Here is a 54,722-nt window from a genome sequence, read left to right on the forward strand (position 1 = left end):
GGTGTGCAGCAGTCCGTTATCGGGCCAGGCGGGCCTAGCCCAGCCGAGCCCGGCCGCGTCGAGAAACGTCATCCATATCCTCGGCTGCGCATCGACTGCAAACCCGTCGATCTGCATCGGCGCTTCGGTCCAGGTCCGAAAGGCGTCCTGGCTGACGGCCACTCGGCCCGGCTGGTCGGCGGCGCCACCGGCGGGTATCTGCACCCAGATGCCATGATCGCCGAAACTGCCGACAGCCACGCCGGACAAGGGCGTCTGCCGAAACGATCCGCCGAAATCGTCTGAGACCCAGAGCGCTTGAGCTTCCCCTGGTCCGTAAAGGCTGAACAGGAATCCCGAGGGCGTGAATCGAGGCGCCCAAGGGATGATCGAATCCGGTCTGCTCATGACCTTCCACTCACGCCCACCGTCGACCGTGATCTTGAGGCGGTCGGGGTATACCCAGCGCCCGCCCCCGCCCTCGGCGCGCAGCGCCACATGCTCGGCATCGGTCGCAAACACCAACGCCGGGGTGCCGAAGACAGTGCCGTCGCCCTGCCGGATCGTCTGCCACCTGGCGCCCCCGTCGAGGGTGCGCAGCACGGTTTCGTCGACCCCGCAGACGAACACCAGTTGCCGGTTGACTGGCAACACGCTGATCATGTCCGTGGTGGACTCGCTCGGCAACCGGCGCCACGTCTGGCCACCGTCGTCCGTGCGGGCGATGAGGCCCTCCTTGCCGACACCATAAGCTGTTTGCGCATCCACGAATTTCAGGTCGAGCAACTTCGTGCCAGCGGGCAGAAGCTCAACGCCGTCGCCTCCGCCTCCGCCGCAACCCGCAAGCGCGCCGACCGCGCCGAGCGCCAGCAGGAATTCGCGCCTGTGCCACCTTGCTGCCTGCAGCACGCCTCGAGCGTTGGTCGTCATGCTGAAAATTAGACCATACTGGCGCGGCAACTTGCGCCTACAGTGTCGGCACGAGCCCGCGCTTGCGGCGCCCGCGAACACAGGAGGCGTCATGGCTGGCACGGACAAGGACACGGGGCCCGAGGACCGGGATGCCGCTCGCTTCGCCGAGCAACTGCGCGCTTCGGCGCAGCAGGTCTGGCTCGCGGGCGTGGGCGCGTTCGCCAGGGCACAGCAGGAAGGCGGCAAGCTGTTCGAAGCCCTGGCGCGGGAGGGCTCGGCGTTGCAGGGCAAGGTGCCGGCGGATGCCGGTGACCGGATCGCGCAGGCGGCCAGCCGGATGGCGGACATGGCGGGCGAGTTCTCGGCGAAGGCCGGCGACCGGCTCGAAGGCATGTTCGACAAGCGCGTCGCCAAGGCGGTGGACAACCTCGGCCTGGCCAGCGCCAAGGACGTCGAGCAACTTGTGGCACGCATCGGGGAACTGGAGCGCACGGTGGCGCGGCTGTCCGCCGCGGCCACGGCCCGCCGCCGGCCGGCCCGCACCGAGCCCAAGCCGGCGGCGCCACGGGCGCGTCCACGCGACGGCGGCTGATGCCATTGCTGCGTCGCAGCAGGGCGACGCCACCGCGCGTTCTACACTGGGCCGGCGACACCGCCACAGGAGACAGCGATGCAGCCCTGGGTTGCGTTCCCCCATGCCGGCGAATACCGGTTCACGCCCGCCAGCGTGGCAGCGCTGTGGCCGCGGCTGCACGCCGGGGACGGCGAACCACTGCCGTCCCGGCCCGCCGTTCTCGCGGCCTGGGTGCTGCTGCACAACGGCCAGTTCGAGCAGGCAGTGGCGGCCGGCCTGGCGGCCGGCGAGGATGGCGTCACAGTGGCGAACAAGGCCACCTGCGTCTACGCCAATTACCTGGAAAAGCGCGAGCCGGTACGGCTGGAACTGCTGCAGCAAGCCGCGCAGCGCGGCGAGGCGCAGGCGGCGCGCGAGCCGCGCAACCCGAACGCCTGGTATTGGCAGGCCTACGCCCTCGGCCGCTACAGCCAGGGCATCAGCGTGTCGAAGGCGCTCGCCCAGGGACTGGGCGGCCGCATCAAGGAAGCCCTGGAGCGCACGATCAAGCTGCAGCCGCGCCATGCGGATGCGCACATCGCGCTGGGCGCCTTCCACGCGGAAGTGATCGACAAGGTGGGCCCGCTGGTCGCGGGAATGACATATGGCGCCAAGAAGGAACTGGGGCTCAAGCTGTTCCAGGACGCCCTGGCCATCCACCCGCTGTCGCCCATCGGCATGATCGAGTACGGCAACGCGCTGCTGATGCTCGAAGGCGACGAGCGCCTCGGCGAGGCGACGGCCTGGTACGACCGGGCCGCACGCTGCGAGCCCGTCGATGCCGTCGAGCGCCTGCACGTCGAACTCGCGCGCACCGAACTGGTCGACTGAGCAGCGCGCGTCCTGGAACGCCCGTGCCGCAGGGCGTCAGTAAGATAGCGCCCCGGGCCGCAGCGCCGCTGCCGGCCCCGCATCGCACCCACGCCCTTGCAGGAGCACCCATGTCCGATCTCAAAGCAGCCTTCGACGCGGCCGTCGCCGGTTCCAAGAACCTGACCGAGCGACCCGACAACGCGACGCTGCTGAAGCTCTACGCGCTGTACAAGCAGGCCACGGTCGGCGACAACACCGAGAAGAAGCCGGGGTTCAGCGACATGATCGGACGCGCCAAGTGGGACGCCTGGTCGGCGCAGAAAGGCAAATCATCCGATGAGGCAATGCAGGAGTACGTCGACCTGATCGGCTCGCTCAGCTGAGGGGGCGGGGCCGGCTCAGGCCTTGCCGGAGCCGGCCGATTTGCGGGCGGCGCGCCGCGCGACCGCCTCGTCGAACGCCGCGTGCGGGTCCTCGTGCGCGAGCAGCCGGTCCAGGTTCTCGACGATCTCGGACTGGATGCGGTGCCGGAACGCGCCGAGCAGCAGTCCGAGCTTCGCATCCAGCACGAACTCGCTGGCCGTCACCCGCAACTGGCCGTGCGCACCGGGGCGGTCGAAATGCAGCAGGTCGGCCTCCTCGCCTTCCTCGTAGACGCACTTCATCGCCAGGTGCTGGCGGGCGACTTCGGCCCAGCGAAAGGCCAGCTTGCGTGCGTCGGCGAGGCCGAGCGAGTGCTCTCGGGTGATGTGGATCTTGGACATGTGGGATGGAAACGCCGGCGGCCCGCGCGGGACGGCGCCGGATTCACTGATTTTCCTTCAGCCGGCGGTGGCGCTCCTCCTTGGGCAGCGCCGCCAGCCGTTCGACGGCCGCATAGAAGCGCGTCCAGTCACGGCCTTCGCGGTCGAACAGCGCCTCGAAACCGGGCACCAGCTCGTCGTACACCGCCTGCGCGCCGAACCAGGCGTTGTTCGCCTGCGCCACCCAGCGGTCGTAGCCGCGCCAGCGCGCCGGATCGCCGCCCCAGCTCGCGCGCAGCTGCGCGTAGCCTTCGCGGAATTCCTGCAAGGTCGCCTGCTTCATCCGCTCGACGTCGGCCGCGGGCGTGTTCGCGTAGACCGCTTCGAGCCGTTTGCGCGTGGCCAGCGCCAGCGCCCGGAACTGCCGTCGCCGGCCATCGTACTGCGCGTACTCCTCTCGGGCGGCGGGCGATGCATGCGCGGCCAGCCAACGGGCGCCGCCCAGCCGCTCCACGGCGGTCGCGAACGACTCGTTGAACATGGTGTCGTTCTTCACGTACAGCACCTGGTGCGCCAGTTCATGGAAGATCAGGCGCGCCAGCTCGCCTTCCGGATAGTGGATGAAGGTGTTGAGCAGCGGGTCGCCGCCGGCCCAGTTCATCAGGCCCAGCGTCGAATAGGCCGGCACCGGATACACGCTGGTGTCGAAGCCCTGACCCGCGTACGTGGCCGCCTCGGCGCGCGCCCGCTCCAGGTCGTAATAGCCGCGGTAGGTGACGCAACCGGCGACCGGAAAGCACCAGCTCTTCAACGTGAGCGAGTGCTTCGGCGCCACCACCAGGTTCCAGATCGCGGCATTGCGATGGAGATCGGCATAACGCCGGTAACTCGGGTTGTCGGGCAGCTTCAGGTCGCTGACGGCGAAGTCGCGGATGCGCTGGCTCAGGGCCAGCTTGGCCTTCAGGCGCTCGGGCGCCTCGCCGTCCTCCAGCCAGTCGTCCAGCGGCCGCGCTGCGCTGAGGATCCCGAGGTGGCCCGTCGCCGACTGCCAGTAGTAAGCGAGGTTCGAGCAGCCGGTCAGGCACAGCAACACCACGCCTGCCGCCGCAACCAGACCGCCCAACGCCATGACCAGCCTGACCTTCACCCGCGCTGGACGTCGACCAGGCAGTCGTAGAACACCGGCCCGCGTCCCAGGTCGGTGAGCCTCTGGCTGGTCACCTGGTTGACGTTGGTGCCGGCCAGACCCAGCTTGCGCCACCAGATCCCCAGGCCATTGACGACGCCCGGGCGCGCCCGCTCGCACACCTTGGCCTTGCACCGGTATTCGCCGCGGTCGTTGAAGACCCGCACCACGGCGCCGGACTCGATGCCCCGGGCCTGGGCGTCCTGTGGGTGGATCTCCAGCAGCGGCTCCCCTTCGATGTCGCGCAGGCTTTGCAGGTTGACGAAGCTGGAATTGAGGAAGTTGCGCGCCGGCGGCGAGATCATCGCGAGCGGATAGCGCGGTGACGCGCCGAACGGCTCATGGTTCGGCACGTGGTCCGGCAGCCCGTCCAGGCCCTGGCGCGCCAGGCGCTCGCTGAAGAACTCGCACTTGCCCGACGGCGTCGGAAAGCCGCCCTCTGCGAACGGCGCCTCGCGCACCGGCAGCGCAGCGAAGCCCTGCGCCAGCAACAGGTCGAAGTCCACCCGGCCGCCGAAGGCCGCGCGACACAGCGCCAGGTCATCGTCGGCAAAGCACGGCTCGGTGAACCCCATGCGCCGTGCCAGTTCACGGAAGAAGTCGCTGTTGGTGCGGGCCTGTCCCTGCGGCGCAATCGCCGGCCGGTTCAGCAGCACGTCGGTGTGGCCGTAGGAGCTGTGCACGTCCCAGTGCTCCAGTTGCGTGGTGGCCGGCAGGATGTAGTCGGCATAGTCGGCCGTGTCGGTGCGGAAATGCTCCAGCACGACGGTGAACAGGTCTTCGCGCGCGAACCCGGCCACGACCTTGCCAGATTCCGGCGCGACCGCGACCGGGTTGCTGTTGTAGACGATCACGGCGCCGATGGCCGGTCCGAACGAGGGCGACGAGGGCCGCAGCAGGTCGTCGCCGATGGTCACCATGTTGATCGTGCGCGGCAACCGGCCCGCCAGCAGGTCGGGGCGGCGCAGCGCCGCGGCATCGATTGGGTATTCGCTCGAGGTCGACAGCAGCACGCCGCCGGCGCGATGGCGCCACGCACCCGTCAGCGCCGGCAGGCAGGCCACGGCGCGCACGGCGTTGCCCCCGCCGCGCACACGCTGCATGCCGTAGTTCAGGCGGATCGCGGCGGGCTCCGTCGTGCCCCAGTCGCGCGCCAGCGACCTGATCTGCCCGGCCGGCACACCGCACACCGCGCTGGCGCGCTCCGGCGTCCAGCGCAGCGCCCGCTCGCGCAGGCCTTCCCAGCCGAGCGTGTGCCGGGCGATGTAGTCGTGGTCCAGCCAGTCGTTGACGACCAGTTCGTGCATCATGGCCAGCGCCAGCGCAGCGTCCGTTCCGGGCAGCAGGGCGATGTGCTCGTGGCACTTGTCGGCCGTTTCGCTGCGCCGCGGATCGATGCACACCAGCTTGGCGCCGCGGCGCTTGGCCTCCTGCGCCAGGCGCCAGAAATGCAGGCTGCTGCCGATCGCGTTGCTGCCCCAGATCAGGATCAGCCTGGACTCGGCGAAGAACTCGACGCGCATGCCGAGCTTGCCGCCGATGGTGTGGACGAGCCCTTCGGCCCCCGCCGTGGCGCAGATGGTGCGATCCAGGAAGGAAGCGCCCAGCCGGTGGAAGAAGCGGCTGGCCATGCCTTCGCCTTGCACCAGTCCCATCGTGCCGCAATAGCTGTATGGCAGGATGGCCTGCGGGTCGACCGCGGCAATGCCCTTCAGGCGCCCAGCGATGTCGTCCAGCGCCTCGTCCCAGCCGACCGGCTCGAACTGCCCGGCGCCCTTCGGTCCGACGCGCTTGAGGGGCTGCAGGACGCGCTCCGGGTGATAGGTGCGCTCCAGGTAACGCGACACCTTGGTGCACAGCACGCCGTCGGTCGGCCGGTGGTCCGGGTTGCCTTGCAGCTTGACGGCCACCCCGTCCTCGACCGTCGTGACGAGCGAGCAGGTGTCGGGGCAGTCATGCGGGCAGGCGCCCTTGACCTGGATAGCAATGGCGGCGGTGCTGCTGCTGGTCATCGATGGGGTCTGGTGGTCGTTTCGCATGGTCGCATGAAATGCAACGCCTCTGGGCTGCCGTGGACTTGGGCCCCGGCGGGCCGGCTCAGCCGATTTCGCGCGCCGCGGCCAGTCCGAGCAGGAACGCCTCGCAGCGCGCCAGCTGCTCCAGGCTCACGTATTCGTCGGGCTGGTGGGCCTGGTTGATGCTGCCCGGCCCGCAGACCACGGTGGGAATGCCGGAGTTCTTGAACAGCCCCGCCTCGGTGCCGAACGCCACCTGCGTGACGCGGCGCTCGCCCGACAGCCGCTGCGCCAACTGCGTCACGGCGTCGCCCTCCGAGCCGAGGAAGCTCGGGATCTCGCAGATGGTCTCGAAGCGGAAGCCCGCGTCGGGCGCCACCCGCTGCATCGCCGGCTCCAGCGAACGGGCATGGGCCACCAGCTCCTGCTGCATCGCCCTGGCATCGGCAGTGGGCAGGTCGCGGAATTCGTAGCGGAATTCGGCGTCGCGGGGCACCACGTTGTCGGCGATGCCGCCGTGGAACTGGCCCACGCTGGCGGTGGAAAACGGCACGTCGAAGCCCTCGTAGCGCGGCTCGTCGCGCTCGAAGCCTTCGGCCATGTCGCGCAACTTCCCCACGACGCGCGCCGCCATCTCGATCGCATTGACCGAGTGCGGCGTCAGCGACGAATGCGCCTCCTTGCCGCGCACGCAGCAGCGGTAGCGGTACACGCCCTTGTGCGCGATGGCCGGCACCATGCTGGTCGGCTCGCCGACGATGCAGGCGAGCGGCCTGCTCCCCGCCTCGCGCAGGTCGGCGATCAGCTCGCGCACGCCGAAGCAGCCGATTTCCTCCTCGTAGCTGAAGGCCAGGTGGACGGCGAAGGGTGCGTCGCTGCGCAGGAACGCCTGCGCATTCGCGACGGCCAGGGCGATGAAGCTCTTCATGTCGGCCGAACCCCGCCCGAACAGCTTGCCGTCGCGCACCACCGGGTCCAGCGGGTCGGCGCTCCAGTCCTGGCCGTCCCACGGCACGGTGTCGGTGTGACCCGACAGGATCACGCCGGCCGGCTTGCCCTCGCCCAGCGTGGCGAACAGGTTGGCCTTGGTCTTTTCCGCGTTGAACGTCAGCCGGCTGGCGACGCCCAGCCGCGCCAGTTCGTCACGGATGAAGTGGATCAGTTCCAGGTTGGAGTTGGCGCTGACGGTGTTCATCCGTACCAGCGTGCGGGCGAGTTCGAGGGCGCGGGGCGACAGCGCGGGCGTGGTGTGCATCGCTGGATTTTCGCGGATATCCGCGGCCGCCCGGCAGGCTCGCGCGCCCGGCGCTAGACTGATGGATTCTGCCCAGAGAAAACGATCCATGAACCTGCTCGATTCCGTCGTCACCCAGGCTGCCGCGATCACCGCCATCCGCCGCGACATCCATGCCCATCCGGAGCTGTGCTTCGAAGAAAACCGCACTGCCGACATGGTGGCGGCGAAGCTCACCGAGTGGGGCATTCCGGTGCACCGGGGGCTCGGGACGACCGGCGTGGTGGGCATCGTGAAGAACGGCACCAGCTCGCGGGCGGTCGGCCTGCGCGCCGACATGGATGCGCTGCCGATGCAGGAATTCAATACCTTCAAGCACGCGAGCAAGCACCCCGGCAAGATGCACGCCTGTGGCCACGACGGCCACGTGGCGATGCTGCTGGCGGCGGCCCAGCATTTCGCGAAGCACCGCAATTTCGACGGGACGGTGTACCTCATCTTCCAGCCGGCCGAGGAAGGCGGCGGCGGCGCCCGCGAGATGATCAAGGACGGTCTGTTCGACAAGTTCCCGATGGAAGCCGTGTTTGGCATGCACAACTGGCCCGGCGAGCAGGTCGGCAAGTTCGCGGTCAGCCCCGGCCCGGTGATGGCCTCGACCGCCGAGTTCAAGATCACCATCCGCGGCAAGGGCAGCCACGCCGCCCTGCCGCACAACGGGATCGACCCGGTGCCGGTCGCCTGCCAGATGGTGCAGGCGTTCCAGACCATCATCAGCCGCAACATGAAGCCGATCGACGCCGGCGTGATCTCGGTGACGATGATCCACGGCGGCGAGGCGACCAACGTAGTCCCCGACAGCTGCGAACTGCAGGGCACCGTCCGCGCCTTCCGGGCGGAGGTGCAGGACCTGATCGAGCGCCGCATGCAGCAGGTCGCCGAGCACGTGTGCGCCGCGCACGAGGCGCAATGCGAATTCGAGTTCCGCCGCAACTATCCGGCCACCGTCAATTCGGCGGCCGAGGCCGAGTTCGCGCGCGGCGTCATGGCGTCCATCGTCGGCCCGGACAACGTGTTGGTGCAGGAACCGACGATGGGCGCGGAAGACTTCGCCTTCATGCTGCAGGCCAAGCCCGGTGCCTACTGCTTCATCGCCAACGGCGACGGCGCCCATCGTGAAATGGGGCACGGCGCGGGACCGTGCATGTTGCACAACCCGAGCTACGACTTCAACGACGACCTGATCCCGCTGGGCGCCACCTACTGGGTCAAGCTCGCGGAGGAGTGGCTCGCGCGGGCACGCTGAGGCGCGCCGGGGTCAGCCGCCGCGGCGGCTGGCCGCGATCACCAGGAGCCCGTCGAAGATGAGGGTCTCGACCAGCTCGAACGGCACCGGGATGTGCGGGGCCATCTTCCAGCCGGCGCCGCCGGTCATGTAGCACGCAGGCTCCATCCCGCACCGCTCCCGCAGGTGCCGCACCATGCGTTCGATCGCTCCGGCGATGGCGAACGTGCCGCCGCTGGTGAGTGCGTCGCTGGTGTTGGTCGGAAACTCGCGTACCTCGCCGGTGGGCACGTGCAGGCCGGCGGTGCCCGACATCAGGGCGCGCAGCATGATGCCGTGGCCCGGCAGGATCAGGCCGCCGAGGAAGCGCCCATGCTGGTCCACCGCCTCCACCGTCACCGCGGTGCCGACCATCACCACGACCAGCGGCCGCGGCGGCCCGCTGGCCAGCATCCGGTGCCGCGCGCCGATCATCGCCACCCAGCGATCCGCGCCGAGCCGGCTGGGGTGGTCGTAGCCGTTGGTCAGGCCGGCCTCGCCCGCGTTGGGCACCACCCAGTGGGCAGGCACCGCCCACAGCTCCTCCATCTGCTCCTCGACGCTGCGCCGCACCGGGTGGGCGGCGACGCAGCACCCCAGCATGTGGGCCGGCGGCGGCAGTGCCGCCCATTGGGTGTCGGCCAGCTTGTCGATGTGGTCCAGGAATTCGACGCCGTGCGCCCGCGCCGCGGCACCGGGACCGGCCCGGTCGAACAGTGCCCACTTCAGCCGTGTGTTGCCGACGTCGATCGCCAGGAAAGCCATGGCCGCGATGGTACCCGGCCGGCCGCTAAATCGCCCCGAGCCAGCACGCCCGCTGGATCGCCGCCATCTTGTTGTCCACCTTCAGCTTGCCCATCGCATTGGCGAGGTGGTAATTGACGGTTCGTTCCGCGCAGCCGAGCCGCGAGGCCGCCTCGCGCGCCGTCAGCCCCTGGAATCCCAGCACCAGGCACTCCCGTTCACGCGGGCTCAGCGTGCAGCGCGCCTGGGCGATGGCCCGCTTGACGAGCGGCCAGATGTTCATGGCCGACCACACCAGGGCCGCCGCCTCGGCGCGATCGGTGAGCTCGCGCGGGCTGAACATGAAGCATTCGAACGCGCGGCCGGCGGGCAGCGCGAACTCCACGCGCACGACGGTCTGGTAGCCGTGCGCGAGCCACAGCATGCGCCAGCGGCTCGAATTGAGGTGGTCCGACTTGGCGATGTGCTGCCACGCCACCAGCGGCGCGTCCGAATCGCGCCAGGGCGCGCCGAAGTCGCGGCTTTGCGCCAGCGCCTGCGCCGCCTCGGCGAGCACCGGCGGATGCACCGCCACCACGTCCCGGTCTTCGCTGCCGCCGAACGGATCGGGCCCGAGCACCGCCACCGCCTCGACGGAGAATTCGCGCAGTGCCGTGATCCAGTCGCTCAGCAGGCCATCGAGGCTGACACTGTCAAAGTTAACAGGTACGCCCATGGCCCCGTTCTTTCCCATCCCCAGAGGGCTGTGACAATAGCATCATTCGCCCTGGCGCCAGCCGCGGCGGCGTCCTTGGAGGGGACATCCACTTGTCGACGATCCGCGCGGTGTACACCGGTGCCAACGAGATGCTGAGGTCGTGGACCTCGAACGAGGTGGTGCGCCCGCTGGTCGAACCGATCCTGCACCCTTCGCGCTGGCGCATCCGCGCGCTGGGGCTCGCCACCGCGTTCGGGCACCCGCTCTTCTACTTTGCCTGGGCCAAGCTGCTGCCCCAACCGTACGAGAGCCTCGCGCTTCGCATCCTGGTGAGCGTCCTGGGCATCAGCCTGCTGGTCTTCCCCAGCCTCACGGCGACGCCCCCGCGCAAGTCGGCGGTGGTGGTGTTCACCGCCATCTTCTGGCTCACCCTGCCGCTGTTTTTCGCGTGGATGTATTTCTGCAATGGCGGCAACGCGGTGTGGCTGGCGAGCTTCGGGGCGATGTTCCTGATCTACTACCACGTCACCGACTGGCGGATCGCGACCCTGGGCAGCGCCAGCGGCACGCTGCTCGCCTGGCTGGCGTTCAAGGCGTTCGGGCCGGCGCTGCCCGAATGGCCCGACGGGCAGGTGGCGACCAACGCGCTGGTGCTCGCCTTCTGCTGGATCATGGGCCTCATCCTCGCGATCTCGTCGTCGAACCTGCGCCGCGAGCAGTTGAACTCCACGCTGGCCACCATGGGCATCATGGCGCATGAACTGCGCACCCCGCTCGCGACGATTTCGCTGATCGGCGATGCGATTCGCAACGAAGCGGCGGCATGCGAGCCCGAGGCCGGGGCGTCCCTGGAGAAGCTCGCCGACCGGCTGCACGCCACGGTGCGCAACATGAACCACCAGATCGACGGCCAGATCACCAATGCGCGGCTCATGCGGCTGCCCACGCACCTGGACGTCGTGAACGCGGCCGACCTGGTGCGCGAGGCGGTGGCCGGGTATCCCTACCGCACCGCGCGCGAACGGGAGTGCGTGACGGTGCGGGTGGAGCAGGATTTCCAGTTCCGCGGCTCGCATGCCCTGTTCCTGCAGGTCATCGACAATCTCCTGAAGAATGCGCTGCGTTCGCTGGCGGCGGCGAGCCATTCGAGCGGCCCCGGCGACCTGCTGGTCCTGGTGCGCACCAGCGGCGGGCGCGGCCAGATCGTCGTGCAGGACCGGGGGGTGGGCATGGATCCCCGGCTGAGGACGCTGATCTTCACGCCATTCTTCTCGACCAACCGGGCGTCGGGCCACGGTCTGGGGCTGGCTTTCTGCCAGCGCGTGGTCCACAGCGCCGAGGGCACGATCCGGGTCCAGTCGGCGACGACGCAGGGCGCCAGCTTTACGATCGAGCTGCCGGTGCTCGCCGCCTGACGATGCGATCCGTCCACTCCACCCACAGCCGCCCCACATCATGAGTTTTTCGCTCTTCCACCGACCGGGCACCGTGGTGTTTCTCGACGACGATCCCGACTACCTCGAGATGCTGGCGATGGTGCTGCCGCGCCAGTGGCACGTGAAGCTCTTCATGCGGCCGGCGCAGTGCATCAACTACCTGCAGCAGGAGCCGCCGTTCTGGGAGGCCGACGCCTGGCACCAGCAGCAGCTGATCGACAACTGGCGCGGCGGCAAGCCGCTGATCCCCCAGGTGCTGGGCTACTGGTCGACGCACACCGAGCGCTACGCGCTCACCCGCGTGTGCGTGTTCGACTACTCCATGCCCGGAATGGACGGCCTGCAGGCACTCGGCGAGCTGGTCGACTGGCCCGGTGCTCGCGTGCTGCTGACGGGGCAGGCCGACGAGCAGGTGGCCGTGCGGGCGTTCAACCGTGGCCTGATCGAACAGTTCATCGCCAAGCAGTCGGTCGACATCTCGCGCCAGCTGATCGAGGCGGTGGAGCATCTGCTCGCGACGCCCAACGCGCGCCACGCGCAGACCTGGCGGGTGACGCTGGGACCGGAGCAGAACGGGCTGCTGCGCGTGCCGTCGACCGGACGGGCGCTGGCGGATTTCGCCGCCCGGCACTGGATCGAGCATGTCGTGCTCGGCGACCCCTTCGGCGTGCTCGGGATGGACGCGGCCGGCAGCGTGAGCTGGCTGCAGCTGGAAACGCCGGACGGACTGAATGCGCTGGCCGAGCTCGCCGAGGTCGAAGGCGTCTCCCCGGCGAAGATCGACGACATTCGCCAGGGGCGGCAGCTCGTCGACCTGGAGTTGCGCCAGGCACTCGGCCGCGGCGGTGCGCCGGCCCTCGCGAAGGCGCTTCCCTTCGGCCAGGAGCGGGCCCTGGTCGGCGCCCTGTTCCCGGTCGAGTCGCCGCTGTGCCCGGATCCTGGCAACAGCTACAACAGCTGGCTCGCGCGGCAGAAGCGCCGCCACGTCCAGGATTGAGCGCGCTTCAACCGGCCTCGCCGCCGCGCGCCAGGCGGCGCGCGATCGGCCAGCCCCAGGGCTTCACGCGCGGCGCGATGTCCTTCGCCACCGCGGCCACGTGGTCCATCTCGGCGTCGGTCAGCGCGGCGTTCAGCGTCAGGCGCACCATGGCCCGGTTGCGGCTGGTTGCCGGCGCGCAGAAGACCGCGCCGAACACGCCTTGCGCTTCGAGTTCGTCGCGCAGCATCAGCGTGTCGGCCTCGGTGCCCGCCTCCAGCGAAATGATCTGCTCGGTCCCGTGCTGGATCGGGTAGCCCAGCGCGTCGAAGGCCGCGCGCACACGGCGGGTGTTGGCGCGCAACTGGCGCCTCGCCTCGTCGCCCTGCTTGATCACTTCGAACGTGGCGGCCAGGCCGGCCACCTCGTGCGGCAGCAGGCACGAGCTGAAGATGCCGGGATGGCTGTGGCACATCAGGTAGTCGCGCAATTCCGCCGGCATGGTGAAGAAGCCCGCGCGTCCGGCGAACGCCTTGGCCAGGCTGGCGCTGATGAAGTGAACCCGGTCCGTGAGGCCGAGCTCGGCGCAGAGCCCCTTGCCTTGCGGACCGTGGGTTCCCAGCGAGTGCGACTCGTCGACCAGGATCATGCAGCCGTGCTGCTCGGCCACTTCGACGATCTCGTGCAGGCGGGCCACGGTGCCGGTGGTGCTGTACACCGAGTCGACGACGACCACGCCGGGTCCATGGCGGCTCACCATCTTCGACAGGTGGGCCGGGTCGTTGTGGCGGAAGCCGTACGCGGGCGCGCCGGCCGCCTTGGCGCCTTCCCACAGCGACATGTGGGCCAGGCCGTCGAGGTACACCGGTGTTTCCGGGTCGGCGATCACCTGCAGCAGGCCGAGGTTGGCGGTGTAGCCGGACTGGCAGAGCAGGCCCTCTTCCTTGCCGAGCCAGTCGGCCAGCGTGGCCTGGAACCGCGACGCCGCACTGCCGTCGTGCTGGAACACGCCGGACTGGACGATGAATTCCTGCCCTTGCCGCAGCGAATCGAGCTGGGCCTGCACGATGTCCGGGTGCCCCGTGACGCCCAGGTAGTCGTTGCCATCGAGACGCACGGCGTTCTGCCCTGGCACCATTCCGTGGGTGACGAACTTGCCGCCCCATTCCTGTTCCCAGCGCGCCTTGAACTCGCGCTCGATGCGCCCGCGCAGCTTGGCTGAAAGGCCGGGGCCGGGGCCGGGGCGCGAGGTGGAAGCGGCGGAAACAGCGGGCTGGCGGTCAATGACTTCTTGCATGTGAAAACTCCTCGAGAGTTCTCCATTGAAGAAGTTCTGCAACCACGGTCCAGCCGCGCCCCTGTCAGAAATGACAGGTTTTGTTACTCTTTGTCACCAAAGGTTGACCTGACGGCTCCCGACAGGGCCCGGGAGTAGGGGGTTTCCCTGATCAGGCAAGCTTGCCGTGGCAGTGCTTGTACTTCTTGCCGCTGCCGCAGGGGCACGGGTCATTGCGGCCGACCCGCTGCGCCGGCGCGGCGCGTGGCGCCTGCTCTCGGGCCGTGGCCTCGTCCAGCTTGGATTCGACCTCGCCGGTCTCGGTCGGCGCCGTGTAGGTGACGTTGGAAATCCGCTCCGCCCGGCTTTCCATGTCCTCGGCGGCCTGCTCCAGCTGCTCGCTGGACTGCACCGTCACCGTCATCAGGATGCGGGTGACCTCGTTCTTGACCGAATCGAGCAACTGGCCGAAGAGCTCGAAGGCTTCCCGCTTGTATTCCTGCTTGGGCTGCTTCTGCGCATAGCCGCGCAGGTGGATGCCCTGGCGCAGGTAGTCGAGCGCGGACAGGTGCTCGCGCCAGTGGGTGTCGATGCTTTGGAGCAGGACGACCCGCTCGAACTGGGTGAAATTGTCCTCGCCGATCTGCTGCACCTTGGCCGCGAACGCCTCGTTGGCCGCCTGCAGCACCTTCTCGAGGAGGTCCTCGTCGGTGATGCTGCTGGCCGACTGCACCTCCTGCTGCAGGTTCAGGGCGATGCCCCAGTCCTTGGCCAGCGCCTGCTCGAGCGCGGGCAGGTCCCACTGCTCCTCGACCGACTCCGGGGGCACGTACTGGCGCACCAGGTCGGTGAAGCAGCCCTCGCGCAGCGACGCGATCTGCGCCGAAAGATCCTTGGCGTCGAGGATGTCGTTGCGCTGCTGGTAGATCACCTTGCGCTGGTCGTTGGCGACGTCGTCGTACTCCAGCAGCTGCTTGCGGATGTCGAAGTTGCGCGCCTCGACCTTGCGCTGCGCGCTCTCGATGCTGCGGGTGACGATGCCGGCCTCGATGGCCTCGCCGTCCGGCATCTTCAGGCGTTCCATGATCGCCTTCACCCGGTCGCCGGCGAAGATCCGCATCAGCGGATCGTCCAGGCTGAGGTAGAAGCGCGAAGAGCCCGGGTCGCCCTGCCGGCCCGAACGGCCACGCAGCTGGTTGTCGATGCGGCGGGATTCGTGGCGCTCGGTCGCGATGATGCGCAGGCCACCCTGCCCGACGACGAACTCGTGCTCCTTCTGCCACTGCGCGCGCAGCTCGGCGATCTTCTGCTGTTTCGCGCCGGCCTCGAGCGATTCGTCGGCCTCGACCGCGTCCACGGCCTTTTCCACGTTGCCGCCCAGCACGATGTCGGTGCCGCGGCCGGCCATGTTGGTCGCGATCGTGATCATCTTCGGCCGCCCGGCCTGCGCGACGATCTCCGCTTCGCGCGCGTGCTGCTTGGCGTTCAGGACCTGGTGCGGCAGGTTCTCCTTCTTCAGCAACTCGTCGATGATTTCCGAGTTCTCGATCGACGTGGTGCCCACCAGCACCGGCTGGCCGCGCTCGTAGCACTCGCGGATGTCCTTGATCGCCGCCTCGTATTTCTCGCGCGTGGTCTTGTAGACGCGGTCGAGCTGGTCGTCGCGGCGGCTCGGCTTGTTCGGCGGGATCACCACCGTCTCCAGGCCGTAGATCTCCTGGAATTCGTACGCCTCGGTGTCGGCCGTCCCGGTCATGCCGGACAGGCGCGCATACAGGCGGAAGTAGTTCTGGAAGGTGATCGAGGCGAGCGTCTGGTTCTCGGCCTGGATGTGCACGCCCTCCTTGGCCTCCACGGCCTGGTGCAGGCCGTCGCTCCAGCGCCGGCCCGACATCAGGCGGCCGGTGAACTCGTCGACGATGATCACCTCGCCTTCCTGCACTACGTAGTGCTGGTCGCGGTGGTACAGGTGGTTCGCCCGCAGCGCCGCGTACAGGTGGTGCATCAGCGTGATGTTCGCGGGGTCGTACAGCGACGCGCCCTCCGGCAGCAGGCCCTGCCCGGACAGGATCCGCTCGGCGTTCTCGTGGCCCTGCTCGGTCATGAAGACCTGGTGCGTCTTCTCGTCGACCGTGAAGTCCCCCGGCTTGATGATGCCTTCGCCGGTGCGCGGATCGGCTTCGCCTTCCTGCTTCGTGAGGAACGGCACGATGCGGTTCATCGCGATGTACAGCTCGGTGTGGTCCTCCGCCTGCCCGCTGATGATCAGCGGGGTGCGCGCCTCGTCGATCAGGATCGAGTCCACCTCGTCGACGATGGCGTAGTTGAGGCCCCGCTGCACGCGGTCGGCCGACTCGTACACCATGTTGTCGCGCAGGTAGTCGAAGCCGAACTCGTTGTTGGTGCCGTACGTGATGTCCGAGTTGTACGCCGCCTGCTTTTCCTCGCGCGACATGTTCGGCAGGTTCACGCCCACCGACAGGCCGAGGAAGCCGTACAGCCTGCCCATCCACTGCGCGTCGCGATTGGCGAGGTAGTCGTTCACCGTCACGACGTGCACGCCCCGGCCGGTCAGCGCGTTCAGGTAGACGGCGAGCGTCGCGGTGAGGGTCTTGCCTTCGCCGGTGCGCATTTCGGCGATCTTGCCTTCGTGCAGGGCCATCCCGCCGAGCAGCTGCACGTCGAAATGGCGCATCTTCATGACGCGCTTGGAGCCCTCGCGCACCACCGCGAACGCCTCGGGCAGCAGCTCGTCGAGGGCCGCGCCGGCCGCGACGCGCTCCTTGAACTCCTGCGTCTTGCCCCGCAGTTGCTCGTCGGACAGCTGCTCGAACTGGGCCTCCAGCGCGTTGATCCGCTCGGCCCTCTTCCGGTATTGCTTGAGCAGGCGGTCGTTGCGCGAACCGAAAATCTGGGTCAGGAAGTTCTTGGCCATGAACGCGGTGCTGCGGTCGCGGGCCGGTAGGGCCCCGCTCGCGCAGCGCAATCCTTTGGTGAGCAGGATGAAAGGGCTGGGCCGGGCGACGCCCGGCGGCAGCGGCAAAACGGCCAATTTTACCTGTGGGCCGCCGCATCCTGTGGCGTGCGCCGCGGTCCCGCGCCGGCACGACGCCATCCGGGATAATGAAATGCACACCGCACGCCATGACGACGCCCCCGCCAGCCCGCCGCCTCTACCCCGTGTCGCTGCAGCAGGCGGCCGACGAGTCGCCGACGCTGGCCAGGCTGGCGCAGCTCGCGCGCGAGTCCGCCGAGCAGCTGCAGGCGGTCGAGTCCCTGATTCCCGCGGCGCTGCGGCCCGCCGTTCGCCCCGGGCCGATCGAGGGGCCGTCGTGGTGCCTGCTGGTGGAGGGCAACGCCGCCGCCGCGAAACTGAGGCAGGTGCTGCCCGCCCTCCTCGCCCGGTTGCGCGATCGCGGGTCGCCGGTGACGTCGATCCGGCTGAAGGTCCAGGTCGGCGGGAGGTAGGGCAGGAGGTTGCCCGTTGGTGGTGCCGGATGTCAGATTCGAACTGACGACCTACCGCTTACAAGGCGGTTGCTCTACCCCTGAGCTAAGCCGGCGGGGAGCTGAATTCTAGGCGCGCGAACCGGCCCGCGTCACTTGATGCGCTTGAGGGCCGGCCGCGGACCGCCGGGCGGGCGCGGCGGCTCGCCCTCGGGGCCGGTGTTGGAAGCCGGCGGCTCGGGAGTGACCAGTTGCACCACGCGCGGCTCTTCCTCGCCACCGCCGGCGGCCGGCACGCTGGACAACGGCGACGGCTTCTCCTCGCCGGCGCCCGCCGGCACCGCCACCGGAAAGGCCATGCCCTGCCCGTTCTCGCGCGCGTAGATCGCGATGACCCGGCTGACGGGCACCATGATCTCCCGCGCCGTGCCGGCAAAACGCGCCTTGAACTCGATGAAGTCGTTCCCGAGCTTGAGCGAACTGGTCGCGTCGAAACTGATGTTCAGCACGATCTCGCCGTTCTTGACGTACTCCCTCGGAACCTGCACGGTGTCGTCGACCAGCACCGCGATGTACGGCGTCAGCCCGTTGTCCGTGCACCAGTCGTAGAGAGCGCGGATCAGGTAGGGACGGGTGGAGGTCGATTCGAGGGCGTTCATCGGGCAGGCGCGGCCGTCCTCACTTGCGCATGACCTTCTCGGACGGGGTCAGCGCCTCGATGTAGGCAGGCCGCGAAAAGATCCGTTCCGCGTACTTCAGCAACGGCGCGGCATTCTTGGACAACTCGATTCCATAGTAGTCCAGGCGCCACAGCAGGGGGGCGATCGCCACGTCCAGCATGGAGAAATTATCCCCCAGCATGTACTTGTTCTTGAGGAACACCGGCGCGAGCTGCGTCAGGCGGTCGCGGATGTGCGAGCGCGCCTTTTCCAGCGCCTTCTCGTTGCTCTTGGCGATGCGCGACTCCAGCGTGCTCACGTGCACGAACAGCTCCTTCTCGAAGTTGAGGAGGAACAGGCGCACGCGCGCGCGGTCGACCGGGTCTCCGGGCATCAGCTGCGGATGCGGAAAGCGCTCGTCGATGTACTCGTTGATGATGTTCGACTCGTACAGGATCAGGTCGCGCTCGACCAGGATCGGCACCTGCCCGTACGGGTTCATCACGTTGATGTCCTCGGGCTTGTTGTACAGGTCGACGTCGCGGATCTCGAAATCCATGCCCTTTTCGAACAGGACGAAACGGCAGCGATGCGAGAAGGGACACGTCGTCCCCGAATACAGCACCATCATGATGAGGCTCCTTCAAATCAAAAAAGAGTGGACGCGGGCGGCGGCCACTCCGGTCGGGCGATGCCACGGCGCGGTCGCCCGCGCCGCGTGGTCACCTACTTAATGTCTTTCCAGTACGCGGCATTCAGGCGCCAGGCAATGAGCGTGAAGCCGGCCAGGAACAGCAGCACCCAGACGCCGACGCGCACGCGCTGGTTCTGGGCAGGCTCGCCCATCCACTGCAGGAACCCGACCAGGTCGGCCATGGCCTCGTCGTACTGCTGCGGCGTCATGGTGCCGGGGCTCACCTGCTTCCAGCCCTTGAACACCTTGTTCTCGTGCCCGTTCTCGTTGATCGTCTCGAACACCGGCTGGCGATCGCCCTGCAGTTCCCACAGCACATGGGGCATGCCGACGCTCGGGAAGACGAGGTTGTTCCAGCCGGTGGCCTTGGTGTCGTCCTTGTAGAACGTCCGCATGTACGTGTACAGGTAGTCGGCACCGGTGCCGCCGTGGCCGGCGCGCGAGCGGGCGATCAGCGTCAGGTCGGGCGGGGTGGCGCCGAACCAGTCCTTGGCCTGCTTCGGATCGACGTTCGCCTTCATCGTGTCGCCGACGCGGTCGGTCGTGAACAGCAGGTTGTCCTTGATCTGCTGCTCGGTCAGCCCGATGTCCTGCAGCCGGTTGTAGCGCATGAAGGCCGCCGAATGGCAGTTCAGGCAGTAGTTGACGAACAGCTTGGCGCCGTTCTGCAGCGAGGGCAGGTCGTTCAGCTTGTCGGGCGCCTTGTCCCAGGCAATGGTTTCGCCGCCGGCGGCGTGGACGGCGCCCGCCAGGCCGAGCGCCATCACCACGGAGAGGATGAATTTTTTCATTCTTGTTTCTGCCCTTCAGTGCGGTGCGAAGGTGACCCGCCGGGGCACCGTCTTGAACTCGCCGAGCTGGCTCCACCAGGGCATGAGCAGGAAGAAGCCGAAATAGAACAGCGTGCCCAGCTGCGAGACGCGTTCGCCGATCGGCGAGGGCGGCTGCACGCCGAGGTACGCGAGTACCAGGAAGTCGACCACGAACACGGCCAGCACCCACTTGTGCCAGCCCGGACGGTAGCGGATCGACTTGACCGGGCTCTTGTCGAGCCAGGGCAGGAAGAACAGGATCAGCACCGAGCCGATCATCACGACGACGCCCCAGAACTTGGCATCGATGCCCTGCAGGAACTCGACGCCCGTGAAGCCGAAGGCATTGAACATCCACAGGAAGGCGAACGTCAGCACCACCAGCGCGCCCTTGGTCATCGTCGAGGCGCGCGTCTTGAGCAGGACGAAGCCCACCGACAGCACCAGGATCAGCGAAAGCACGACCATCATCTCGTTGGTGATGGCGCGCAGCATCGAGTAGAAGGGCGTGAAGTACCAGACCGGCGCGATGTGCGCGGGCGTCTTCAGCGGGTCCGCCGGGATGAAGTTGTTGTACTCCAGGAAATAGCCGCCGAGCTCGGGCGCGAAGAAGATGATCGCCGTGAAGACCAGCAGGAACACCGCGATGCCCAGCACGTCGTGGACGCTGTAGTACGGATGGAACGGGATGCCGTCGACCGGATGGCCGTTGGCGTCGCGCTCGGCGTCGGGACCCTTGATCTCGATGCCGTCCGGGTTGTTGGAACCGACGTCGTGCAGCGCGAAGATGTGCGCCACCACCAGGCCCAGCAGCACCAGCGGCACGGCGATCACGTGGAACGCGAAGAAGCGGTTCAGGGTCGCGTCGCTGACCACGTAGTCACCCCGGATCAGCAGGGCGATGTCGGGACCCACGAACGGGATGGCGGAGAACAGGTTCACGATGACCTGCGCACCCCAGTACGACATCTGGCCCCACGGCAGCAGGTAGCCCATGAACGCCTCGGCCATCAGCACCAGGAAGATCGCGCAGCCGAAGATCCACACCAGTTCGCGCGGCTTGCGGTGGCTGCCGTAGATCAGGGCGCGGAACATGTGGAGGTAGACCACGACGAAGAACGCGGAGGCGCCGGTCGAGTGCATGTAGCGGATCAGCCAGCCCCACGGCACGTCGCGCATGATGTACTCGACGGACGCGAACGCCACGGCGGCGTCCGGCTTGTAGTTCATCGTCAGGAAGATGCCGGTGACGATCTGGATCACCAGCACGAGCAGCGCCAGCGAGCCGAAGAAATACCAGAAGTTGAAGTTCTTCGGCGCGTAGTACTCGGACATGTGCGTCCGGTACGCCCCTCCCGCGGTCGGGAAGCGGTTGTTCCACCAGTTGGCGAGCTTCTCGGTCGCCGAGGCGTTGGGGGAGATTTCCTTGAATTCAGCCATGTCGTCTCTCTGATTGATGGCACGCCCGGCCGTGTCCGGCCCGGGCACGCCAAGTCATCACCCTTTCTTGTCTTCGCCGATCAGCAACCGGGTGTCCGAGAGATACATGTGGGCCGGCACCTCGAGGTTGTCCGGCGCCGGCTTGTTCTTGTAGACGCGGCCGGCCAGGTCGAACGTCGAGCCATGGCAGGGGCACAGAAAGCCGCCGAGCCAGTCGTCCGGCAGCGAAGGCTGCGGGCCGGGCTGCAGCCGGTCGGACGGCGAGCAGCCCAGGTGCGAGCAGATGCCGACGCCGACGAACACTTCCGGCTTGATCGACCGGTGCTGGTTCTTGGCGTATTCGGGGGTCGGGTAGGTCTTGCGATCCGAGTTGGGGTCGGCCAGCTGCGATTCCGTCTTGGCCAGCGTGGCCAGCATTTCCGGTGTCCGCTTCATGATCCACACCGGCTTGCCGCGCCACTCGACGGTGATCTTCTCGCCCGGCTTCAGCGCCGAGATGTCGACTTCCACTGGCGCGCCGGCGGCCTTGGCTCGCTCGGAAGGCTGGAAGCTGCTGACGAAGGGTACGGCGGTGAAGGCTGCGCCCGCAGCGCCTGCGCAACCGGACGCGATCAGCCACGTCCGCTTGCTGGCGTCGGTGGGGGTGTCACTCATGGGGGTCCTCGAACGGGAATTGGCTGGTTTTTGGGTCAACCAGTGATTCTAGCTGACGCTCCCCGGGACTCATTTCCGCGGCGCGTGACGGCGGGGCCCTTCATCGCCGATACTCGAACGCGACAACAAGAAGGAGTGAAGCCATGAGCATGATGCGGGAGTTCCGCGAGTTCGCGATCAAGGGCAACGTGATCGACCTGGCCGTCGGCGTGATCATCGGGGCGGCATTCGCCAAGATCGTCGATTCGATCGTCGCCGACCTGATCATGCCGCTGGTCGCGGCGCTGATCGGCAAGATCGACTTTTCGAGCCACTTCCTGGTGCTCGGCTCCGTGCCCCCCGGCACGGCGATGACGCTGGACGCCGTGAAGAAGGCGGGCGTGCCGGTGCTGGCCTATGGCAACTTCATCACCATCGCCGTGAACTTCGTCATCCTGGCCTTCATCATTTTCCTGATGGTCAAGCAGATCAACCGGCTCAAGCGCGAGGCCACGCCGGCCGAAAAGGCGCCGCCCGCGACCGCCGAGGAAGTCCTGTTGCTGCGCGAGATCCGCGACAGCCTGCGGGCCAAGACCTAGCCGATCCGGACGGCAGGCCTGCCGCGCGCCCGCGGTGCGCTTAGCCGGCCAGCCGCTGCGCCATCCGGACGGCCGCCAGCAGGCTCGACGGGTCCGCCGCGCCCGTGCCGGCGATATCGAACGCCGTGCCGTGGTCCGGGCTGGTGCGCACGAGCGGCAGGCCCAGGGTGACGTTGACACCCTGCTCGACGCCCAGGTATTTCACGGGAATGAGCCCCTGGTCGTGGTACATCGCGATCACGGCGTCGAACTCGCCTGGATGGCCCGACGCTTCGCGGGCTCGCATGAAAACGGTGTCGGGCGGATGGGGCCCGCTGGCGAGCAAGCCTTCGGAGCGGGCCGCCTCGATTGCCGGGCCGATGATCTCCAGTTCCTCGCGCCCCATCAGCCCACCCTCGCCGGCATGGGGATTGAGCCCGGCCACGGCCAGCCGCGGCGCCCGGCCGAGCGCCGGTCGCAGCGCCTGGTGCGCGATCCGCATCGTCTGCAGCACGTTGTCGAAGGTCACCGCGGCGATGGCGTCGCGCAGCGCCACGTGGATGCTGACGAGCACGGTTCGCAGTTCGTCGTTGGCCAGCATCATGCGCACCGGCATCCGGGCGAGTGGCACGCCGGAAAAGGCAGCGGCCTGCGCCTGCAGCATCTCGGTGTGGCCCGGGAAGTCGACCCCGGCCGCGGCCAGCGCCTGCTTGTGCAGCGGAGCCGTCACCAGCGCCGCGACCTCGCCTCTCAGTGCCGCCTGCGCCGCCCAGACCACGCAGTCGGCCGCGGCGCGGCCGGAGACGGCGCTGATGGCGCCCCACGCCGGAGGCTCCAGCGCCGGCGTCGCCTGCAGCACGGGAATGCAGCGCGGCGGGATCCCCGCCGCGTCCCCTGGCGCCTCGATGACGGCCACCGGGACTTCCACGTCGTGCTCGCGCGCGACGCAGCGCGCCGCCCGGCGCAGCACGGCCACGTCGCCGGCGACGAATGAGCCTCGCATCGCTGCCGGGTCGTCGCGGAAGGCCTTGGCGACGATTTCGGGCCCGATGCCGGCCGCATCTCCCATGCTGATCGCCACGGGCCGCAGTCGCTCGCCGTCGTTCATGCCGGATTCTCGATGTCGATGAACTGGTGCTCCACGCCGCAGAGGGCGGCCACGTGGGCGGCGACCGCCGGCGCTCCGTAGCGCTCGCTGGCGTGGTGGCCGCAGGCGAGGAACGCGACGCCGCACTCGCGCGCGTAGTGGGCCTGCGGCTCCGAGATCTCGCCGGTGACGTAGGCGTCGGCGCCGGCCGCGATGGCGGCCTCGAAGGAGCCTTGTGCCCCGCCGGTGCACCATGCGATCCGCTGCAGCGGCCGACCCTCGCCGCCGACCTGCACCACCCCATGCCCGAGCACCTGCTCGACGTGACGGGCGAGTTCGGCGGCGCTCCAGGTGCCGCCGTCCTCGCGCGCGCCGATGAACCCGAGGTCCTGTTGCCCGAAGCGGGCGTCGGCGCGCAGTCCCAGACGGCGGCCGAACTGCGCGTTGTTGCCGAGTTCGGGATGGGCATCCAGCGGCAGGTGGTAGGCGAACAGGTTGATGTCATGCCGCAGCAGCAGTGCGAGCCGCTGCTTCATCCAGCCGGTGATCCGCCCGTCCTGGCCGCGCCAAAACAGCCCGTGGTGGACGAACAGCGCGTCGGCGCGGGCCGCCACCGCGGCTTCGATGAGGGCGCGACTGGCGGTGACGCCGGAGACGACGCGCCGCACGTCCGGCTTGCCTTCGACCTGCAGCCCGTTGGGCCCGTAGTCGCTGAATCGCTCCGGGGTCAGCAGGCTGTCGAACGCCTGCAGCAGTTCCTGTGCACTGGCCATGTCGTATCCGATGGTGAAGAGGGCATTGTCGGCCAAGCTCCAAGCGATGCTCCAGCGGCTGTGTAGTTCTTTTTTATTGCCATGCCGTACGTTTTTCGTATACTGCCCATCCCGCTGCCTGCAAGGAGGCGTTCATGTCGGCGCAGGAACTCACCGTGTGGAGCATGACCCTGGGCACCATCGCCGCGATGGCCCTCGCCCGGATGGCCCAGTTCGCCCGGCGGCCCACGATGTCGCACGTCCAGGGGATCGCCTACCACCTGGCCGTGTTCCTGCTCGTGCTGATTCTCAGCGGGGTGGCCGCGCACCTCGGGCCCTCGATCCCGGCGCGGGCCATCCTGGTGGCGCAAGTCCTGGCCGGCCCGTTGTGCGTCGGCCTGTCGGACCTGTGGATCCGCGGCTGGCTGTACGCGCCGCAGCGCGATCGCCTGATGGCCTCGGCGCTGCAATGGGCCGCCGTGCTGCTGCCGCTGGGGGCCCTGGCCGCCCTCGCCCTGCCCGAGCCGCTGCCACTCCCCGCGGCCGCCGGGCTGGCCGTGGCCGGCGGCAGCCTCACCTTCTGGCTGACCGCGCGGGCGTGGCTGCTCGGCGATCGACTCGCGCCGCTGATGTCGGCGGGCTGCCTGCTCACGCTGCCGGCGATCGCCGGCCTCTACGCCATCACGCTGGACATGCCGGTGATGGAGCTGCTGCCGATGCAGATCGCCTGCGCCCTCAGCGCGGCGCTCTCCAACGCCCTGACCGGCATCGGCCTGTGGCGGCGCGACCGGCATGAACAGCGCGCCCGCCGCGAGCCGCCCGGCACCTCCGGCTTCGACCCCGTGACCCAGGTGCGCAACGGGCGCAGCCTGGTCCACCAGCTGGTGCGGGCGCAGCGGCGGCGGCGCCGCACCGGCCGCGACGGCGCGCTCCTGGCGGTCATGGTCTTCGATCTCGAGCGGCTGCGCGGCGAAGCGGGCAGCGCGGGACTGAACGAACTGTTCATCGGCGTGGCCAGCCGCATCCAGCGGCAGGTCGGCGCGGTGAACGTCGTCGGCCGCTACTACGAGGGGTGCTTCGTCGCGGTGCTGGAGAGCATCCCGTCCCTGGCGTGGCTGCGCACACTGTCGCTGCGGCTCGCGGGCCACCTGCGGCGACCGCTGTCGGTGACGCTGCGCTGCGGCGACCGCAGCGACCTGACCCTGGACGTCGGCGTCGGCGTGGTACACCTGTCGCGCCCGACCGACGCGGTGGACGACATCCTCGCGGAAGCGCAGCGGATGGCGCTGGCAGCACGATCCATGCGCTTCCGGACGGCGATCGCCGACCGGCGCAGCGGCCAGCCGGTCGCGATCGAACAGGTGCAGCTCGCCGCGAACCGGCGTCGGCACGCCGCCGTCGCGCGCGCGGCCTCCTGAAGGATCCGAGCGCCGCCCGCGCGCAGCGGCGCGCGTCTACACTTGCGGCACCCCGAAACCATTGCGATCCGTCATGCGCCGTTACTGGCTGGTCTTTTCCCAGGCCGTCACCGTCCTGCTCGCCGCCTACTTCGTCGTCGCCACGCTCAAGCCCGAATGGCTCGGCCGCCCCAGCACGACCATCGGACATGGCGTCGCCCTCGTCGAAGCGCCGACGCCGGCCGTGGGGCCGCCGCCGCCCGGCAGCTTCCGCCAGGCGGCGCAACGCGCGTCGGCCGCGGTCGTGAGCATCAACACGCTCAAGGCGGGGCACCCGCAGCTCGAAGATCCCTGGTTCCGCTTCTTCTTCGGCGACCGCGGCGGGCAACCGCAGGCCGGCCTCGGGAGCGGCGTCATCATCAGCGCCGACGGCTACATCCTCACCAACAACCACGTCGTCGAGTCCGCCGACGAGATCGAGGTGGTGCTCCAGGACAGCCGCCGCACGCGCGGCAAGGTGATCGGCACCGACCCCGACACCGACCTGGCCGTCCTGAAGATCACGCTCGACCGCCTGCCGGTGATCACGCTCGGCAATTCCGATGCGCTGCAGGTCGGCGACCTCGTGCTCGCCATCGGCAATCCGTTCGGCGTGGGCCAGACCGTCACCAGCGGCATCGTCAGCGCCCTGGGGCGCAACCAGCTCGGCATCAACACGTTCGAGAACTTCATCCAGACGGACGCGGCGATCAATCCCGGCAACAGCGGCGGCGCGCTGGTCGACGTCAACGGCAACCTGATGGGGATCAACACGGCCATCTACTCACGCTCGGGCGGCAGCATGGGGATCGGCTTCGCGATTCCGGTGTCGACCGCCAAGCAGGTGCTGGAGGGGATCGTCAAGGACGGGGTGGTGCGCCGCGGCTGGATCGGCGTCGAGCCGGCCGACCTGTCGCCCGAGCTCATGGAGACGTTCGGCGTGAAGGCCGAGCGCGGCGTGCTCATCACCGGCGTCCTGCAGAACGGGCCCGCGGCGCAGGCCGGGATCAGGCCGGGCGACGTCATCGTGGAAGTGGGCGGCAAGCAGATTGCCAACGTGTCGGAGCTGCTGACGCAGGTCGCCGCGCTGAAACCCGGCGAGGCGGCTAGGTTCAGGGTGCTGCGGCGCGGGGACCACGTCGAAGTGGCCGTCACTCCCGGGCTGCGGCCGCGGCCGCCGAGGATCCAGCGGGAGCGCTGAAGCGCCCGTCAGTCCGCGGCGGCGGTTTCGTTCTCCCCGGGCGCCTTGGTGTGCTTGATGAACACCTGGGCGGCCCAGATGCCGACCTCGTAGAGGAGCACCATGGGGATCGCCAGCGCCAGCTGCGACACCACGTCCGGCGGCGTGACCACGGCGGCGATGATGAACGCCGTGACGATGAAATACGGGCGGAACTCCTTCAGTTTCTGGATCGTCACGAACCCCATGCGCGCCAGCACCACCACGACGATCGGCACCTCGAAGGCCATTCCGAACGCGATGAACATCGTCAGCACGAAACTGAGGTAGGCCTCGATGTCAGGCGCGGCGGTGATGCTCTTGGGCGCGAAGCTCTGGATGAACGAGAACACCTGCCCGAAGACGAAGAAGTAGCAGAACGCCACGCCGGCAAAGAACAGGACGGTGCTCGAGACCACCAGCGGCAGGACCAGCTTCTTCTCGTGCGAGTACAGCCCCGGCGCGACGAAGGCCCACACCTGGTAGAGCACCACCGGCAGCGCGATCAGGAACGCCGTCATCAGCAGGATCTTCAGCGGCACCAGGAACGGCGAGATCACCGAGGTGGCGATCAGCGTGGCGCCCTTGGGCAGGTGCGCCACCAGCGGCGCGGCCAGCAGGTCGTACAACGCTCCCGGGCCGGGATAGAGCGCCAGCACGCCGGCCACCAGGCCGACGGCGATCAGCGCCTTGACGAGCCGGTCGCGCAGTTCGACGAGGTGGGCGACAAATGGCTGCTCGGTGCCTGCGAGCTCGTCTTCTTGGTTGCGCTCGGACATCAGTTGAATTTATGGGGGCGGTATCGGGCGACCCGCGCGGCGCCGGAAAGCGCCTTGGTGCGGATGCCGTTGCGCGCCTTGTACCAGCCGGGCGTGGCGCCCTGCTTGATCCGCCACTTCTTCTTCGGGTGGCGGTACTCGGGATAGGAAAGCGGCGCTTCGAGGGCCGCCGCGCCTTCCCCCATGCCGCCCCAGGAACGCTCCAGGTCGGTGGCGGTGGCCTGCAGCGAACTCTCCACGTCGCGGGCGGCGGCCTGGACGTCGCGCGCGGCCGTCTCCACCGACTCCTTCATCTTCTTGAGCTCTTCGAGCTCGATGGAGCGGTTGACCTCGGCCTTCACGTCGGCCACGTAACGCTGGGCCTTGCCCATCAGCGTGCCGACGGTGCGCGCCACGCGCGGCAGCTTTTCGGGGCCGATCACGATCAGCGCCACGGTGCCGATCACCAGGATCTTGTCGAAGCCAAAGTCGATCATGCGGATTCAATGAAGGGGCAACGCGCCGGCAGGCACGCACCCCATCCGCCTGCGCGGACAACGGGCGGGGGTGCCCACCGGGCCGTGGGTCAGGACTTGTTCCTGGCTTCCACGTCGATGGTGGTCTTGTCGGCGGCCGGCTGCGAGGAGGCAGTGACCTGGCTCGGGGGCGACGCGGGCTGGTCGCTCGCCGCGCCGTCCCGGATGCCGTCCTTGAACCCCTTCACCGCACCGCCCAGGTCGGAGCCGATGTTCTTCAGCTTCTTGGTGCCAAACACCAGCACGATGATCAGCAGGACGATCAACCAGTGCCAAATCGAAAACGAACCCATGTGTATTACCTCCGGCCGAACGGCCTCATTGGAAGGAGTCGCGCCCCGCGGGCGCATGCCCGGCCAGGCAATGCCTCCCGACTCCCGTACAACCTGTGGATTCTAGTCGGGCAGCAGAAGTTCAGCCCTGATGAGGAGACTGCGGCGCGCTCAGCCCTTCAGCCAGGGCCGCGGCCCGCCGAAGACGTGGATGTGCAGGTGGTGGACCTCCTGCCCGCCATCGTCGCCGGTGTTGATCACCACGCGCCAGCCGCCTTGCGGATAAGGCCGGCAGCCCTCCTGCAGCGCCAGCCTCGGGGCCAGCGCCATCATCCGGCCCAGCAGCGGCTCGTGCTCGGGGCCGACCTGCGCCAGCGACGCGATGTGCTGCTTGGGCACCATCAGGAAATGCACGGACGCCCACGGATGGATGTCGTGGAAGGCGAGGATCTCATCGTCCTCGTGCACTTTCCGCGAAGGGATCTTGCCCTCGACGATCTTGCAGAACACACAGTTCGGGTCGGCAGCGCTCATGGTGTCGTCGGTGGGTCAAGCCGGCAGGCGGCCGTCGTTGAAGCGCAGCCAGCCCCGCAGGCAGCGGTAGAGATACCACAGCCCGATCACGGTGTACGCCACCATCCCGGGGAAGAAGAACAGCAGCCACAAGGGACCGGTGACCACCAGCCACAACACGGTCCACCAGAAGGTGGAGATCATGTAGCTGTGGTGGGCCACGTAGAACGAATCGTGCTCGTCGGCGCGCCTGATGTAGTTCACGATCAGCGCGATCACGGCGAGCATGCCCATGCTGGCCCAGGAAATGGTGTGCAGGCCGTACAGCACGTGCATCACGGTGCGGTCGCCGGGGCTTTTCACGTCGTCGTAGGGCGCGGACATCGTGCGTTCACTCCCCGGCGCTTTCGCGCTGCTGCGTCTTGCGCATGGCTTTTTCCTCGATGCCGCTGGTGCCCTCGCGGCGGACCAGCTCGGCGATGACATCGGCGGGACGCAGCCCGTAATGGGCCAGCGCGACCATGCAGTGGAACCACAGGTCGGCCATTTCGCCCACCAGCTTGCGCCTCGCGTCGGGCGTGCCGGCCGCATCCAGGTCCTTGGCGGCCATGACGACTTCGGTGGCTTCCTCGCCGATCTTCTTGAGGAAGGCATCCGGGCCGCGCTGCAGCAGCCGCGCCACATAGCTCTTTTCCGGGTCGCCGCCGTGGGCCGGCTTGCGCGTTTCGATGACCGAGGCCAGCCGCTCGAGCAGGTCTTCCTGGCCGTGTTCCCCTGTTTCCATGCTGTTCATCGGTAGATGGCCTGCGGGTCCTTGAGCACCGGCTCGACGGTGTGCCAGGCGCCGTCGCGGTACACCCGGAAAAAGCAACTGTGGCGGCCTGTGTGGCAGGCGATGGATGGATCGTGGCCCTGCTGCGTCACCTGCAGCAGCACCACGTCGTTGTCGCAGTCCAGCCGCACCTCGTGGACGGTCTGCACGTGGCCCGATTCCTCGCCCTTGAACCACAGCTTGCCGCGCGAGCGGCTGAAATACACCGCGCGTCCGAGCTCCACGGTCTTGCGCAGCGCCTCCCGGTCCATCCAGGCGAACATCAGCACGTCCTTGCTGCCGGCCTCCTGCGCGATGGCCGGCACGAGGCCTTGCGCGTCCCACTTCACCTGATCGAGCCAGTCCATGGCGTTATTGTGACGGATGGCGCCGCGCGCCGAGTCGGCGGTCAGAGGCGCACCGGGATGCCGCGCTCGGCCATGCGGGCCTTGGCCTGGCCGACGGTGTACTCGCCGTAGTGGAAGATGCTGGCCGCCAGGACGGCGTCCGCATGCCCCAGCTGGATGCCGTCCGCGAGGTGGTCGAGGTTGCCGACACCTCCCGATGCGATCACCGGTACGGGCACCGCGTCGCTGATCGTGCGCGTCAGCTCCAGGTCGAAACCGGCCTTGGTGCCGTCGCGATCCATGCTGGTCAGCAGGATCTCGCCGGCGCCGCGCCCGGCCATCTGCCGGGCCCATTCCAGCGCATCGAGGCCCGTGTTGCGGCGCCCGCCGTGGCTGTAGACGTCCCATCCCGGGCCGCGCTGCGCCGCGTCGTCGCCAGTCCGCCGCTTGGCGTCGATCGCGACGACGATGCACTGCGAGCCGTACTTCCCGGCGGCCGCGGAGATGACGTCGGGGTTGGCGATCGCGGCGGAATTGAAACTGGTCTTGTCGGCGCCGGCGTTGAGCAGCCGACGGACGTCGTCGACCGTGCGCACGCCGCCACCCACGGTGAGCGGAATGAACACCTGCGAGGCCACGGCCTCGATCATGTGCAGGATCAGCCCGCGGTCGTCGCTGGTGGCGGTGATGTCCAGGAAGGTGAGTTCGTCGGCGCCCTGCTCGTTGTAGCGGGCCGCGATCTCCACCGGATCGCCGGCATCGCGCAGTTCGACGAAATTGACGCCCTTGACGACGCGGCCGCCGGTGACGTCCAGGCAGGGAATGATCCGTTTGGCGAGCATGTTGTCAGGCGGCGCGGCGCCGCGCGTCCTTCACTTGCCGAGCTCGTCGGCCTTGGCCTGGGCGGCGACGAAGTCGAGGTCGCCCGAATAGATGGCGCGCCCGCAGATCACGCCTTCGACGCCTTCGTCCTCGACGGCGCACAGCTTCTCGACGTCCGCCATGTTCGACAGCCCGCCCGAGGCGATCACCGGGATGTGCAGCGCCTGCGCCAGCTTCACGGTGGCCTCGACGTTGATGCCGGTCAGCATGCCGTCGCGGCCGATATCGGTATAGACGATGGATTCGACGCCCCAGCCCTCGAACTTGCGTGCCAGGTCCACCACCTCGTGCCCGGTCAGCTTGCTCCAGCCGTCGGTGGCGACCTTGCCGTCCTTGGCGTCGAGGCCCACGATGATGTGTCCGCCGAACGCCGTGCAGGCGTCCTGGAGGAACCCGGGGTTCTTCACCGCGGCGGTCCCGATGATCACGTAGCGCAGGCCGCCGTCGATGTACTTCTCGATCGTGTCCAGGTCGCGGATGCCGCCGCCGAGCTGCACCGGGATCTCGTCGCCGACCTCCTTGAGGATGGACTTCACCGCCGCGTAGTTCTGCGGCTTGCCCGCGAAGGCGCCGTTCAGGTCCACCAGGTGCAGGCGCCGGGCGCCCTTGTCGACCCAGTGGCGCGCCATCGCGGCCGGGTCCTCGCTGAACGTGGTGGCGCGGGCCATGTCACCTTGCTGCAGGCGAACGCAGTGGCCGTCTTTCAGGTCGATCGCGGGAATGAGGAGCATGGTGCCGGAAGCAGCGGGTCGGGATCAGGGGGTCCAGTGCAGGAAGTTGCGGTACAGGGCGAGCCCCTGGTCGGCACTCTTCTCGGGATGGAACTGGGTGGCAAAAATATTATCCCGCGCCACGGCCGCGGTAAAGCGCGTGCCGTAATCGGCCTGGCCGGCGCTGTGGCGCGCATCGGACGGGCGGACGTAGAAACTGTGGACGAAATAGAAGTAGCTGGCATCCGGCACGCCGTCCCAGATCGGGTGCGGCTGGGTCTGGAACACCTGGTTCCATCCCATCTGCGGGACCTTGTAGCGGCTGCCATCGGGCTGCAGCCGGCCCTCGAGGTCGAACCGCAGGACCTCGCCGTGGATCAGGCCGAGGCCGTCCGTCGGCCCTTCGGCGCTGCGATCGAGCAGCATCTGCATGCCCACGCACACGCCGAACAGCGGCTTGGCGGCGGCGGCCTCCAGCACCGACGCACGCAGCCCCGATTGCGCCAGTTCGCGCATGCAGTCCGGCATGGCGCCCTGTCCGGGCAGCACGATCCGGTCGGCCGCGCGCACGTCCTCGGGCCGCGAGGTCACCACGACCTCGAAGCCGCTGCCGCGCGCCACGTGCAGCACGGCCTGCGCCACGGAGCGCAGGTTGCCCATGCCATAGTCGACGACTGCCACGGTTTTCATGCGAATTCAGCTCACTCGGGCACGCCGCGGCGCTCCCAGGGTTGCGGTCAGAGCGAGCCTTTCGTGGAGGGCACGATGCCGGCGGACCGGGGATCGAGCTCCAGCGCCATGCGCAGGGCCCGCCCGAACGCCTTGAACACGGTCTCGCACTGGTGGTGGGCGTTCTCGCCGCGCAGGTTGTCGACGTGCAGCGTGACGAATGCGTGGTTGGCGAAGCCCTGGAAAAACTCGTGCGCCAGCTGGCTGTCGAAGGTGCCGATCATGCCGCTCTTGAACGGCACGTTCATCACCAGTCCCGGCCGTCCGGAGAAATCGATCACCACCCGCGACAGCGCCTCGTCCAGCGGCACGTAGGCATGGCCGTAGCGGCGGATGCCTTTCTTGTCGCCGACGGCGCGATGCACCGCCTGGCCGAACGTGATGCCCACGTCCTCCACCGTGTGATGGCCGTCGATGTGCAGGTCCCCCTCGGCGCGGATGTCCAGGTCGATCATGCCGTGGCGTGCGATCTGGTCCAGCATATGGTCGAAGAAGCCGATGCCGGTGGCAAAGCGGCCCTCGCCCGTCCCGTCCAGGTCCAGGCGGACGGTGATGCGGGTTTCGGCGGTGTTGCGGGCCACCTCCGCTCGTCGGTGGCTGGGCGTGTGGTCGGCGGAAGGCATGTTCATAGGCTGGCTTGCAGGGCCGCGAGCAGTTCCGCGTTCTCCTGGGGGGTTCCCACCGTGAGGCGCAGGCAGTCGGCCAGCAATGGGTGCATTGTAGAAACGTTCTTGACCAGCACCCGGCGCTCCTTGAGGCCGGCAAAAGCCCGGGCGGCGTCCGGCACGCGCACGAGGATCATGTTCGCGTCGCTGGGCCAGGGCTTGACTCCGGGCAGCCGCGCGAGTTCCGCCAGGAGCGCCGCGCGCTGGCTTCGGATCTGCGCCGCCTGGGCCGCGAACACGTCCGCATGCTCCAGCGCGAACAAGGCCGCCTCGGCGTTGAGCACGCTCACGTTGTAGGGCGGACGCACCTTCTCCAGCTCGGCGACCAGCGCCTTGCGTCCGATGAGGTAGCCGATGCGCACCCCGGCCAGTCCGAACTTGCTCATCGTGCGCATCAGCAGCACGTGCTGGTGGCGCTGCAGCCGATCCAGGTAGCTGCGGCTGGCAAAAGGCTGGTAGGCCTCGTCGATCACCACCAGCCCGGGCGCTGCCTCGACGATCTTCTCGATCACCGCGTCGTTCCACAGGTTGGCCGTCGGGTTGTTCGGATACGCCAGGTAGATCACCGACGGCCGGTCGCGGGCTATCGCATCCAGCATGGCGGCCTCGTCCAGCTCGAAGTCGGCCGTGAGCGGCACGCCGGTGAATTTCAGCCCCTGCAGCTGCGCGCTCATCGCGTACATCACGAAGCCGGGCACCGGCGCCAGGATGCCCGCCCCGGGGACGTCGCAGGCCATCGCGATCATCGAGATCAGCTCGTCGGAGCCGTTGCCGAGCATCAGCTCGAAGCCCTCGGGCATGCCGGCGTGGGCGGCCAGCGCCGCGCGCAGTTCGTTGATGCGCTCGCCCGGATAGCGATTCAGGGCCAGTTCGGCCAGCCGCTCGCCGAGCCGGGCGCGCAGCTCGGCTGGCATCCGGTACGGGTTCTCCATCGCGTCGAGCTTGATCATTCCCGCCGACGGCTGGATCGCGTACGCGTGCAGTCCCTGCACGTCGCGGCGGATCAGGTGCTGCAGGCGCTCGGGCAGGCCGCTCATCGCTTCAACCTCATTTCGGCGGCGCGGGCGTGCGCCTGCAGGCCTTCGCCGTGCGCGAGTTCCGAGGCGATCGCACCGAGCGCCTGCGCGCCCGCCTCGCTCACCTCGATCAGGCTGCTGCGTTTCTGGAAGTCGTACACGCCCAGCGGGCTGGAAAAGCGCGCGGTGCCGCTGGTGGGCAGGACATGGTTGGGCCCGGCGCAGTAATCGCCCAGCGATTCGCTGGTGAAGGCGCCAAGGAAGATCGCGCCGGCATGGCGCAGCAGCGGCTCCCAACGGTGCGGATCGCGGCTGGCGATCTCGAGGTGCTCGGGGGCGATCCGGTTGCTGATCGCGCACGCCTCCTCCATGCTCCGCGTCTGGATCAGCGCACCGCGGCCATTGAGCGATGCGGCGATGATCGCGGCGCGCGGCATCTCCGGCAGCAGCCGGTCGATGGCACCCTGCACCTGGTCGATGTATCCCGCGTCGGGGCACAACAGGATGCTCTGCGCCAGCTCGTCGTGCTCGGCCTGCGAGAACAGGTCCATCGCCACCCAGTCGGGCGGCGTGCTGCCGTCGGCCAGCACCAGGATTTCGCTCGGGCCGGCGATCATGTCGATGCCGACTTGGCCGAACACGCGCCGCTTGGCGCTCGCGACGTAGGCGTTGCCGGGGCCGGTGATCTTGTCCACGCGCGGCACCGTCTGCGTGCCGTAGGCCAGCGCCCCGACCGCCTGCGCCCCGCCGATGCGGAACACCCGGTGCACGCCGGCGACGTGGGCCGCGGCCAGCACCAGCGGATTCTGCTCGCCGCGCGGGGTCGGCACGACCATGACGATCTCGGGCACCCCGGCCACATGCGCCGGAAGGGCGTTCATCAGCACCGAGGACGGGTAGGCCGCCTTGCCGCCCGGCACGTAGATGCCGACACGGTCCAGCGGCGTCACCTTCTGGCCCAGCAAGGTGCCGTCGGCGTCGCGGTAGCTCCAGCTCTCGCCGCTGGCGCGGCGCTGCGCCTCGTGGTAGCTGCGCACGCGCTTGGCCGCCGCCTCGAGCGCATCGCGCTGTGGCGACGGCAGCCCGTCGAAGGCGTGCTTCAATTCGGCCGGCGTGAGTTCCAGTTCGGCCAGCGTGGCCGCCTCGAGCGCGTCGAAGCGCTTCGTGTATTCCAGCACCGCGGCGTCGCCGCGCCGGCGCACGTCGGCCAGGATGGCGCCCACCGCCTGCTCCACCTGCGCGTCGGTCTCCGCCGACCAGTGCAGCCGCCGGGCGAATTCGTCTTCGAAGCCGGCATCCGCGGTGGACAGCCGCAACGGAGTGGCGCTGGACGTCATGCCGTGGCCTTCGTGGCGGCGGCGAACGCGTCGATGACGGAGCGGATCGCCTGCTGCTTGAGTTTCAGCGCCGCCTGGTTCACCACCAGCCGCGAACTGATGTCCATGATGCGCTCGACCTCGACCAGCTGGTTGGCCTTGAGCGTGTTGCCGGTGGACACCAGGTCGACGATCGCATCGGCCAGGCCGGTCAGCGGCGCCAGCTCCATGCTGCCGTACAACTTGATCAGGTCGACGTGCACGCCCTTGGCGGCGAAGAACTCGCGCGCGATGTTGACGTACTTGGTCGCGACGCGCAGCCGCGAGCCCTGGCGCACGGCACTGGCGTAGTCGAAGTCGGCGCGCACGGCCACGCTGACGCGGCACTTCGCGATACCGAGGTCCAGCGGCTGGTACAGCCCGGCTCCGCCGCCCCAGTCGGCGCCATGCTCGATCAGCGTGTCAAGGCCGGTCACGCCGACGTCGGCCCCGCCGTATTGCACGTAGGTGGGCACGTCGGTGGCGCGGACGATGACGACGCGGACCTCCGGCCGGTTGGTCGCGAGGATCAGCTTGCGCGACCGCTCCGGGTCGTCGAGCACCTCGATGCCGGCGCCCCGCAGCAGCGGCACGGTCTCCTCGAAGATCCGGCCCTTGGACAAGGCTAGCGTGATCATGATTTGACCCGTTCGATGTCGGCGCCGATGCCGCGCAGCTTCTCTTCCATACGATCGTAGCCGCGGTCGAGGTGGTAGATGCGGTCGACCAGCGTCTCGCCCTCGGCGACGAGGCCGGCGATCACCAGGCTGGCCGACGCGCGCAGGTCGGTCGCCATCACGGTGGCGCCGGACAGCTTCTCCACGCCTTCGATCACGGCGAACTTCCCCTCCACCTGGATGTTCGCGCCCAGGCGCACCAGTTCGTTCACGTGCATGAAGCGGTTCTCGAAGATCGTCTCGGTGACCTTCGACGGGCCGTCGGCGATGGCGTTCAGGACCATGAACTGCGCCTGCATGTCGGTGGGAAAGCCCGGGTATTCGCTGGTGCGGAAGCTCTGCGGCGCGAGGCGCCCTTGCGCGTGCAGGTGGATGCCGTCGTCGACGGCGTTCACGCTGGCGCCGGCGTCGCGCAGCTTCTCGATCACCGCCTCGAGGTGATCGGCGCGTCCGTGGCGCAGCACCACGTCGCCGCCGGTCGCCGCGACCGCGCACAGGAAGGTCCCGGCCTCGATGCGGTCGGCAACCACGCGATGCGTGCAGCCGTGCAGCTTCTCGACGCCCTGCACCACGATGCGGCTGGTGCCGTGGCCCTCGATGCGGGCACCCATCGCGATCAGCATCTCCGCCAGGTCCGTGACCTCCGGCTCCTGGGCGGCGTTCTCCAGCACGGTCTCGCCCTCGGCGAGCGTCGCCGCCATCAGGAAGTTCTCGGTGCCGGTCACCGTCACCATGTCGGTGCGGATGGCGGCGCCGTGCAGGCGCTCGCGTCCCTTGGGGAGCCTGGCGATCATGTAGCCGTGTTCGACGACGATCTCGGCGCCCATCGCCTGCATGCCCTTGATGTGCTGGTCGACGGGGCGCGAACCGATCGCGCAGCCGCCGGGCAGCGAGACGGTCGCCTCGCCGAAGCGGGCCAGCAGCGGTCCGAGCGCGAGCACCGAGGCCCGCATCGTCTTCACCAGCTCGTAAGGCGCTTCGGGAGAGCTCAGGCGCGAGGCATCGATGCGCACCGTGCCGTCGTCGCCGCGCTCCACCTGCACGCCCATGTTGCGGATCAGCGTGAGCATGGTCGCGACGTCCTGCAGGCGGGGCACGTTCTCCAGCACCACCGGCTGGTCGGTCAGCAACGCCGCGCAGAGTTCCGGCAGCGCGGCGTTCTTGGCGCCGGAGATGCGCACCTCGCCCTGCAACTGGCGGCCGCCGCGAATGAGGAGCTTGTCCATGCCGGTCTCAGGCCTGCTGCGCCGCCTGCCACTCGGCCGGCGTGAGGGCGTGGATGGACAAGGCGTGCACCTCGTCGGTCTTCATGCGGGCACCGAGTGTGGCAAACACCCGCTGGTGGCGCTGGATCGAGCGCTTGCCTTCGAACTCGGGCGAGACCACCAGCGCGGTCCAGTGGCGGCCGTCGCCGTCGACGTCGATGTAGTCGCAGCGCAGCGAGGCGCTGATGATGGATTTCAGTTCGTCGGCAGTCATGGTGCGGAAGGGGCTGGAAATGGTCCTAGCTGCGGATTTTGTAGCCGATGCGCAGCAGGTGGACGGCCACGGCGCTCACGACGGCGAACGCCGTGGCCACGATGCCCAGGCTCAGCCACGGGGACACGTCGCTGACCCCGAAGAAGCCGTAGCGGAAGCCGTCGATCATGTAGAAGAACGGGTTGAGGTGGCTCACGTCCTGCCAGAAGGCGGGCAGCGAATGGATGGAGTAGAACACGCCGGACAGGAAGGTCATCGGCATGATGATGAAGTTCTGGAAGGCCGCCATCTGGTCGAATTTCTCCGCCCACAGCCCGGCAATGATGCCCAGGGCACCCAGCATGGACGCGCCGAGCACCGCGAACACCAGGATCCACTGCGGCGCCACGAAGGCCGGCCGCCCGAACAGGAACGTGACGGCGAAGACGCCGAGCCCCACCGCGAGGCCGCGGGCGACCGACGAGGCCACGTACGCCACGAACCAGCCCCAGTGCGACAGCGGCGTCAGCAGCACGAACACCAGGCTGCCCATGATCTTGCTCTGGATCAGCGACGAGGAGCTGTTGGCGAAGGAGTTCTGCAGCACGCTCATCATCACCAGCCCGGGCACCAGGAAGGCGGTGTAACTGATCTGGTCGTACACCTTCACGTGATCCTGCAGCACGTGGCCGAAGATCAGCATGTAGAGCACGGCCGTCAGCACCGGCGCAGCGACGGTCTGGAAGCTCACCTTCCAGAAGCGCAGCACTTCCTTGTAGAACAGCGTCCGCCAGCCGGTCATGCGGCCTCCGCCGGCTGTCTGTTCTGCGACATCACGTCGAGGAACACGTCTTCGAGATCGGCCTTTCGGATCTCCACGTCCTCGACGCGCAGGCCCGCCTCGCGGATCTCCGCGAGCCAGCGCTCGATCTCGAGGGCGTCATGGGCGGGCAGCTGCACGATGCGTCCCGTGACGCGCGCCCGTGCGGCGAACTGCGGCGGCAGCTCGCCGTCGACCTTGAAGCGCAGCACGTTGCTCGAAGCCGCGCGCAGCAACTCGCTGGTGCGCTCCAGGGCCACGACCCGGCCGGACTGCAGCATCGCAATGCGGCCGCACAGCGCCTCGGCTTCCTCCAGGTAGTGCGTCGTCAGCAGCACCGTGTGGCCTTCGCGGTTGAGGCGGGCAATGAATTGCCACAGCGTCTGGCGCAATTCGACGTCGACGCCCGCCGTCGGCTCGTCGAGCACGATCACCGGGGGCTTGTGCACCAGCGCCTGCGCCACCAGCACGCGCCGCTTCATGCCGCCCGACAGCTGGCGCATGTTGGCGTCGGCCTTGTCGGCGAGTCCGAGGCTCTCCAGCAGTTCGTCGATCCAGGCGTCGTTGCGGGCCAGCCCGAAGTAGCCCGACTGGATGCGCAGCGCCTCGCGCACGTTGAAGAACGGATCGAAGACGAGTTCCTGCGGCACCACGCCCAACTGCCGGCGCGCGCTGGCGTACTGCGACTGCACGTCGAAACCGCGCACGGCGACGCGGCCGGAGGTCGGACGGGCAAGGCCGGCCAGGATGCTGATCAAGGTGGTCTTGCCGGCGCCGTTCGGGCCCAGCAGGCCGAAGAATTCGCCTTCCTCGATGTCGAAAGTGACGTCGGCGAGTGCCCGCAGCGCTCCGCCGCGGGCGACCTGGTAGGTCTTGGAGACGGACTGGAAGGAGATCGCGGGCATGGAAACCCACGATTCTAGCCAGCCGTACGCGCAGCCGCCGGGGCCGCGGAGAGAGGTCCTACGGGGCGGCAGGCAGCAGTTCGCCCACCCCGTACAAGGTGGCGAGTTCGCGCAGCCGCGGCGGCAGGCGGCTCACCGAGAAGCTCTTGCCTTGCGCGAGTGCCTCGCGCCGGCACTCGAGCAGCACCGCGAGCGCCGAGGAGTCGAACTGCCCGAGCGGCCCGGCGTCGGCCACCACCGTGGACCCGGGTTGGGCCCGCAGCGCCTGCGCCAGCATCTGCATGCAGGGCCCGGCCTGTCCGTGCGTGAGGCGGGCGGGCAGGACGAGCATGTCCATGGGCGTCAGCCCTTCTTGCCGTTGGCGGCGGCGCTGGCGTTGGACCGGTTGCGTTCCTGCAAGGTCGCGATCAGCCCGTCGACGCCCTTGGCATTGATTTCAGGCCCGAACTGGCTGCGGTAGGTATCGACCAGCCACACGCCGAGCACGTTGAGGTTGTAGATGCGCCAGCCGGCGCCCTGGCCCGGCGTCTTCTCCATGCGGTACTCGAGCTGGATCGGCTCGCCGCGGCCCCTGATCTCGCTGCGCACCACCACATCGGTGTCCGAGGGCGCGGCCCGGAACGGCTTCATGCTGATGGTCTGGTCGTCCACCTGGGACAGGGCGCCGGCGTAAGTGCGGATCAGCAGCGTCTTGAATTCGTCCTGCAGCCGCTTCTTCTGCTCGGGAGTGGCCTGGCGCCAGGCCGGCCCGACGGCCGCCGCGGTCATGCGCTGGAAGTTCACGTTGGGCATGATCTTGCTGTCCACCAGCGCCATGATCTTGGCCGTATCGCCGGCCTTGACGTCCTTGTCGGCCTTGATGGCGGCCATGACCTCGTCGGAGAGCCGCTTGATCAGCGCGTCCGGCGCCTCGTCGGCGGCCAGGGCAACTTTCGGCACGCCGGCGAACGCCGCCACCACGAACATTGCGGCGGCAAGCCGCCCCAGGTCACGTCTTCTCATTCACATTTCCTTTCAACGGTCACAGACCGGATGTGGGTTGGAAGCGCCTTCGCGCTCCCGGTTCCAGCCCGGCCCATCCGGCGGGCAACAGCCTGAAACTAGCGTGCCGGCGCGGCATCTTCCGCGGGCTCCGGCGGGACGTAGCCGTCAGAGGCCGGACGCGCCGCGTCGCCCTCGGCGGCGGGCTCGCGGCCGTCGCTGGCGGAGCGCTTGCCCTCGAGGATTTCGGCGCGCCGGCGCTGCAGGTGCGCATCGCGGGTGAAACTGTACTTGTCCAGGGCCGCTTCTCCCAGCACCGAAGTGACGCGCAACAGGTTGGCCCGGGTGTCGACCGCTCGCAGCACATACAGCGACCAGCGCGCGTCCCAGCCCTCGACGGTGCCCAGCGGGTCGGCGCGGCGGTCCACCGGCAGGGCGAGCGCGTCGCGCACCGTCGACGGGCCGAAGATCGGCAGCATCAGGTACGGGCCGGCGGGCACGCCCCAGCGGCCCAGCGTCTGCCCGAAGTCCTCGGTGTGGCGTTCGATGTTCATTTCGCTCGCGATGTCGAGGAGGCCGCCGAGGCCGAACACCGTGTTGACCTCGAACCGGAGAATGTTTTCCGCCGCGTTGTGGAACTTGAACTGCAGCAGGCTGTTGACGCCCGACCAGAGGTCGCGCATGTTGCCGAAGAAATTGCTGACGCCGGTGCGCACCAGCGGCGGAACCGCGTTGCGGTACGCGATCGCCGCCGGCTTGAGCGCGACCGAGTCCACCGCCTCGTTGAACTCCAGCATCTTGCGGTTGAAGGGCTCGAACGGATCGCGCGGGTTCGCGTTGGGGCCGCTCGCGCAGCCCGCGAGGCCGCCCAGAGCGAGCGCCAGGGCCGCGACGAGCGAGATCCGCCGCGCGGCAATCGCAGGGATGGGGAACATGGTGGTCATTTCTTCGCGGCCGGCGTGGACGCATCCGCGGCCCGGTTGTACAGGAACTGTCCGATCAGGTTCTCGAGCACGACCGCGGACTGCGTCGACGTGATCGTATCGCCGGCGGCAAGGTTCTTTTCGTCGGCCCCGGCCTGGATGCCGATGTACTGCTCGCCCAGCAGGCCGCTGGTGAGGATCTTGAGCGAACTGTCCTTCGGAAACACGTACCGGGTCTCGAGCGCGAGCGTCACCTGCGCCTGGTAGCTCTTGTCATCGAAGGCGATGGTGTCCACGCGGCCGACCACGACGCCGGCGCTCTTGACGGCCGCCTGGCGCTTCAGCCCGCCGATGTTGTCGAATTTCGCCACCACCCGGTAGGTGGGCTGGAAGCTCAGCGACAACAGGTTCGCCGATTGCAGCGCGAGGAACAGCATGGCGGCCGCGCCGACCAGCACGAACAGGCCCACCCACACATCGCTCCGGGAGCGTTCCATCTCGCCTTCTCCTTAAATGCTGAACATCATGGCCGTCAGGACGAAATCGAGTCCCAGCACGGCCAGCGACGAGACCACCACGGTGCGCGTGGTCGCCCGGGAAACACCTTCCGGCGTGGGCTGCGCCTCGAACCCCTCGAGCACGGCGATGAAAGTCACCGTGACCCCGAAGACCACGCTCTTGACCACGCCGTTGCCCACGTCCTTCCAGATGTCGACGCCGCCCTGCATCTGGCCCCAGAAGGCGCCGGGGTCGACGCCGATCATGAGGACGCCCACCACCCAGCCGCCGAGGACGCCGACGGCGCTGAAGACCGCCGCCAGCAACGGCATCGCGATCACGCCGCCCCAGAAGCGCGGCGCCAGCACGCGGCGGACCGGGTCGACGGCCATCATCTCCATGGCGCTGAGCTGCTCGCCGGCCTTCATGAGCCCTATTTCCGCCGTCAGCGAAGTACCCGCCCGGCCGGCGAACAGCAGCGCGGTGATCACCGGACCGAGTTCGCGCAGCAGGCTGAGCGCCACCATCAGCCCGAGCGCCTCCGACGATCCGTAGCGCTGCAGGATGTAATAGCCCTGCAGCGCCAGCACGAAGCCGACGAACAGGCCGGAGACGGTGATGATCGCCAGCGAGTAATTGCCCAGGAAGTGCACCTGGTCGCGCACCAGCCCGAAGCGCCGCAAGCTGGCACCCGACAGCGCCACCAGGCGCAAGAGCAAGCGCGTGGCATGCCCGACGTCGGCCAGCTTGCGCCGCGTGGCCTGGCCGATCCTGGCGGGATGGAGCCAGTTCAGCACGCCGCGCTCCTCGCGGCCTGCGGCGCGCGCTTCACGAGCGGAACCCTCCGCCGAAATCCTCGGCCACGCTGGGGCCGGGGTAATGGAAATGCACCGGCCCTTCCGGCCGGGCGTGCACGAACTGGTCGACCAGCGGATCGGTTGACTTCATCACTTCGTCGGGCGTGCCTTGCGCGGCGATCCCGCCGTTGGCGAGCACGATCACCTGGTCGGCGATCGCGAAGACTTCCTCCAGATCGTGCGACACGACCAGGCTGGTGATGCCCAGGGTGTCGTTGAGGCGCCGGATCAGCTGAGCGGCGGTGCCGAGCGAAATCGGGTCCAGCCCGGCAAAGGGCTCGTCGTACATGATGAGGTCGGGATCCAGGGCGATGGCCCGGGCCAGCGCCACCCGACGGGCCATGCCGCCCGAGATCTGCGACGGCATCAGGTCCCGGGCACCACGCAGGCCGACGGCGTTGAGCTTCATCAGCACGATGTCGCGCACCAGCACCTCGGGCAGGCCGGTGTGCTCGCGCAGGGGGAAGGCAACGTTGTCGAAAACGGTCAGGTCGGTGAACAGCGCGCCGAACTGGAACAACATGCCCATCCGCCGCCGTACGGCGTACAGCCCGGCCCGGTCGAGCCGGCCGACGTCCTGCCCGTCGAACAGCACCTCACCCCGGCGCGCCCTCACCTGGCCACCGATCAGCCGCAGGATCGTCGTCTTGCCGCCGCCCGAGGCGCCCATGAGCGCCGTGACCTTGCCACGCGGCACGGTCAGCGAGATGTCCGACAGGACGGTGCGCTCGCCATAGCCGAAGCTGAGATTGCGGCATTCCACGAGCGCCGTGGGATCGGGATCGGTCATCCGTCGGGAGCGGCCGGGCGGGTACCCGGCGGTGTATGGGGAAGGCCAGATGATACGGGTTTCCCCGCACACGCTCATCCGCGCATTGGCTGACTCGGCTGTAGGCGTGCAGCCAATTCGGACGCAAAGACGTTCGGCGGCGGGCCAGCCACCGAACCGGGCAGGACGGCCGCTCAGCGCGGCAGGTCGCTGAATCCCATCAGGTATTCGTCGACGGCGCGGGCGGCCTGGCGGCCCTCCCTGATCGCCCACACGACGAGCGACTGGCCACGGCGCATGTCGCCGGCCGCGAAGACGCCCGGCACGCTGGTCGCGTAGCCGCCGTCGAAATCGGTCGTCGCCTTGGCGTTGCCACGGTTGTCCCGGTCCACGCCAAAGCCCTCCAGGATCGTCGCCACCGGGCTCACGAAGCCCATCGCCAGCAGCACCAGGTCGGCTTCGTACACCTTCTCGGTGCCCGGCACCTCGGCCATCTTGCCGTCCTTCCATTCCACCTGGACGGTCTTCAGGCCGGTGAGCTTTCCGTTCTCGCCGACGAACTCCTTGGTGGCGATCGCGAACTCGCGCTCGCAGCCTTCCTCGTGGCTGGAACTGGTGCGCATCTTGTACGGCCAGTACGGCCAGGTGAGCTCCTTGTTCTCCTGCTCGGGCGGCTGCGGCATCAGCTCGAACTGGATCACGCTCTTCGCGCCATGGCGGTTGCTGGTGCCCACGCAGTCCGAGCCGGTGTCGCCGCCGCCGATGACGATGACGCGCTTGCCGTCGGCCCGGATCTGGCCCTTGACCTTGTCACCGGCATTCACCTTGTTCTGCTGCGGCAGGAACTCCATCGCGAAGTGGACGCCCTCGAGATCGCGGCCCGGGACCGGCAGGTCGCGCGACTGCTCCGCGCCGCCGGTGAGCACCACGGCATCGAACTGCGCGCGCAGTTCCTCGGGCGAGATCGTCTCCTTGGCCCAGTTGGTCACGCGCGAGCCCTTGGGCAGCTTGCCCACCATGACGCCGGTGCGAATGGTGACACCCTCGGCCTTCATCTGCTCCACCCGGCGGTCGATCTGGAACTTCTCCAGCTTGAAGTCGGGGATCCCGTAGCGCAGCAGCCCGCCGATGCGGTCGTTCTTCTCGAACAGCGTGACATCATGTCCGGCCCGCGCCAGTTGCTGGGCGGCCGCCATGCCGGCCGGGCCGGAACCGACGACGGCCACCTTCTTGCCCGTCTTGATCGTCGCGATCCGCGGCTGCACCCAGCCCTGCTCCCAGGCCTTGTCGGCGATCGCGTGCTCGATCGACTTGATCCCCACCGGATCGTCGTTCACGTTCAGCGTGCACGCCGCCTCGCACGGCGCCGGGCAGATGCGGCCGGTGAATTCCGGATAGTTGTTGGTCGAGTCCAGGACCGTGAAGGCGTCCTTCCAGTCCTGGCGGTACACCAGGTCGTTGAAGTCCGGAATGACGTTGTTGACCGGGCAGCCGCTGTTGCAGAACGGCGTGCCGCAGTCCATGCACCGGGCGCCCTGGACGCCGGCCTGCTCGTCGGTCAGACGGACCACGAATTCCTTGTAGTGCTTCAGGCGCTCGGGGACCGGGCGGTAGCCCTCCTCGAGCCGCTCGAATTCCATGAAGCCGGTGATCTTTCCCATGATGTTCCTCTGTGACGGGCCGGCGCGCGCCGGCCCTTCTCCTCTTGCGGTCGCGGCCCTCAGGCGGCCGCGACGCCCGCGCTTTCGTGCTTCATGGAGACCTGCGCATTGCTGCCGGCGCTCGCCTCCTCCACCTCGCGTTCGTACATTTCGGCCAGGGCCCGCTTGTATTCGTTCGGGAACACCTTCACGAACTTCGTGCGCGCAACCGCCCAGTTGTCCAGCAGTTCGCGGGCGCGCCGGCTGCCGGTCCAGCGGTTGTGGTCCTGCAGCAGCTTCTTCACCAGCGCCTCGTCGGTCTGGTCCTTGTGCAGGCGCGTCTTGCCGCCCTGCTGCTCCGCCGCACTGGCCACCGGCTCCAGCGACACCATCGCCGTGTTGCAGCGGCTGGCGAACTGGCCATCCTCGTCGTAGACGTAGGCGATGCCGCCCGACATGCCGGCCGCGAAGTTGCGGCCGGTCTTGCCGAGCACCAGCACGGTGCCACCGGTCATGTACTCGCAACCGTGGTCGCCGGTCCCTTCCACCACGGCCGTCGCGCCGGACAGCCGCACGGCGAAGCGCTCGCCGGCGACTCCGCAGAAGAACGCCTCGCCCGTCGTCGCGCCATAGAGCGCGGTGTTGCCGATGATGATGTTCTGCGTCGCGTGGCCCCGGAATTCGATGCTCGGACGCACGACGATGCGCCCGCCCGACAGCCCCTTGCCCGTGTAATCGTTCGCGTCGCCGATCAGGTACAGCGTGATCCCCTTGGCCAGGAACGCGCCGAAGGACTGTCCGCCGGTGCCTTCGAGCTGGATGCGGATGGTGTCGTCGGGCAGCCCTTCCGGATGAACCTTGGTCAGCGCCCCGGAGAGCATGGCGCCCACCGACCGGTTCACGTTGCGCGCCCGCTCGATGAACGACACCTCCTCGCCGCGCTCGATGGCCGGGCGCGAGCGCTCGATCAGGATGCGGTCCAGGCTCTTCTCGAGGCCGTGCTCCTGCGCTTCGCAGTGGGAGCGCGGCACGTCGGCCGGCACCTGCGGCTGCGCGAACAGGCGGCTGAAGTCCAGTCCCCTGGCCTTCCAGTGGGCAACGCCCTTCTTCACGTCCAGCAGGTCGGCCCGGCCGATCAGGTCGTCGAACCTGCGGATGCCCAGCTGCGCCATGATCTGGCGCACTTCCTCGGCGACGAAGAAGAAGTAGTTGACGACATGTTCCGGCTTGCCCGAGAACTTCTTGCGCAGCACCGGGTCCTGCGTGGCCACGCCGACCGGGCAGGTGTTGAGGTGGCACTTGCGCATCATGATGCAGCCCTCGACCACCAGCGGCGCCGTCGCGAAACCGAACTCGTCGGCCCCCAGCAGCGCGCCGATGGCGACGTCGCGGCCGGTCTTCATCTGGCCGTCGGCCTGCACCCGGATGCGACCGCGCAGGCGGTTCAGCACCAGCGTCTGCTGCGTTTCGGCCAGGCCGATCTCCCAGGGGCTGCCCGCATGCTTGATCGAGGACCAGGGCGACGCGCCGGTGCCCCCGTCGTGGCCGGCGATCACGACGTGGTCGCTCTTGCACTTGGCCACCCCGGCGGCGACGGTGCCCACGCCCACTTCCGAGACCAGTTTCACGCTGATGGACGCGTGCGGCGCCACGTTCTTCAGGTCGTGGATCAGCTGCGCCAGGTCCTCGATCGAGTAGATGTCGTGGTGCGGCGGCGGCGAGATCAGGCCCACGCCCGGCACCGAGTAACGCAGCTTGCCGATGTACTTCGAGACCTTGCCGCCCGGCAGCTGGCCGCCTTCGCCCGGCTTGGCGCCCTGCGCCATCTTGATCTGGATCTGGTCGGAGGAGGCCAGGTACTCGGCCGTGACCCCGAAGCGGCCCGAGGCCACCTGCTTGATGCGCGAGCGCAGCGAGTCGCCTTCCTGCAGCGGGTAGTCGACCTCGACCACCTCGCGGCCAATCACGTCGGCGATGGTCTGTCCCTGCTTGATGGGGATGCCCTTGAGCTCCTGGCGGTACCGCGCCGGGTCCTCGCCGCCCTCGCCGGTGTTGCTCTTGCCGCCGATGCGGTTCATCGCCACCGCCAGCGTCGTGTGCGCCTCGGTCGAGATCGAACCGAGCGACATGGCGCCGGTGGCGAAGCGCTTCACGATTTCCTTCGCCGGCTCGACCTCGTCGATCGAGATCGCCCTGGACGGATCGATCCTGAACTCGAACAGGCCGCGCAGCGTCATGTGGCGCCGGCTCTGGTCGTTGATCAGCTGGGCGTATTCCTTGTACGTGTTCCAGTTGTTGGCGCGCGACGCGTGCTGCAGCTTCGCGATCGCGTCCGGCGTCCACATGTGCTCTTCGCCGCGGGTGCGCCAGGCGTACTCGCCGCCGGCGTCGAGCATCGTCGCCAGCACCGGGTCGTTGCCGAACGCGGCCCTGTGCATGCGGATCGCTTCCTCGGCGATCTCGAACACGCCGATGCCCTCGACGCGGCTGGCTGTCCCCGTGAAGTACTTGTCCACGGTGTCGCTGTTCAGGCCGATGGCCTCGAACAACTGCGCGCCGCAGTAGCTCATGTACGTGCTCACGCCCATCTTGGACATGATCTTCGAGAGGCCCTTGCCGACGGCCTTGACGTAGTTGTAGATCGCCTTGTCGGCCGTGAGCTTGCCCGGGAGGTCGCCGCAGATCGAGACCAGCGTCTCCATCGCAAGGTACGGATGCACGGCCTCGGCGCCGTAGCCCGCCAGCACCGCGAAGTGGTGCACTTCGCGCGCCGTGCCGGTCTCGACGACCAGGCCGGCCGTCGTGCGCAGTCCCTCGCGCACCAGGTGCTGGTGCACCGACGACAGCGCCAGCAGCGCCGGGATCGCCACCCGCGCCGGGCCGACGCCGCGGTCGCTGATGATCAGGATGTTCTTGCCGCCCTTGATCGCGTCCACCGCCTCGGCATTGAGCGAAGCCAGCTTGGCCTCGACGCCTTCATGGCCCCACTCGAGGGGGTAGGTGATGTCCAGCGTGTAGCTGCGGAACTTGCCCTGCGTCTGCTTGTCGATGTCGCGCAGCTTCTGCATGTCCGCGAAATCCAGCACCGGCTGGCTCACCTCGAGGCGCATCGGCGGGTTGACCTGGTTGATGTCCAGCAGGTTCGGCTTCGGTCCGATGAAGGACACGAGCGACATCACGATCGCCTCGCGGATCGGGTCGATCGGCGGGTTGGTCACCTGGGCGAACAGCTGCTTGAAGTAGTTGTACAGCGGCTTGTTCTTGGACGACAGCACCGCGAGCGGGCTGTCGTTGCCCATGGAGCCGATGCCTTCCTCGCCGGCCTGGGCCATCGGCGAGATCAGGAACTTGATGTCTTCCTGCGAATAGCCGAAAGCCTGCTGCCGGTCGAGCAGTTCGACGTCGCTGGGCGTCACCTTGCCCGAGGTATCGGACAGGTCGTCGAGCTTGATCCGCAGGTTCTCGATCCACTGCTTGTAGGGCTTGCTGTTGGCGAGGTTGGCCTTGACCTCCTCGTCGTCGATCATCCGGCCCTGTTCCAGGTCGATCAGGAACATCCGGCCCGGCTGCAGCCGCCACTTGCGCACGATCTTGTCCTCGGGCACCGGCAGCACGCCGGATTCGGAGGCCATGATCACGAGGTCGTCGTCGGTCACGCAGTAGCGCGAGGGCCGCAGGCCGTTGCGGTCCAGCGTCGCGCCGATCTGCCGGCCATCGGTGAACACGATCGAGGCCGGGCCGTCCCACGGCTCCAGCATCGCGGCGTGGTACTCGTAGAACGCCTTGCGCCGCTCGTCCATCAGCGTGTGCTGTTCCCACGGCTCGGGGATCATCATCATCACGGCCTGGCTCAGCGGATAGCCAGCCATCGTCAGCAGCTCCAGGCAGTTGTCGAAGGTGGCAGTGTCGGACTGCGTCGGGAAGCTGATCGGGTACAGCTTCTTCAGGTCGGCGCCGAGCACGGGCGAAGACATCACGCCTTCGCGCGCCTTCATCCAGTTGTAGTTGCCCTTCACGGTATTGATTTCGCCGTTGTGGGCGACGTACCGGTACGGGTGCGCCAGCGGCCACTCGGGGAAGGTGTTGGTGGAGAAGCGCTGGTGGACCAGGCCAAGGGCCGAGACGCAGCGCGGATCCTTCAGGTCCAGGTAGTAGGTGCCGACCTGGTCGGCCAGCAGCAGGCCCTTGTAGACCACCGTCCGGCTCGACATGCTCGGAACGTAGTACTCCTTGCTGTGCTTCAGGTGCAGGTTCTGGATCGCGGCGCTGGCGGTCTTGCGGATCACGTACAGCTTGCGCTCCAGGGCATCCTGGACGATCACGTCGGCGCCGCGGCCGATGAAGATCTGCCGGAGGATCGGTTCCTTGCTGCGCACCGCGGGCGACATCGGCATCTCGCGGTCGACGGGCACGTCCCGCCAGCCCAGGAGCACCTGGCCCTCGGCCTTGACGGCGCGCTCCAGTTCCTGCTCGCAGGCGAGCCGCGATGCATGCTCCTTGGGCAGGAAGATCATGCCGACGCCGTACTCGCCGGGCGGCGGCAGTTCGATCCCCTGGCTGGCCATCTCCTGGCGGTACAGCGCATCGGGCATCTGGATCAGGATCCCGGCGCCGTCGCCCATCAACTTGTCGGCACCGACGGCGCCGCGGTGATCGAGGTTCTCCAGGATCTTGAGCGCTTGCTCGATGATCGAGTGGCTCTTCTCACCCTTGATATGCGCCACGAAACCGACGCCGCACGCGTCGTGCTCCTGGTCGGCGGCGTACAGGCCCTCTGCTTGCAAATGCGAAATTTCGGCCGCCGTGGTCATGGCGCACTCCTGCTGGTCTTGGGAACGCGCAAGAATACTGCGGCGCAGCAAATCTGCCAAGCCAAACAATCGGGGTCAGATTCTAATTAATTCATGCGTTGAGTTCGTTCCTGTCAATTGGGGACAGATCACTTGGTGCCCTTTGAGGCGGCGAAAGGTCGCCCCGCCCTGGACTTGGCTACCCGCCGCTCGGTGCGCCGCTGGAGGTCCGCCACATAGTCGGCTTCGCCGAGCGCCCACCCCCGCAGCGCCGAATCCGTCAGGGCGCGCTCCTGCGATGCGGAAAGTCCGGACTGCACCAGTTCGCGGTATGCAGCCTCGCGCGCGAACGGAGTGTTCCCCAACTCCCACCAGAGCGGATGCGGGGTCACCAGCCGGTCCGTCCGCTGCCCGACGTAGTGCGCGTGGCTCGACCACGGGTAATCGGCCGGCGCTTCGGCAATGCCCGCACGCACCGGATTCAGGTCGATGTAGACCATGCAGGCGAGCAGATAGCGTTCGGCCTGGATCAGCGTGGACCGGTACCGGCCTTCCCACAGCGTGCCGGTGCGGGCCTGGCGGTCGTTGAAGTAGCGCACATACCGCCGCCCCACCGCCTGCATCATCTGCGGGACGCCTTCCGCCGTCTCGGGCGTGGCGAGCAAATGAAAGTGATTGCTCATCAGCACATACCCATGGACCGCAACCTGGCTCTTGCGGGCGTGCTCGTCGAGCATCTCCAGCAAGGTGCGGTAGTCCTCAGGCCCGGCGAAGATCGCCTGCCGGTTGTTTCCGCGCTGGATGATGTGATGAGGGTAACCGGCGACGGTCAGCCGGGGCAGACGAGCCATCGAGCCTCCGCGAAGCGGATAATTGGAATCTGACCCCGATTATGGCAAGCCGGGGTAGCGCCGCGCCTCCAGCGACTCCAGCCCGAACTCGGCCAGGAGCGCCCGCAGCCGCTGCGCAGCCGAGTGCCGGCGCTGGCCCGTCCAGCGTGCCAGGATCAACTCGTTCTTCAGGCTGTGCTCCCACCCCACCAGTTCGGTCACCGTGACCTGATACCCGCTCGCCTCGAGGTACAGGCACCGCAGCACGTTCGTGATCTGGCTGCCCAGCTCGCGGGTATGCAGGGGATGTCGCCACAGCTCGGCCAGCGGCGTGCGCGACAGCGACAGCGCCTTGTTCTGCCGCAGGCAGGCCGCCAGTTCCGCCTGGCAGCAGGGCACCAGCACCATGAATCGTGCCTTCTTGCGCAACCCGAACGCGATGGCGTCATCCGTCGCGGTGTCGCAGGCATGCAAGGCGGTGACGACGTCGATGGTGTCCGGCAGCGCCGTTTCGTCAGCCGCCGCCGCGGCGCTCAGGTTGAGGAACGACATCCGCTCGAATCCCAGGCGAGCTGCCAGCGCGCGCGAGCGCTCGACCAGCTCGCTGCGCGTTTCGACCCCGTAGATGTGGCCGCAGCCGCGCGGCCTGAAGAAGAGGTCGTACAGGATGAAGCCGAGGTAGGACTTGCCCGCCCCATGGTCCGCCAGCGTCGGCCGGTCCGGTGCGGCTGGCAACTCCAGCAGCAGCTTCTCGATGAACTGGTAGAGGTGATAGACCTGCTTGAGCTTGCGGCGCGAGTCCTGGTTGATGCGCCCTTCGCGGGTGAGGATGTGCAGTTCCTTGAGCAGTTCGGTGGACTGCCCTGGCCGCAGTTCGAGTGCGTCGTCTGGCTTCATGGTCGGGGCCCGGCCGCGGAGGACGTCCGGGTGCGCCGATGATGCACGATCACGCGAAGCGATTGGGCTCGCAGACGAGGAGCTTCGCGAGTTCGTCCATCAGCTCGGCGGCCACCTGCACGGCGGGCACGCTGCGCTGGAGCACGCCGAACCCGCTGGCATTGAGGATGCGGAATGCGACTACGCCGCTGTCATGGTCCGGCGTGATCTGCACGCTGCCGCGCGTTTCGGTGAGGTACTCGAACTCGATCGCGGTGAGCGTGTTCTTCTCCGGATGGCGCAACTCGCGCCGCTCGTGCTTCACCGGGCCCATCATGATGCGCGACTCCACCCGCTGCAGGTCGGGCGGGAAGTTGACCCGCACGACGCCCGCCACGGGCTGGCCCACCTGCGGCACGATGCGCCACCCCATCGCGACGTAGTCGTACGCTTCGCGGCCTCGCAGCATCTTCTTGCGGGCGTCGACGCGGAACTCGCGCAGCTTCATCGCCGGCCAGGGCGTGCGCCCGTCCAGGCTGAAGCGCGGGCCCGCCGGCTGGATCACGTTCAGTTGACGCGCAAGATCGTCCAGGTAGTTGGAAGCGAAACGGCACGCCGCCTCGGTGCGCGCCGTGCTCTCTTCCAGGTCGCGCTGCTGCAGCCCGTGCTGGCTCTGCAGAGACTGTGCCTGCGATTTGAGTTGGTTGAGGAAGCTCACGGGTCGCGACGGCGCAAAATTGCAACCGGATTTTACGTCCCGCGCCCGGCCGTCGTGCCGCCGGCAACGCGCCGGCGCAGCAAAGTGCCGGTGGCCCAGGCCAGCAGGATGCCGGCCAGGCTGCATCCGCCCGTCACCAGCCAGCTCCAGTGCCAGCCGCCCGCGCGTGCGGCGACCCACCCGACCAGCGGCGGACCGGCAAACTGGCCCAGCGACGAGCACTGCTGCATCCAGCCCACCGTAGTGGAAACGGCGCGCTCCGCGGGTGCCAGCCGCACGGCCAGCGAAAACAGGGTGCCCGGAATGAGTCCGCCCACGGCCGAAAACAGCAGCACCGCCGCGTACCGCAGGGCGCCGGCGGTCGGAGGATCCAAGGCGTCCGCCAGCGGTGCGAAGGCGACAAAGGCGCCCAGGCCCATGGCCGCGAAGCCGAGGTACAGCAAGCATTGCGCCGGCACGCCGCGCTGCAGCAGTCGGCCGGACGCCACGTTGCCAGCCATGTTCACGACGGCCGCCAGCGCGGTGGCGGCGCCCGCGAGTGCGGTCCCGAGCCCGGCCTGGGCATACATGGTCGGCAGGAAGCCGATCACCGCGAGCCACTGGCTGGAATAGGCGGCAAAGGCCAGTGCCACCAGCCATGGACCGGGCGCGGACAGCGTCTGGCCCAATCGCGACTGCCGTGTCGCGGGGACGGGGCCGCCTCCCGCCGCGTGGCGCGGGTCGGCCGGCAACGCAACCCACAACCAGGCCGCCATTCCGGCCGAAACCAGGGCGAGCAGCCACCACCATCCGGGCCAACCGCTGGCAGCGATCACCATCGGCCCGATCAGCAAGGCAGCGGCCGTGCCGAGCGGCATGTAGGCGCCCCACAGGCCAAGCATCGGGTTCACGCGCGAGGGATCCACCAACCGGCGGATGAGGCCGGGCGCCGGCATCGCCGCCAGCAGGAAGCCGGCACCCTCCACGGCACGCAGCGCCATCAGGCTGTACGGGTCGCGCGCCCAGCCGCCCGCCACGCTGGCGAGCGACAGCAGCGCCAGGCCGCCGGCCATCGTGCGCTTCAGGCCGAGTCCGTCGGCCGCGAGTCCGGCCGCCACGCCCAGCGCCATGCCAGCCAGTTGCACGAGGGAGAGCAGGAACCCGGCCTGCACCAGCGTGACCCCCAGTTCCACCGACAGCACCGGCAGCGCCGGTGCCAGCTTGCCCACGTGCAACGCGGCGGCCACGCCGGCCAGCACCACGATCAGCGCCGGCGGCGGAGTTCGCATCAGGCAAGCAGCCGCTGCCCGGTGAGGCGCTCGTGTTCGCGCGCCGCGAACCGGTCCGTCATCCCGGCGATGTAGTCGGCGACGGCGCGGGGGCGGTGCTCGCGGGCCGCGAAATCGGCCGGCATCTGGTCGGGCTGCGCCAGGTATGCGGCAAAGAGCTCACGCACGACCCGCCTGGCCTGTCCCGTCGTCGCCACCACCTGCGGGTGGCGGTACAGGTTGTGGAGCAGGAAGGTCTTGAGCACGGCGGAGCGCTCTCGCATCGCCGCGCTGAAGCCCACCAGCGCGGCACCGCGCCTGGCCTCGTCGGCGCTGGCCGGCGCGGCCGCGGCGAGCGCGGCACTCGTGGCCTCGATGAGGTCGTACACCTGCGCGCTGAGCATGCGGCGGATCGACTCGTAGAGGACGCGGCGGCCCTGCAACTGCGGGTGCTCGCGCATGGCCTCGTCATGGAACCGCTGGAAAAGGTCCACCGCCTGCAGTTGCTCCATCGTGATCAGGCCGGACCGCACGCCGTCGTCGATGTCGTGGGCGTTGTACGCGATCTCGTCGGCGAGGTTGCACAGTTGCGCCTCGAGGCCCGGCTGGGTGCGGTCCAGGAAACGTCGGCCGACCCCGCCCGGCTCGGCCGCCTCGATGCGCTGCGCGTTGGAGCGCGAACAGTGCTTGAGGATGCCTTCCCGGGTCTCGAACGTCAGGTTCAGGCCGTTGAAGCCCGGATAGCGCTCCTCGAGTTCGTCCACGACCCGCAGGCTCTGCAGGTTGTGCTCGAAACCGCCGTGGCCCTTCATGCACTCGTCGAGCGAGTCCTGCCCGGCGTGACCGAACGGCGTGTGCCCCAGGTCGTGCGCCAGCGCGATCGCCTCGACCAGGTCCTCGTTCAGCGCCAGCGAACGCGCGACCGACCGTGCCAGCTGCGCGACTTCCAGCGAGTGGGTGAGGCGGGTGCGGAAAAGGTCGCCCTCGTGATTGAGGAACACCTGCGTCTTGTAGACGAGCCGGCGGAAGGCCGTGGAATGGACGATCCGGTCGCGGTCGCGCTGGTATTCGGTGCGCGTCGGCGCCGGCGCCTCCGGATGGCGGCGCCCGCGCGAGCGCCCGGGATCGCAGGCGTACGCGGCGAGATTCATGTCACGACGGACGGCAGCAGTCCGCGATCACCTGCCGCACGAGGTCGTCGGGGGCGCCGCGCACGATGGCGGCGCCGGGGCGCTCGATGAGGACGAAGCGGATCTCGCCGGCCTCGGCCTTCTTGTCGACCCGCATCAGCTCCAGGTAGCGGTCGGGGCCCAGCGCGGGGCCGACCGTGGGCAGCCCGGCCCGCTGGAGCAGCGCCGTGACCCGCTGCACCCAGGCGCCGTCGACGTAGCCGAGGCGCTGCGACAGGTGCATGGCCATCACCATGCCGCAGCCAAC

At 68.4% G+C, this 54,722-nt stretch carries 58 protein-coding genes and 1 tRNA gene (2 of these 59 cut by a window edge); 10 read left to right on the plus strand and 49 right to left on the minus strand.

Annotated elements, in window-relative coordinates; all coding sequences use genetic code 11:
- Nucleotides 1–909 carry the 5' portion of a WD40/YVTN/BNR-like repeat-containing protein gene (locus RAMLITH_RS11445; RefSeq protein WP_168107528.1) on the minus strand. 261 nt of this gene lie to the left of the window's left edge, so the window shows 909 of its 1,170 coding nt (coding positions 1–909); it begins with the start codon at nt 907–909; the stop codon falls past the left edge of the window.
- Between the two features lie 91 nt (nt 910–1,000).
- Between RAMLITH_RS11445 and RAMLITH_RS11450 the strand changes: the two genes are divergently transcribed.
- From RAMLITH_RS11450 to RAMLITH_RS11460, 3 genes are all read left to right on the plus strand, one after another.
- On the plus strand, nt 1,001–1,483 hold the full coding sequence (locus RAMLITH_RS11450) for a phasin family protein (protein ID WP_168107529.1): 483 nt from the start codon (nt 1,001–1,003) through the stop codon (nt 1,481–1,483).
- A gap of 78 nt (nt 1,484–1,561) precedes the next feature.
- On the plus strand, nt 1,562–2,335 hold the full coding sequence (locus RAMLITH_RS11455) for a tetratricopeptide repeat protein (RefSeq protein ID WP_168107530.1): 774 nt from the start codon (nt 1,562–1,564) through the stop codon (nt 2,333–2,335).
- A gap of 110 nt (nt 2,336–2,445) precedes the next feature.
- Complete coding sequence (locus RAMLITH_RS11460) at nt 2,446–2,700, plus strand: acyl-CoA-binding protein (RefSeq protein WP_168107531.1); 255 nt, start codon at nt 2,446–2,448, stop codon at nt 2,698–2,700.
- A 15-nt stretch (nt 2,701–2,715) separates the two neighbouring features.
- On the opposite strand, the gene RAMLITH_RS11465 is transcribed toward RAMLITH_RS11460, so the two are convergent.
- From RAMLITH_RS11465 to argE, 4 genes are all read right to left on the minus strand, one after another.
- A complete protein-coding gene (locus RAMLITH_RS11465) occupies nt 2,716–3,081 on the minus strand; it encodes a polyhydroxyalkanoic acid system family protein (protein WP_168107532.1) in 366 nt (121 codons plus the stop codon).
- 43 nt (nt 3,082–3,124) lie between these two features.
- Entirely contained in the window at nt 3,125–4,189 is a 1,065-nt protein-coding gene (locus RAMLITH_RS11470) for an aminopeptidase (protein ID WP_168107533.1), read from the minus strand.
- 14 nt (nt 4,190–4,203) lie between these two features.
- Complete coding sequence (locus tag RAMLITH_RS11475; RefSeq protein WP_168107742.1) at nt 4,204–6,258, minus strand: molybdopterin-containing oxidoreductase family protein; 2,055 nt, start codon at nt 6,256–6,258, stop codon at nt 4,204–4,206.
- An 85-nt stretch (nt 6,259–6,343) separates the two neighbouring features.
- A complete protein-coding gene (gene argE, locus RAMLITH_RS11480) occupies nt 6,344–7,516 on the minus strand; it encodes an acetylornithine deacetylase (protein WP_168107534.1) in 1,173 nt (390 codons plus the stop codon).
- Between the two features lie 88 nt (nt 7,517–7,604).
- Here argE and RAMLITH_RS11485 point away from each other — a divergent pair, with 88 nt between their 5' ends.
- A complete protein-coding gene (locus tag RAMLITH_RS11485) occupies nt 7,605–8,798 on the plus strand; it encodes a M20 aminoacylase family protein (protein ID WP_168107535.1) in 1,194 nt (397 codons plus the stop codon).
- A 12-nt stretch (nt 8,799–8,810) separates the two neighbouring features.
- Here RAMLITH_RS11485 and RAMLITH_RS11490 read toward each other — a convergent pair whose 3' ends face one another.
- Together RAMLITH_RS11490 and RAMLITH_RS11495 are read right to left on the minus strand one after the other, a co-directional pair.
- On the minus strand, nt 8,811–9,581 hold the full coding sequence (locus RAMLITH_RS11490) for a type III pantothenate kinase (protein ID WP_168107536.1): 771 nt from the start codon (nt 9,579–9,581) through the stop codon (nt 8,811–8,813).
- Nucleotides 9,582–9,606: 25 nt separating this feature from the next.
- Complete coding sequence (locus tag RAMLITH_RS11495; protein ID WP_168107537.1) at nt 9,607–10,275, minus strand: helix-turn-helix transcriptional regulator; 669 nt, start codon at nt 10,273–10,275, stop codon at nt 9,607–9,609.
- Between the two features lie 92 nt (nt 10,276–10,367).
- Between RAMLITH_RS11495 and RAMLITH_RS11500 the strand changes: the two genes are divergently transcribed.
- The gene (locus RAMLITH_RS11500; RefSeq protein WP_238344136.1) at nt 10,368–11,672 is read left to right on the plus strand and encodes a sensor histidine kinase; all 1,305 of its coding nucleotides are present in this window, start codon (nt 10,368–10,370) and stop codon (nt 11,670–11,672) included.
- Nucleotides 11,673–11,712: 40 nt separating this feature from the next.
- On the plus strand, nt 11,713–12,690 hold the full coding sequence (locus RAMLITH_RS11505; RefSeq protein ID WP_168107538.1) for a response regulator: 978 nt from the start codon (nt 11,713–11,715) through the stop codon (nt 12,688–12,690).
- 7 nt (nt 12,691–12,697) lie between these two features.
- Here RAMLITH_RS11505 and cqsA read toward each other — a convergent pair whose 3' ends face one another.
- Nucleotides 12,698–13,966, minus strand: coding sequence for an alpha-hydroxyketone-type quorum-sensing autoinducer synthase (cqsA, locus tag RAMLITH_RS11510; protein ID WP_168107539.1), 1,269 nt, complete (start codon nt 13,964–13,966; stop codon nt 12,698–12,700).
- A gap of 151 nt (nt 13,967–14,117) precedes the next feature.
- Nucleotides 14,118–16,880, minus strand: a complete 2,763-nt coding sequence (gene secA, locus RAMLITH_RS11515) for a preprotein translocase subunit SecA (RefSeq protein ID WP_168107540.1) — start codon at nt 16,878–16,880, stop codon at nt 14,118–14,120.
- Nucleotides 16,881–17,089: 209 nt separating this feature from the next.
- On the opposite strand from secA, the gene RAMLITH_RS11520 reads away from it, so the two are divergent.
- Nucleotides 17,090–17,413 carry a DciA family protein gene (locus RAMLITH_RS11520; RefSeq protein WP_168107541.1) on the plus strand — a complete coding sequence of 108 codons (324 nt, stop codon included), beginning with the start codon at nt 17,090–17,092 and terminating at the stop codon, nt 17,411–17,413.
- 20 nt (nt 17,414–17,433) lie between these two features.
- Here the strand turns inward: RAMLITH_RS11520 and RAMLITH_RS11525 are convergent.
- The 6 genes from RAMLITH_RS11525 to petA all read right to left on the minus strand — a co-directional run bounded on the left by RAMLITH_RS11525 (nt 17,434) and on the right by petA (nt 21,651).
- Nucleotides 17,434–17,508: transfer RNA gene (locus RAMLITH_RS11525), tRNA-Thr, on the minus strand.
- 36 nt (nt 17,509–17,544) lie between these two features.
- Complete coding sequence (locus tag RAMLITH_RS11530; protein ID WP_168107542.1) at nt 17,545–18,051, minus strand: ClpXP protease specificity-enhancing factor; 507 nt, start codon at nt 18,049–18,051, stop codon at nt 17,545–17,547.
- A 19-nt stretch (nt 18,052–18,070) separates the two neighbouring features.
- Complete coding sequence (locus RAMLITH_RS11535; protein ID WP_168107543.1) at nt 18,071–18,682, minus strand: glutathione S-transferase N-terminal domain-containing protein; 612 nt, start codon at nt 18,680–18,682, stop codon at nt 18,071–18,073.
- A 95-nt stretch (nt 18,683–18,777) separates the two neighbouring features.
- Nucleotides 18,778–19,536, minus strand: a complete 759-nt coding sequence (locus RAMLITH_RS11540) for a cytochrome c1 (protein WP_168107544.1) — start codon at nt 19,534–19,536, stop codon at nt 18,778–18,780.
- A gap of 15 nt (nt 19,537–19,551) precedes the next feature.
- A complete protein-coding gene (locus RAMLITH_RS11545) occupies nt 19,552–20,997 on the minus strand; it encodes a cytochrome b (protein WP_168107545.1) in 1,446 nt (481 codons plus the stop codon).
- A 57-nt stretch (nt 20,998–21,054) separates the two neighbouring features.
- Nucleotides 21,055–21,651, minus strand: a complete 597-nt coding sequence (petA, locus tag RAMLITH_RS11550; protein WP_168107546.1) for a ubiquinol-cytochrome c reductase iron-sulfur subunit — start codon at nt 21,649–21,651, stop codon at nt 21,055–21,057.
- 143 nt (nt 21,652–21,794) lie between these two features.
- Here petA and mscL point away from each other — a divergent pair, with 143 nt between their 5' ends.
- Complete coding sequence (gene mscL / locus RAMLITH_RS11555; protein WP_168107547.1) at nt 21,795–22,229, plus strand: large conductance mechanosensitive channel protein MscL; 435 nt, start codon at nt 21,795–21,797, stop codon at nt 22,227–22,229.
- A 40-nt stretch (nt 22,230–22,269) separates the two neighbouring features.
- Here the strand turns inward: mscL and pdxA are convergent, their stop codons facing one another.
- Together pdxA and RAMLITH_RS11565 are read right to left on the minus strand one after the other, a co-directional pair.
- Entirely contained in the window at nt 22,270–23,316 is a 1,047-nt protein-coding gene (gene pdxA / locus RAMLITH_RS11560; RefSeq protein ID WP_168107548.1) for a 4-hydroxythreonine-4-phosphate dehydrogenase PdxA, read from the minus strand.
- A complete protein-coding gene (locus RAMLITH_RS11565) occupies nt 23,313–24,068 on the minus strand; it encodes a Nif3-like dinuclear metal center hexameric protein (protein WP_168107549.1) in 756 nt (251 codons plus the stop codon). Before RAMLITH_RS11565 ends, pdxA begins: the two co-directional genes overlap by 4 nt.
- A 134-nt stretch (nt 24,069–24,202) precedes the next feature.
- Between RAMLITH_RS11565 and RAMLITH_RS11570 the strand changes: the two genes are divergently transcribed.
- Nucleotides 24,203–25,465 (plus strand): diguanylate cyclase domain-containing protein, encoded by a 1,263-nt coding sequence (locus RAMLITH_RS11570; protein ID WP_168107550.1) that lies wholly within the window; start codon nt 24,203–24,205, stop codon nt 25,463–25,465.
- Between the two features lie 73 nt (nt 25,466–25,538).
- Nucleotides 25,539–26,684, plus strand: a complete 1,146-nt coding sequence (locus RAMLITH_RS11575) for a S1C family serine protease (RefSeq protein ID WP_168107551.1) — start codon at nt 25,539–25,541, stop codon at nt 26,682–26,684.
- Nucleotides 26,685–26,692: 8 nt separating this feature from the next.
- Here the strand turns inward: RAMLITH_RS11575 and tatC are convergent, their stop codons facing one another.
- The 32 genes from tatC to aroB form a co-directional block, all read right to left on the minus strand.
- Nucleotides 26,693–27,481: a twin-arginine translocase subunit TatC gene (gene tatC, locus RAMLITH_RS11580; protein ID WP_168107552.1), complete on the minus strand. Its 789-nt coding sequence runs from the start codon at nt 27,479–27,481 to the stop codon at nt 26,693–26,695.
- On the minus strand, nt 27,481–27,957 hold the full coding sequence (gene tatB / locus RAMLITH_RS11585; RefSeq protein ID WP_168107553.1) for a Sec-independent protein translocase protein TatB: 477 nt from the start codon (nt 27,955–27,957) through the stop codon (nt 27,481–27,483). Before tatB ends, tatC begins: the two co-directional genes overlap by 1 nt.
- A gap of 89 nt (nt 27,958–28,046) precedes the next feature.
- Complete coding sequence (gene tatA / locus RAMLITH_RS11590) at nt 28,047–28,289, minus strand: Sec-independent protein translocase subunit TatA (RefSeq protein ID WP_168107554.1); 243 nt, start codon at nt 28,287–28,289, stop codon at nt 28,047–28,049.
- A 150-nt stretch (nt 28,290–28,439) separates the two neighbouring features.
- Nucleotides 28,440–28,802, minus strand: coding sequence for a histidine triad nucleotide-binding protein (locus RAMLITH_RS11595; RefSeq protein WP_168107555.1), 363 nt, complete (start codon nt 28,800–28,802; stop codon nt 28,440–28,442).
- A 15-nt stretch (nt 28,803–28,817) separates the two neighbouring features.
- Nucleotides 28,818–29,165: a DUF4870 family protein gene (locus RAMLITH_RS11600; protein ID WP_168107556.1), complete on the minus strand. Its 348-nt coding sequence runs from the start codon at nt 29,163–29,165 to the stop codon at nt 28,818–28,820.
- Nucleotides 29,166–29,172: 7 nt separating this feature from the next.
- Nucleotides 29,173–29,574, minus strand: coding sequence for a phosphoribosyl-ATP diphosphatase (locus RAMLITH_RS11605; protein WP_168107557.1), 402 nt, complete (start codon nt 29,572–29,574; stop codon nt 29,173–29,175).
- Nucleotides 29,571–29,960 carry a phosphoribosyl-AMP cyclohydrolase gene (gene hisI, locus RAMLITH_RS11610; protein WP_168107558.1) on the minus strand — a complete coding sequence of 130 codons (390 nt, stop codon included), beginning with the start codon at nt 29,958–29,960 and terminating at the stop codon, nt 29,571–29,573. The genes RAMLITH_RS11605 and hisI overlap by 4 nt, the downstream gene beginning before the upstream one ends.
- Before the next feature lie 41 nt (nt 29,961–30,001).
- Nucleotides 30,002–30,781, minus strand: a complete 780-nt coding sequence (gene hisF, locus RAMLITH_RS11615) for an imidazole glycerol phosphate synthase subunit HisF (protein ID WP_168107559.1) — start codon at nt 30,779–30,781, stop codon at nt 30,002–30,004.
- Nucleotides 30,782–30,811: 30 nt separating this feature from the next.
- Nucleotides 30,812–31,552 (minus strand): 1-(5-phosphoribosyl)-5-[(5-phosphoribosylamino)methylideneamino]imidazole-4-carboxamide isomerase, encoded by a 741-nt coding sequence (gene hisA / locus RAMLITH_RS11620; RefSeq protein ID WP_168107560.1) that lies wholly within the window; start codon nt 31,550–31,552, stop codon nt 30,812–30,814.
- Between the two features lie 24 nt (nt 31,553–31,576).
- Nucleotides 31,577–32,221 carry an imidazole glycerol phosphate synthase subunit HisH gene (gene hisH / locus RAMLITH_RS11625; RefSeq protein WP_168107561.1) on the minus strand — a complete coding sequence of 215 codons (645 nt, stop codon included), beginning with the start codon at nt 32,219–32,221 and terminating at the stop codon, nt 31,577–31,579.
- 47 nt (nt 32,222–32,268) lie between these two features.
- Nucleotides 32,269–32,889: an imidazoleglycerol-phosphate dehydratase HisB gene (hisB, locus tag RAMLITH_RS11630; protein ID WP_181017773.1), complete on the minus strand. Its 621-nt coding sequence runs from the start codon at nt 32,887–32,889 to the stop codon at nt 32,269–32,271.
- Nucleotides 32,886–33,962: a histidinol-phosphate transaminase gene (gene hisC / locus RAMLITH_RS11635; RefSeq protein ID WP_168107562.1), complete on the minus strand. Its 1,077-nt coding sequence runs from the start codon at nt 33,960–33,962 to the stop codon at nt 32,886–32,888. Before hisC ends, hisB begins: the two co-directional genes overlap by 4 nt.
- Entirely contained in the window at nt 33,959–35,278 is a 1,320-nt protein-coding gene (gene hisD / locus RAMLITH_RS11640) for a histidinol dehydrogenase (protein ID WP_168107563.1), read from the minus strand. The genes hisC and hisD overlap by 4 nt, the downstream gene beginning before the upstream one ends.
- Entirely contained in the window at nt 35,275–35,934 is a 660-nt protein-coding gene (gene hisG / locus RAMLITH_RS11645) for an ATP phosphoribosyltransferase (RefSeq protein WP_168107564.1), read from the minus strand. Before hisG ends, hisD begins: the two co-directional genes overlap by 4 nt.
- Complete coding sequence (gene murA, locus RAMLITH_RS11650) at nt 35,931–37,199, minus strand: UDP-N-acetylglucosamine 1-carboxyvinyltransferase (protein ID WP_168107565.1); 1,269 nt, start codon at nt 37,197–37,199, stop codon at nt 35,931–35,933. Before murA ends, hisG begins: the two co-directional genes overlap by 4 nt.
- Before the next feature lie 7 nt (nt 37,200–37,206).
- Complete coding sequence (locus RAMLITH_RS11655; RefSeq protein WP_168107566.1) at nt 37,207–37,452, minus strand: BolA family protein; 246 nt, start codon at nt 37,450–37,452, stop codon at nt 37,207–37,209.
- 25 nt (nt 37,453–37,477) lie between these two features.
- Nucleotides 37,478–38,233, minus strand: a complete 756-nt coding sequence (locus RAMLITH_RS11660; RefSeq protein ID WP_168107567.1) for an ABC transporter permease — start codon at nt 38,231–38,233, stop codon at nt 37,478–37,480.
- The gene (locus RAMLITH_RS11665; RefSeq protein ID WP_168107568.1) at nt 38,230–39,156 is read right to left on the minus strand and encodes an ABC transporter ATP-binding protein; all 927 of its coding nucleotides are present in this window, start codon (nt 39,154–39,156) and stop codon (nt 38,230–38,232) included. Before RAMLITH_RS11665 ends, RAMLITH_RS11660 begins: the two co-directional genes overlap by 4 nt.
- A 58-nt stretch (nt 39,157–39,214) precedes the next feature.
- A complete protein-coding gene (locus RAMLITH_RS11670) occupies nt 39,215–39,487 on the minus strand; it encodes an STAS domain-containing protein (protein WP_168107745.1) in 273 nt (90 codons plus the stop codon).
- 11 nt (nt 39,488–39,498) lie between these two features.
- The gene (locus tag RAMLITH_RS11675) at nt 39,499–40,158 is read right to left on the minus strand and encodes an MlaC/ttg2D family ABC transporter substrate-binding protein (RefSeq protein ID WP_168107569.1); all 660 of its coding nucleotides are present in this window, start codon (nt 40,156–40,158) and stop codon (nt 39,499–39,501) included.
- 98 nt (nt 40,159–40,256) lie between these two features.
- Nucleotides 40,257–41,081 carry an MlaA family lipoprotein gene (locus RAMLITH_RS11680; protein ID WP_168107570.1) on the minus strand — a complete coding sequence of 275 codons (825 nt, stop codon included), beginning with the start codon at nt 41,079–41,081 and terminating at the stop codon, nt 40,257–40,259.
- On the minus strand, nt 41,078–41,557 hold the full coding sequence (gene mlaD, locus RAMLITH_RS11685; protein ID WP_168107571.1) for an outer membrane lipid asymmetry maintenance protein MlaD: 480 nt from the start codon (nt 41,555–41,557) through the stop codon (nt 41,078–41,080). Before mlaD ends, RAMLITH_RS11680 begins: the two co-directional genes overlap by 4 nt.
- 12 nt (nt 41,558–41,569) lie before the next feature.
- Nucleotides 41,570–42,352, minus strand: a complete 783-nt coding sequence (mlaE, locus tag RAMLITH_RS11690) for a lipid asymmetry maintenance ABC transporter permease subunit MlaE (protein WP_168107746.1) — start codon at nt 42,350–42,352, stop codon at nt 41,570–41,572.
- A 34-nt stretch (nt 42,353–42,386) separates the two neighbouring features.
- On the minus strand, nt 42,387–43,205 hold the full coding sequence (locus tag RAMLITH_RS11695) for an ABC transporter ATP-binding protein (RefSeq protein ID WP_168107572.1): 819 nt from the start codon (nt 43,203–43,205) through the stop codon (nt 42,387–42,389).
- Nucleotides 43,206–43,378: 173 nt separating this feature from the next.
- Nucleotides 43,379–44,845, minus strand: a complete 1,467-nt coding sequence (locus RAMLITH_RS11700) for a glutamate synthase subunit beta (RefSeq protein ID WP_168107573.1) — start codon at nt 44,843–44,845, stop codon at nt 43,379–43,381.
- A gap of 59 nt (nt 44,846–44,904) precedes the next feature.
- On the minus strand, nt 44,905–49,635 hold the full coding sequence (locus RAMLITH_RS11705) for a glutamate synthase-related protein (protein WP_168107574.1): 4,731 nt from the start codon (nt 49,633–49,635) through the stop codon (nt 44,905–44,907).
- Nucleotides 49,636–49,763: 128 nt separating this feature from the next.
- Nucleotides 49,764–50,465, minus strand: coding sequence for a transposase (locus tag RAMLITH_RS11710; protein ID WP_168107575.1), 702 nt, complete (start codon nt 50,463–50,465; stop codon nt 49,764–49,766).
- A 39-nt stretch (nt 50,466–50,504) separates the two neighbouring features.
- Nucleotides 50,505–51,341 (minus strand): class I SAM-dependent methyltransferase, encoded by an 837-nt coding sequence (locus RAMLITH_RS11715; RefSeq protein ID WP_168107576.1) that lies wholly within the window; start codon nt 51,339–51,341, stop codon nt 50,505–50,507.
- Between the two features lie 49 nt (nt 51,342–51,390).
- The gene (locus RAMLITH_RS11720) at nt 51,391–52,038 is read right to left on the minus strand and encodes a hypothetical protein (RefSeq protein WP_168107577.1); all 648 of its coding nucleotides are present in this window, start codon (nt 52,036–52,038) and stop codon (nt 51,391–51,393) included.
- Nucleotides 52,039–52,070: 32 nt separating this feature from the next.
- Complete coding sequence (locus RAMLITH_RS11725; protein ID WP_168107578.1) at nt 52,071–53,306, minus strand: MFS transporter; 1,236 nt, start codon at nt 53,304–53,306, stop codon at nt 52,071–52,073.
- Nucleotides 53,306–54,436: a deoxyguanosinetriphosphate triphosphohydrolase gene (locus RAMLITH_RS11730; RefSeq protein WP_168107579.1), complete on the minus strand. Its 1,131-nt coding sequence runs from the start codon at nt 54,434–54,436 to the stop codon at nt 53,306–53,308. The genes RAMLITH_RS11725 and RAMLITH_RS11730 overlap by 1 nt, the downstream gene beginning before the upstream one ends.
- A 1-nt stretch (nt 54,437) precedes the next feature.
- A protein-coding gene (aroB, locus tag RAMLITH_RS11735; protein WP_168107580.1) for a 3-dehydroquinate synthase crosses the window boundary here: on the minus strand, nt 54,438–54,722 show its 3' end. The gene runs 822 nt beyond the window's last position; 285 of the gene's 1,107 nt are visible here — the last part of the coding sequence; its start codon lies beyond the right edge, outside the window; the stop codon is at nt 54,438–54,440.

The organism is Ramlibacter lithotrophicus (assembly GCF_012184415.1).
In the GTDB taxonomy this organism is placed as follows: domain Bacteria; phylum Pseudomonadota; class Gammaproteobacteria; order Burkholderiales; family Burkholderiaceae_C; genus Ramlibacter; species Ramlibacter lithotrophicus.

Coding starts and splice junctions, on each gene's coding strand:
- RAMLITH_RS11450 (WP_168107529.1), top strand. CDS start 1,001: ATGGCTGGCACGGACAAGGACACGGGGCCCGAGGACCGGGATGCCGCT.
- RAMLITH_RS11455 (WP_168107530.1), top strand. CDS start 1,562: ATGCAGCCCTGGGTTGCGTTCCCCCATGCCGGCGAATACCGGTTCACG.
- RAMLITH_RS11460 (WP_168107531.1), top strand. CDS start 2,446: ATGTCCGATCTCAAAGCAGCCTTCGACGCGGCCGTCGCCGGTTCCAAG.
- RAMLITH_RS11465 (WP_168107532.1), bottom strand. CDS start 3,081: ATGTCCAAGATCCACATCACCCGAGAGCACTCGCTCGGCCTCGCCGAC.
- RAMLITH_RS11470 (WP_168107533.1), bottom strand. CDS start 4,189: ATGGCGTTGGGCGGTCTGGTTGCGGCGGCAGGCGTGGTGTTGCTGTGC.
- RAMLITH_RS11475 (WP_168107742.1), bottom strand. CDS start 6,258: ATGACCAGCAGCAGCACCGCCGCCATTGCTATCCAGGTCAAGGGCGCC.
- argE (WP_168107534.1), bottom strand. CDS start 7,516: ATGCACACCACGCCCGCGCTGTCGCCCCGCGCCCTCGAACTCGCCCGC.
- RAMLITH_RS11485 (WP_168107535.1), top strand. CDS start 7,605: ATGAACCTGCTCGATTCCGTCGTCACCCAGGCTGCCGCGATCACCGCC.
- RAMLITH_RS11490 (WP_168107536.1), bottom strand. CDS start 9,581: ATGGCTTTCCTGGCGATCGACGTCGGCAACACACGGCTGAAGTGGGCA.
- RAMLITH_RS11495 (WP_168107537.1), bottom strand. CDS start 10,275: ATGGGCGTACCTGTTAACTTTGACAGTGTCAGCCTCGATGGCCTGCTG.
- RAMLITH_RS11505 (WP_168107538.1), top strand. CDS start 11,713: ATGAGTTTTTCGCTCTTCCACCGACCGGGCACCGTGGTGTTTCTCGAC.
- cqsA (WP_168107539.1), bottom strand. CDS start 13,966: ATGCAAGAAGTCATTGACCGCCAGCCCGCTGTTTCCGCCGCTTCCACC.
- secA (WP_168107540.1), bottom strand. CDS start 16,880: ATGGCCAAGAACTTCCTGACCCAGATTTTCGGTTCGCGCAACGACCGC.
- RAMLITH_RS11520 (WP_168107541.1), top strand. CDS start 17,090: ATGACGACGCCCCCGCCAGCCCGCCGCCTCTACCCCGTGTCGCTGCAG.
- RAMLITH_RS11530 (WP_168107542.1), bottom strand. CDS start 18,051: ATGAACGCCCTCGAATCGACCTCCACCCGTCCCTACCTGATCCGCGCT.
- RAMLITH_RS11535 (WP_168107543.1), bottom strand. CDS start 18,682: ATGATGGTGCTGTATTCGGGGACGACGTGTCCCTTCTCGCATCGCTGC.
- RAMLITH_RS11540 (WP_168107544.1), bottom strand. CDS start 19,536: ATGAAAAAATTCATCCTCTCCGTGGTGATGGCGCTCGGCCTGGCGGGC.
- RAMLITH_RS11545 (WP_168107545.1), bottom strand. CDS start 20,997: ATGGCTGAATTCAAGGAAATCTCCCCCAACGCCTCGGCGACCGAGAAG.
- petA (WP_168107546.1), bottom strand. CDS start 21,651: ATGAGTGACACCCCCACCGACGCCAGCAAGCGGACGTGGCTGATCGCG.
- mscL (WP_168107547.1), top strand. CDS start 21,795: ATGAGCATGATGCGGGAGTTCCGCGAGTTCGCGATCAAGGGCAACGTG.
- pdxA (WP_168107548.1), bottom strand. CDS start 23,316: ATGAACGACGGCGAGCGACTGCGGCCCGTGGCGATCAGCATGGGAGAT.
- RAMLITH_RS11565 (WP_168107549.1), bottom strand. CDS start 24,068: ATGGCCAGTGCACAGGAACTGCTGCAGGCGTTCGACAGCCTGCTGACC.
- RAMLITH_RS11570 (WP_168107550.1), top strand. CDS start 24,203: ATGTCGGCGCAGGAACTCACCGTGTGGAGCATGACCCTGGGCACCATC.
- RAMLITH_RS11575 (WP_168107551.1), top strand. CDS start 25,539: ATGCGCCGTTACTGGCTGGTCTTTTCCCAGGCCGTCACCGTCCTGCTC.
- tatC (WP_168107552.1), bottom strand. CDS start 27,481: ATGTCCGAGCGCAACCAAGAAGACGAGCTCGCAGGCACCGAGCAGCCA.
- tatB (WP_168107553.1), bottom strand. CDS start 27,957: ATGATCGACTTTGGCTTCGACAAGATCCTGGTGATCGGCACCGTGGCG.
- tatA (WP_168107554.1), bottom strand. CDS start 28,289: ATGGGTTCGTTTTCGATTTGGCACTGGTTGATCGTCCTGCTGATCATC.
- RAMLITH_RS11595 (WP_168107555.1), bottom strand. CDS start 28,802: ATGAGCGCTGCCGACCCGAACTGTGTGTTCTGCAAGATCGTCGAGGGC.
- RAMLITH_RS11600 (WP_168107556.1), bottom strand. CDS start 29,165: ATGTCCGCGCCCTACGACGACGTGAAAAGCCCCGGCGACCGCACCGTG.
- RAMLITH_RS11605 (WP_168107557.1), bottom strand. CDS start 29,574: ATGAACAGCATGGAAACAGGGGAACACGGCCAGGAAGACCTGCTCGAG.
- hisI (WP_168107558.1), bottom strand. CDS start 29,960: ATGGACTGGCTCGATCAGGTGAAGTGGGACGCGCAAGGCCTCGTGCCG.
- hisF (WP_168107559.1), bottom strand. CDS start 30,781: ATGCTCGCCAAACGGATCATTCCCTGCCTGGACGTCACCGGCGGCCGC.
- hisA (WP_168107560.1), bottom strand. CDS start 31,552: ATGCTCCTCATTCCCGCGATCGACCTGAAAGACGGCCACTGCGTTCGC.
- hisH (WP_168107561.1), bottom strand. CDS start 32,221: ATGAAAACCGTGGCAGTCGTCGACTATGGCATGGGCAACCTGCGCTCC.
- hisB (WP_181017773.1), bottom strand. CDS start 32,889: ATGAACATGCCTTCCGCCGACCACACGCCCAGCCACCGACGAGCGGAG.
- hisC (WP_168107562.1), bottom strand. CDS start 33,962: ATGAGCGGCCTGCCCGAGCGCCTGCAGCACCTGATCCGCCGCGACGTG.
- hisD (WP_168107563.1), bottom strand. CDS start 35,278: ATGACGTCCAGCGCCACTCCGTTGCGGCTGTCCACCGCGGATGCCGGC.
- hisG (WP_168107564.1), bottom strand. CDS start 35,934: ATGATCACGCTAGCCTTGTCCAAGGGCCGGATCTTCGAGGAGACCGTG.
- murA (WP_168107565.1), bottom strand. CDS start 37,199: ATGGACAAGCTCCTCATTCGCGGCGGCCGCCAGTTGCAGGGCGAGGTG.
- RAMLITH_RS11655 (WP_168107566.1), bottom strand. CDS start 37,452: ATGACTGCCGACGAACTGAAATCCATCATCAGCGCCTCGCTGCGCTGC.
- RAMLITH_RS11660 (WP_168107567.1), bottom strand. CDS start 38,233: ATGACCGGCTGGCGGACGCTGTTCTACAAGGAAGTGCTGCGCTTCTGG.
- RAMLITH_RS11665 (WP_168107568.1), bottom strand. CDS start 39,156: ATGCCCGCGATCTCCTTCCAGTCCGTCTCCAAGACCTACCAGGTCGCC.
- RAMLITH_RS11670 (WP_168107745.1), bottom strand. CDS start 39,487: ATGCTCGTCCTGCCCGCCCGCCTCACGCACGGACAGGCCGGGCCCTGC.
- RAMLITH_RS11675 (WP_168107569.1), bottom strand. CDS start 40,158: ATGAGAAGACGTGACCTGGGGCGGCTTGCCGCCGCAATGTTCGTGGTG.
- RAMLITH_RS11680 (WP_168107570.1), bottom strand. CDS start 41,081: ATGACCACCATGTTCCCCATCCCTGCGATTGCCGCGCGGCGGATCTCG.
- mlaD (WP_168107571.1), bottom strand. CDS start 41,557: ATGGAACGCTCCCGGAGCGATGTGTGGGTGGGCCTGTTCGTGCTGGTC.
- RAMLITH_RS11695 (WP_168107572.1), bottom strand. CDS start 43,205: ATGACCGATCCCGATCCCACGGCGCTCGTGGAATGCCGCAATCTCAGC.
- RAMLITH_RS11700 (WP_168107573.1), bottom strand. CDS start 44,845: ATGGGAAAGATCACCGGCTTCATGGAATTCGAGCGGCTCGAGGAGGGC.
- RAMLITH_RS11705 (WP_168107574.1), bottom strand. CDS start 49,635: ATGACCACGGCGGCCGAAATTTCGCATTTGCAAGCAGAGGGCCTGTAC.
- RAMLITH_RS11710 (WP_168107575.1), bottom strand. CDS start 50,465: ATGGCTCGTCTGCCCCGGCTGACCGTCGCCGGTTACCCTCATCACATC.
- RAMLITH_RS11715 (WP_168107576.1), bottom strand. CDS start 51,341: ATGAAGCCAGACGACGCACTCGAACTGCGGCCAGGGCAGTCCACCGAA.
- RAMLITH_RS11725 (WP_168107578.1), bottom strand. CDS start 53,306: ATGCGAACTCCGCCGCCGGCGCTGATCGTGGTGCTGGCCGGCGTGGCC.
- RAMLITH_RS11730 (WP_168107579.1), bottom strand. CDS start 54,436: ATGAATCTCGCCGCGTACGCCTGCGATCCCGGGCGCTCGCGCGGGCGC.